This is a genomic window from Yunchengibacter salinarum, from assembly GCF_037658235.1.
Taxonomy (GTDB): domain Bacteria; phylum Pseudomonadota; class Alphaproteobacteria; order Sphingomonadales; family Kordiimonadaceae; genus Yunchengibacter; species Yunchengibacter salinarum.
The window spans coordinates 57,672-114,067 of record NZ_JBBJLN010000004.1 but is presented as its reverse complement, the minus strand read 5'-3'; the positions used below and the strand labels follow the sequence as shown (position 1 = coordinate 114,067).

Sequence of the window (56,396 nt, the reverse complement as noted above, 5' to 3'; positions counted from 1 at the left end):
GGATGCGCTGGTATTCAAATTGTCAGCAGCATCGATGATCGCCACCCGCCAGGCGCTTTCCGAACGGGTCTGCTGAAAAAAGCCGATCAGATCGCGTACCTGCTCCACCTTGATTTCACGGCTGAGCCGGTTGGCATTCGATTTCATGGGGGCCGGGCTCAGGGCGCGCACATCGCCGTGTGCCCCGTTCGCCACCCGGCGCACCCTGGGATCCTGGCTGTCAATGCTCAGGCGTTCGGGCGGGTTGGCGGGCAGATCGTCTCCGAACAGGCCCCCGTCGGCACTGTTTTCCGGCCCGTCAAGGCTGTGCAGATATTTGGCCACCCGCCACGCAAAGGTGGCCTTGCCGATGCCGCCGGGGCCCTGAATCAGCCAGGCATGATGCATCTGACCGCGAAAAACAGCCTCGGCAATGGCGGCTTCGGCTGTCTCGTGCCCGGCCAGATGATCATTCTCTCTGGGTGGGGGCGGGGTGGTGTCGCCCTGCCCGGTTTCGCGGCTTGCGGGATCAGCCATTGCCATGCTCCCGCCCGGCGGCCAGTGCCTCGGCGCGGGCTTCGGGCAACAGATCCCTCACCGGCAGGCGATCGGCGACGGCATCCCAAAGCCGGTCGAACACTTCCTGCGGTGTGCCATCGGCGGAAATCACGGCACAGCGATCGGGCTCAAGGTCGGCAATTTCCAGAAAGGCGGCGCGCAGCCGTTCATGAAAGGCCACATCCATGTTTTCAAACCTGTCTTCCGCGTCCGACCGGGCCGTTTCCCGGCTGCGCGCGCGGGTGAGGCCGGTTTTTACAGGCAGGTCGAGGATCAGGGTCAGGTCCGGGCGAAAACGACCGAACGCGGTTTCCTGCAAGGAGCGCATGGCCCCCATGCCAAGCCCGTGCCCCGCGCCCTGATAGGCGATGGTGGAATCGGAAAACCGGTCGCACAACACACAGCGCCCCGCCTGAAGCGCGGGCTTGATCGTGCGCACCACATGCTCGGTTCGGGCGGCGGTCATCAACAGAGCCTCGGTCATGGGCGTCCAGCGGTCCACGTCCCCGGTGAGGAGCATGGCGCGCAGCGCTTCAGCCTGGGGGTTGCCGCCCGGCTCACGGGTGACCAGCGTGTCCAGCCCCACCGCCTTCAGCGCGGCGCCGAGAAAGTGACGCTGGGTGGTCTTGCCCGCCCCTTCCCCGCCTTCCAGCGTGATGAACAGGCCCGTGCCGGGAACGCCGTCCGTCTGTCGCATCAAGGCGTTCCTTCGCCGGGTGCCTGACCGGCCGACCCGAAAAGATAATATTCGATCGCCGCGCCGATCCGCGCGAAGCCGCTGATCTCTTCAATGCTTTCCCCGGCCAGCAAGGGGCGCTCGATGGGGTCTCGCCCCGGCATGGTAACGGTCAGTGTGCCGACCCGGTCCCCCTGCCGCACTGGCGCTGGCAGCGGATTGTCATAGGCCACGGAAACTTCCATCTGGGCGCGCTGGGCGTGAGACATTGTCAGGGCCAGGTCCTCTTCCAGCATCAGCGGCACGGTGGGATTGTCACCCAGCCAGACTTCCGCATAGTCCACGGTTTCCCCGCCGCGCAACAGGGGATAATGCTTGAAATTGCGGAAGCCATATTGCAGCAGGCGGCGGCTTTCGCGCATCCGCGCGGCTGTGCTGTCCAGCCCGCTGACGACCAGAATGAGACGCCGCCCATCCCGCTGGGCCGAACCGGCAAGGCCATAGCCGGAGGCTTCCGTGTGGCCCGTTTTCAAGCCATCGGCGCCTGCCAGGTTGCCCAGCAGCGGATTGCGGTTGTAGCGGTTGGAGGTGAAGTTTTTATAGACATATTCCCGCTGGGCGAACATGGGATACAGGTCCGGGAAATCATTGATCAGCCGCAGGGACAGGGTGGCCAGATCCCGCGCCGTCATCACATGGCCCTCGGCCGGCCAGCCATTGGCGTTCTCGAAATGGCTGTCATCCATGGCTAACTGGTCGGCCTTGGCATTCATCCATTCCACAAAAGCACTGTGCGACCCGGCCAGATATTCCGCCAGCACCACGCAGGCATCATTGCCCGAAAGCACGATAATGCCTTTCAGCAGGTCTTCCACCGTGACCGTATCCCCTGCCCGCAGAAACATGGTGGAACCGCGATTGTTCCAGTTGCGCCAGGCTTCATCGGATACGGTGACCTGATCCTGCAGGGAGATCACGCCATCCTTCACCGCCTCGAATGCCAGATAGGTGGTCATCAGCTTGGTCATGGAAGCGGGTTGGAGTGTCTCCCCCGCCGCTTTTTCAAACAGAACGGCGCCCGTATCCGCTTCGATCATGATGGCGTGTTCGGCTGGTGTGCGCAGCACTTGCGCGGCCGCAGGGCGGATATCGGCGAAAAATACCAGCGCCAGGGCGCCGAGCAGCGCGGCGATGCGTGAAAACCGGGACAAAAAGGCCGAAATGCGCGAATAAAGCATTGTGCGATCCTGAAAAAGCTGATCATCCCGATGTGTGGGATGACGTGGGGAAAAGGCCCTCCTCATCGGGAGGCCTCCGTGAAAATGCGGGCCTCATAAAAACCACCGTTCATGACCCGGTCAAGCATGTCTTCGGCCTGATTGCGGCGTGCAAACGGGCCAAGGCGAACCCGGTAGAACAGGCCACGCGCGGTCTTCGCCCGCTGAACACTGGCCTTGATGCCCTGTCTGGCCAGCGCCTGCACACGGGCGCGGGCATTGGCCTGATCGGCGAATGCCCCAACCTGCACGAAGGTCGCCTCCGCCGTGTCCACGGCACGTGGCTCCACCTGTTGGCGGGCAATGCGGGGCTTGTTGCGGATGCCGCCGTCGGGGTCCGCGATCTGCACGCGCACTTTGGTCACACCCTGTTTCTCAAACCCCAGAAGCTGCGCCCCCCGGCGCGAAATGTCGATAATCCGATCGCCAACGAAAGGCCCGCGATCATTGACGCGCAAGATCAGGGAGCGCCCGTTTTCAAGGTTGGTCACCTTGACAAAGCTGGGCAGCGGCAATGTCTTGTGGGCTGCCGTGAGCTGATTCATGTCGTAGATTTCGCCATTGGCGGTGCGCTTGCCGTGGAATTTCCGCCCATACCAACTGGCATAGCCCACGCGGTCATAGCCGGGGTCTTCCTTTGGTGTGTACCAGCGACCGGCTACCTTGTAAGGCTTGCCGATCTTGCGTTCCCCGCCATTCTCCCCGCGGGGCAGAACCCCGCCACCATGAACCGTTTCCACCCGGTCATTGCCGCCGCCGAATGGCAGGCTGCATGCGCCAAGGGCAAGCGCCAGAACCATCAGAAGCGTTGTTTTCATCCCACCAAGCCTCCAAGCCTGTTTTCTATCCGTCCTGGCCTGCGATTGCGTCGGAAAGAAGACCGACCGCCAACGCATATTTGAAGGATGGATTATAGCGCAGCAATGAACAGAAGTTGCGATAGACAATATAGCCTTTTCCGTCGCCCCGGTCGCCCATGATCAGCGCCGCGGGCAGGGAGCGGGCGGGCAGGTCATCCCCATTGGCCCGGCGGACCCCCAGTTCCTGCCATTTCTGAAGGTTCCGCCAGGCGCCAATGCTTTTAAAAGGCTTGCAGACCCGATCCGGCTCGATCCCGTCGGACTGGGGGGCGTCCAGCCGCGTTTCGCCGCCTTCAGGCAGTGTGACCACCCGGCCCCATGTCTGATCGTCGCGCCAGCCCCAGCTTTTGAGATAGTTGGCGATGGAGGCGAATACATCCGCCCGCGTGTGCCAGATGTCGCGCACGCCGTCTTCGTTCTGATCCACCGCGAGGCGCAGATAATTCTGCGGCATGAACTGCGGTTGACCCATGGCGCCGGCCCAACTGCTGCGCATCAGATCGCGCGGGGCAAGATCGCGGTCGAGAATTTCAAGCGCGGCGAAAAGCTCCTTCCTGAAGCGCTTCGCGCGGCGGCGATCAAAGGCCAGCGTGGTGACCGCGTCGAACACGTCGATGCTGAGATCCACGGTGCCATAATTGGTTTCGATCCCCCAGATGGCCGAAATAAACCGGGGCTGGACCCCGAAACGGGCACCAGCCTGTTTCAGCGTCTCCGCCTCCTCGGCCATCATTTCCCGGCCCTTGGTCTTTCGCCAGTCCGACACCCGAAGGCTCAGATAGCGGGCATAGGTCTGCTTCACTTCCGGCTGATTGCGGTCCCGCGAAATGACCCGCCGCAGCAGGGTGACATTTTCAAAGGCGCTGTTCAGGGTTTCCGGCTTGATTCCGCGGTCCTCGGCCTCCCGCCGGACATCCGCCACGAAAGACTGGAATCGCGCGTCTTCCCCGGCATCGGCATTTTCGTCAGCCGTTGTCTTGTCGGCCCACGCAACTTGTGCGAAAAAAACCGCTATACCAGACATATAAACCGCATTTTTGATGAATCGGATCACCGAAGACTCCCTTGTCAGTGCGCACCTGAACCCCTGTTTTGGCACCCGCCGCAGGCAAACGCAAGCCGCCGCCTTACGCGTTTTTCCGCTTTCGGTCCAGGCGGCGACGGCGAATGGTGTTCAAGGCCTCCACGAAGGCGGAAAAGGCAATGGCGGCATAGATATAACCCTTGGGAATGTGGGCGCCGAACCCTTCCGCCAGCAGGGTCATGCCGATCACCAGCAGAAAGCCCAGCGCCAGCATGATCACGGTGGGATTCTGTGTTACGAAATCACCCAGGGGCCGGGCCGCCAGCAGCATAACTACAAGACTGACAAAGATCGCCAGCACCATGATGGGCAGATGCAGCGTCATGCCGATCGCGGTGAGGATGCTGTCGATGGAAAATACCAGATCGAGCACGACCACCTGCGCCACCACCATACCAAAGGCCGCCGTGGCGCCCCCGGTGCCGGGCTTCTCGCCCAGCGGGTCGAGATGTTCGTGCATTTCGCTGGTGGCCTTCCAGATCAGGAACAGGCCGCCCCCCAGCATGATCAGATTGCGCCAGGAAAAGGGTTGGCCGAATACCGTGATGACCGGCTCGGTCAGGCCGATCAAAAAGGCCAGACTGAACAACAGAAGGATGCGAAAGACAAAGGCCAAGCCGACACCCAGTAGCCGCGCCTTTTGTTGCTGGTGCTCTGGCAGGCGTGCGGCCAGAATGCTGACGAACATCAGATTGTCGATGCCCAGAACCACTTCCATCACGATAAGGCTCGCCAAAGCGGCCAGATTTTCCGGTTGCAGGAACAGTGCGGCCAAATCCATGATTTCTCCCCCCTTTGTCGCGCAGGTGCGCCACCATTGACCATTAGCAAGCGCTGCGTTGTCCGTCACCCGTCATGTTGTGATTTGTCCCGTTTGCAGTCATGATCGGGAACAGGGATGCGGAACAGATGAGGGGGGACATCATGGATCGCTTCAAGAAATCGGTTATTCTGGTGGTGGAAGACGATCCCACGACCCAGAAGGTGATCAGTCAGCAGTTGTCAAAGCTGAATGTGGGGCGCATCGATGTGGCAGGCGACGGCTCCGAAGCCCTGCGCTGTCTGGATCAGCGCCCCTATGATCTGATCCTGTGCGACATACGGATGCAACCCATGGGCGGCTTCGATTTCTGCACCAGCCTGCGCCGGGCGGTTGGGCGACGTTTCGAGCCAAGACGCGCCAACACCCCGATCATTTTCATGACCAGCAGCGCCGATCAGCACAATGTCCTGAAAGCCAAACAAGCGGGCGCACAAGGGTATCTGGTCAAACCCGTGGATGACGACGTACTGGAAAAACGCCTGAACCGCGCCCTACCCGCTTGAGGGTCAGAGCCGTTCCGGGTGCGCTCTCATTCACGCCGCCGATATTCAGATCCGCAGCGCCCCCGATCTCTCCTGCTTCTGTATTGCTTCCGTGCATACAAAAAGGGCTTAGCCTGAAATGGCTAAGCCCTTGATGTGATTGGTGAGCCCGACAGGGTTCGAACCTGTGACCTACTGATTAAAAGTCAGTTGCTCTACCAGCTGAGCTACGGGCCCGTCCTTGGCGACGCGGCGGAACATAGAAACATCGCCCCCTGTGGTCAAGCCCGTAATATCCCCTTTTTTCAGGTTTTTTATCCCGCCGCCGAATGGGCAACCCGGCGGGGCGGGAAACGGGGTCAGCCGGGGGAGTCCTGAAAGGTGGGGCGGGCGTCGATATCGCCGAGGGCATAGGTGGCGCGCCAGTCTTCGGCAAAGCGTGTCAGGCGGCTATCAGCAATGGCGGCGCGCAGGTCCGCCATCAGGTCCTGATAGAAGCGCAGATTGTGCCAGGTGAGCAGGATGGCCCCCAGCATTTCGCCGCTGCGGATCAGATGGTGCACATAGGCCCGGCCATAATCGCTGCACGCCGGGCAGGAGCAGGCGGCATCGATGGGGCGGTCATCATCCTTGTGCCGGGCGTTTTTCATATTGATCGGGCCGTGGCGCGTGAACGCCTGCCCGGTTCGCCCGGATCGGGTGGGCATGACACAATCGAACATATCGATTCCACGCTCCACGGCACCGATAATGTCGGGCGGCTTGCCAACCCCCATCAGATAGCGGGGGCTGCTGGCCGGCATACGGGGCATGGTGAAGTCCAGCACGCGGAACATCTCGTCCTGCCCCTCCCCCACGGCCAGACCGCCCACGGCCAGGCCGTCAAAGCCGATATCGGTGAGCGCATCGATGGACCGGGCGCGCAGATCCTCATACACGCTGCCCTGCACAATGCCGAACAGCGCCGAGCGGGCGGTGTGCTCATCCCCCGCGTCAAAGCCCGCGCGGGAGCGGGCCGCCCAGCGCATGGACAGCTCCATGGACTGCCGGGCGGTGTCCTCGCTCGCCGGATATGGGGTGCATTCGTCGAAAGCCATGACGATATCGCTGCCAAGCTTGCGCTGTATCGCCATGGAGCTTTCCGGCGTCATCAGAATCCGGCGCCCGTCCACATGGGATTTGAAGGTAACGCCCTCCTCCGTCATCTTGCGCAGCTCTGACAGCGACATCACCTGAAACCCCCCGGAATCCGTCAGGATTGGCCGGGGCCAGTTCATGAAACGGTGCAGGCCGCCGAGCCGTTCCACGCGATCCGCGCCGGGGCGCAGCATCAGGTGATAAGTGTTGCCCAACAGGATATCCGCGCCGGTTTCCCGCACATTTTCCGGCAACATTCCCTTGACCGTGCCTGCCGTGCCCACGGGCATGAAGGCCGGTGTCTCTATGGTGCCGCGCGCCATGGTGATCCGGCCACGCCGGGCGGCGCCGTCGGTCTCATGAATATCGAAGCGGAAACGGGCGGACGGTGATGTCATGTGGCGCCTTCCTGTGGAAACAGCAGGCAGGCATCGCCGTAACTGTAGAACCGGTACCCCATGGCCACCGCATGATCATAGGCCGCACGCATCCGATCCAGCCCGGAAAAGGCGCTCACCAGCATGAACAGAGTGGATTTGGGCAGGTGAAAATTGGTCATCAGCGCGTCAATGCCGCGGAAACGATAACCCGGCGTGATGAAGATATCCGTATCCCCCTTGAAGGGATGGATGGTGCCCGCCGCGTCCGCCGCCGTTTCCAGCAGGCGCAGGGATGTGGTGCCCACGGCGACGATCCGCCCGCCCCGCGCCCGCACCGCATTCAGATGCGCGGCGGTTTCGGGGGTAACCTCCCCCCATTCCGCGTGCATATGATGATCTTGTGTATCCGACGCCTTGACCGGCAAAAAGGTGCCAGCGCCCACATGCAGGGTCAACCGGGCCACATCCAGCCCGCGCGCGGCGATCCGATCCATCAGCCGGGGCGTGAAGTGCAGGCCCGCGGTGGGGGCGGCAACGGCGCCGTCGCGGGCGGCGAACAGGGTCTGATAGTCTTCCCGGTCCTGAGCGTCTTCGGGCCGCTGGGCCGCGATATAGGGGGGTAGCGGCATGGCACCGAACTGTTCCAGTGCCCGGCCCATGTCCGCCTCGTCCACCAGAAAGCGGATCAGCCGTTCTCCGGCCTCGCCCGCTTCCAGAACTTCCGCCGACAGACCATCGAAATCGAGCCGGTCACCGGGCCGCGCCTTTTTTGCCGGGCGGGCAAAAACCCGCCACCGGGTGGGGCTTTCCCGTTTGTGCAGCGTGATTTCCATGCGTGCCGCGCCGCGCCTGCCCTTCAGGCGGCCCGGTATGACGCGGGTGTCGTTGAAGACAAGGCAATCGCCCGCTTGCAATTGGTTCGGCAGGTCCAGCACGCCCGCATCCAGCAGGCCGCCATCGCCCAGGGGCTCCCGCGGGCGCACGATCAGCATGGCTGCGCTGTCCCGCGGGCGGGCGGGGCGCAGAGCGATGCGGTCTTCCGGCAGGTCGAAATTGAAAAGGTCAACATCCATGGATCGGGCATTTAGCCCATCGCCGGGTTGCAGACAAGAAAAAGGCGCCGCCCGGAAGCGACGCCCGATATTCTTCGAGGAACCGGCAGAAAGGGGAAGCGCTCAGGAGCCGCCTTCTTCCGGGGAGCCCCGCTGTGTGGTGGCCGCGTCCGCCGCGCCGTCGTCCACATCCGCGGCAATCTCGATCCCCATGATTTTAGAGGGGTTTTGCGGCGGCTCGCCGCGCTTGATCTGATCCACATGCTCCATGCCCGCGATCACACGGCCAAAGGCGGTATAGTCCCCGTCCAGATGCGGCAGCCGGTTGAAGGCGATGAACCACTGGCTATCGGCGGAGTTCGGGTCTTCCGCCCGCGCCATGGAAACGGTTCCGCGCATATGGGGAAGATCGTTGAATTCCGCTTCCAGATTCTTGCCGGACCCGCCGCGCCCGGTGCCGGTGGGGTCGCCCGTCTGGGCCATGAAGCCTTCGATCACGCGGTGAAAGATTTGCCCGTCATAGAAATCGTCCCGGATCAGTTGCTTGAACCGGGCCACGGTTTTCGGCGCCTTGTCCGGGCGCAGCGCGATGGTCACGCGGCCTGTTTCCAACTCAAGATATACCAGATTTTCCGCAGCCGGGCCCGCGGCGGGCCCGTCGTCCGCGTCTGCTTCGGGGGGAAGTTGCTGCATCATCAAGCCCAACATGGTTGCCAGTCCCACAATCAAGTGTTTCATCATCTTCCCTTTCCGGGAAAAGGCGGGGCCACCGCCTTGTTTCCCATTTTTGCAAGGGGCACGCCAAATTGATCTGGGGACATGGATTTTCTCAAACACGCCGGGAAACACGGGCTTCCACCCGCCTTTCAACTTCCGGCGCCACGAAATAGGAAATGTCACCCCCATAGCGGGCCACTTCTTTCACCAGCTTGGATGCTATGGTCTGATAGCGCGGGTCGGCCATCAGGAAAACCGTCTCTATGTTCGGGTTGAGCTGGTAGTTCATGCCTGTCATCTGGAATTCATATTCAAAATCGGATACCGCCCTGAGGCCGCGAATGATCACCTGCGCGCCCACCCGCTCGGCGAAATGCATCAACAGTTCGTCAAAGGGCACCACTTCCAGAATCACGCCTTCACTGTCGGCGAGCGGCTGGCACTGAGTGGTAACCATGTCCACCCGTTCTTCCAGATCGAACAACGGATTCTTGCTGGGATTGGTGGCAACGCCGATAACCAGCCGGTCCACCAGGCGGAGCGCCCGCTTGATGATGTCCAGATGACCATTGGTGATCGGGTCGAATGTGCCCGGATAGACACCCGTATGTCGATAGGTCACGCCTGTACTCCCCATTCTCGCGGTGGGCGCGCTAGCCACTCACCGGTCAGCTTTCCCCTGAATCCGATGCATTGGCGTCGCCCTCATCCGGGGTTTCGCCATCGACCGGTTCTTCTGCATCCGCATCCGTTTCCCCGCCCGTATCCTTCAGTGCGGCCACCGAGACGATATGCTCATCCGACGAGACCCGGAACAGGCGCACGCCCTTGGTGTTGCGCGCGGCGATACGCACATCGTCCACCGGGGTGCGGATCAGCTTGCCCTGATCGGTCACCATCATCACCTGCTCATCCGGTGCGATCGGGAAAGCGGCCACCACGGGCCCCAGTTCCGCGCGCAGCGCCGGGTCCGACGGAGTGTTCCAGATCCCCTGCCCGCCCCGGTTGGTGCGGCGATATTCAAATGCGCTGGTGCGTTTGCCGAAGCCATTGGCGGTCACGGTCAGAATGAACTGCTCCACCTCCGCCATGTCGGCCATCTGGTCTTCCGGCAGGGTCGCGGGCGCCGGATCGGCCTTCCACTGAGCGGCCTTGAGATAAGCCTCTCGCGCCTCCCGGTCCCAGTGGTGCCGGTTGACGATGTGCATGGACACCACCCGGTCGTCCCCTTCCAGGCGCATACCGCGCACGCCCGTGGATGTGCGGCCCGCGAAGCGGCGCACTGCATCCACATTAAAGCGAATCGCCCGGCCACCGCTTGCGGCCAGCAGCACGTCGTCTTCCTCCCGGCACATTTCGACGCCCACGAGGCTGTCACCCTCTTCGGCGAAACGAATGGCGATCTTGCCGTTGGATTTCACATTGGAGAAATCGGAAAGCGCATTGCGCCTTACATTGCCGTGCGACGTGGCGAACATCACGTCAAAGTCGGCCCATGTGTCTTCGTCTTCGGGCAGCGGCAGAATGGTCTGAACCGTTTCGCCCTTTTCAAGCGGCAGCAGATTGATCACGGCCTTGCCGCGAGACTGCGGCGTGCCAAGGGGCAGACGCCAGACCTTCAGCTTGTACACCTGCCCCAGATTGGTGAAGAACAGGACCGGCGCATGGGTGCCCGCCACGAAAACGGTGGACAGGAAGTCCTCGTCCTTCGTCTGCATCCCGGAGCGGCCCTTTCCACCCCGGCGCTGGGCGCGATAGGTATCCAGCGGCACGCGCTTGATATAGCCGGAATGGGTGACGGTCACCACCATGTCTTCCGGCGCGATCAGGTCTTCCTCGTTGAAATCACCAGCGGCTGCCGGATCGATCCGGGTGCGGCGATCATTGGCGAACTCGTCCCGCACGGCCACCAGTTCTTCCCGCAGAACCTCGAACAGCCGGGTGCGGCTTTGCAGAATGGCCAGATAGTCCCGAATTTTTTCCGCCAGCTCTTCCAGTTCGCCGCCGATCTCGTCCCGGCCCAGCGCAGTCAGGCGGTGCAGGCGCAGGTCCAGAATGGCCTTCACCTGCCGCTCCGACAGGCGGTAGGTGCCATCGGTGGCGGCACTCTGCGCTTCATTGATCAGTTCCAGATAGGGCAGGATTTCCGCCGCATCCCATGCGCGCGCGGTCAATTCTTCCCGCGCTTCCGCTGGCGACCCGGCACCGCGGATGATGGCCACCACCTCGTCGATATTGGCTACGGCGGTCACCAGCCCCACCATCAGGTGCGCCCGGTCCCGCGCTTTTTTCAGCTCGTACTTGGTGCGCCGGGTGATCACTTCCTCGCGGAAGTCGATGAAGCTCTCCAGAACCTCCCTAAGGGACATCTGCTCCGGCTTGCCGCCGATCAGCGCCAGCATGTTGATGCCGAAGCTGGTCTGCACCTGAGTGTAGCGGTAAAGCTGATTGAGAACCACGTCCGCCATGGCGTCGCGCTTGATCTCGATAACGACGCGGACACCCTCCCGGTCGGACTCGTCACGGATGTCCGAAATGCCCTCGATCCGCTTGGACTGAACACATTCGGCGATCTTCTCGATCATCGCCGCCTTGTTCACCTGATAGGGAACTTCGGTAATAATGATGGCCTCACGGTCCTTGCGCACCTCTTCCACATGGCTTTTGGACCGAATGGTGATGGAGCCGCGCCCTGTCTCATAGGCATCGCGGATACCCTTCAGGCCCAGAATGGTGCCGCCGGTGGGAAAGTCCGGCCCCGGCAGGTGTTCCATCAGGCCCGCATTGTCCAGCTTCGGATCGTCGATCAGGGCCAGCGTGGCATCGATCACTTCGCCCAGATTGTGGGGCGGAATATTGGTGGCCATGCCCACGGCGATGCCGCTGGCGCCATTGACCAGAAGATTGGGAAAGCGCGCGGGCAGAACCTTGGGCTCATGCTCGCTTTCATCATAGTTGGGCTGGAAATCGACCGTTTCCTTGTCGATGTCCGCCAAGATCATGCCGGAAATCTTGGCCATGCGGGCTTCGGTGTAGCGCATGGCCGCCGCCCCGTCCCCGTCCATGGAGCCGAAATTGCCCTGCCCGTCCACCAGCGGCGCGCGCATGGAGAAATTCTGCGCCATGCGCACCAGCGCGTCATAAATCGCCGAATCCCCGTGCGGGTGATATTTACCCATCACGTCCCCGACGATGCGGGCGGACTTCTTGTACGGCTTGTTCCATTCATAGCCGTTTTCCTGCATGGCATACAGAATACGGCGATGGACCGGCTTCAGGCCGTCGCGCGCATCGGGCAGCGCGCGGGAGACGATCACGCTCATCGCGTAATCCAGATAGGAGGTTTTCATTTCCTCCTCGATGGTGATCGGCTGAACGTCCCGCTCTTCCGGCGGTATGGGGGTATTGTCGCTCACGCGGTTCGATCCTTCCTGATTGTCTCCAAGGGTGGCCCCGGCCAGGCGGGACAAACTGTCTAGCAGCCAACTTCCCGCCCTGCAAGCGAGACCACCCCGCCAGCCCTTCTGGGGGCTGGACAGCGCCGGGCCGCTGCGCTAGAGCCTGTGTCGCGCGCCCCGCCGGATCGACCTGGCAACCGGGGCGCAACCCCGAATGCGTTTGGGGGGAGGTGGCAGAGTGGTCGATTGCACCGGTCTTGAAAACCGGCGAAGGTGCGAGCCTTCCGTGGGTTCGAATCCCACCCTCCCCGCCATTCCCCGCCCGAAGGCCCCTCGGGCGCTCCCCACATCTTTTCATGACCGCTTTTTCGTCGGCGCCTTTTGTGGGACCGCCTGATTCATGGCGAACAATTCAGCCGCGCCCCCGGTGTTCGGCCATCCATCGGTCATGGCCAGCCGTGGCCGGTCAAGACCCGCCAGATTGCCCGCGATTTGCTGCCTGTTTTTTAGGCAATGCTTAGCGATAGGGCACGATGACCGGATGGCAATGAGCGAAAATCGCCCGAAAAGCCCGCTTTATTGCAGCGCATTACAGTTGGCACGGCTCATGCTGATGGATGGCCATTGACTCGGCGGGGTGCTGCCGTGTCCAGCAAGATAAAACAAGGAGTAAACGCATGAAATGGGGACCTGTTCGCATGTGCGCGGTGACCGCCGCGGCCCTGGGCGGCACGGTAGGGCTTTCGAGCCCGGCCCTGGCCGCCCCGGACGCCGAGACCGCTTATATTCTCAACACGCTGCTTTTCCTGATCGGGGGCTTCCTGGTGATGTGGATGGCCGCCGGTTTCGCCATGCTGGAAGCGGGCCTGGTGCGCGGCAAGAATGTGGCCGACATCTGCGTTAAGAATATCGTCCTCTATGCCATTGCGGGTATCATGTATCTGCTGGTGGGCTACAATCTGATGTATGCCGATGTGGGAAGCTATATCGGCAATCCCGCGCTATGGTTCGCCAATGATGCGGCGGCCCTTGAGGGTGGCGATATGGGCGGCGGCAGCGGATATGCTGCTGGCTCCGACTTTTTCTTCCAGATGGTGTTCGTGGCCACCACGGCCTCGATCGTGTCCGGCACAGTGGCGGAGCGTATCCGCCTTTTCCCCTTCTTTATCTTCACGGCCCTTCTGGCCGCGGTGATCTATCCCGTACAGGGCGCCTGGACCTGGGGCGGCGGCTGGCTGAGCGAAATGGGCTTTGCCGACTTTGCCGGCTCCACCATCGTGCATTCCGCCGGTGGCTGGGCCGCGCTGGTAGGTGCGCTGGTTCTGGGGCCGCGACTGGGCCGCTATGACAAGCAGGGCCGCGTGCGCCCCATGCCGGGCTCCAATCTGCCGCTGGCAACCCTTGGCACCTTCATTCTGTGGGTGGGCTGGTTCGGCTTCAACGGTGCATCCCAACTGGCGCTGGGCTCGGCGGCGGACGCGGTGGCCGTTTCCAATATCTTTGTCAACACCAATATGGCCGCCGCCGGTGGTGTGGTCGCGGCCATGGCCACCACCAAGCTGATCTACAAGAAGGTGGACCTGTCCATGGTGCTGAACGGCGCGCTGGCGGGCCTTGTGTCCATCACGGCGGGGCCTGATACGCCCACGCCCATCGCCGCCGTCTTTATCGGCGCTGTGGGGGGTGTGCTGGTGGTTCTGGCCGTGCCCGTGCTGGACCGGCTGAAGATCGACGACGTGGTGGGTGCCATTTCGGTTCACCTGATCTGCGGCATCTGGGGCACGCTGGTGGTGCCGCTGACCAATGCGGACGCCAGCTTTGTAACGCAGTTGATCGGCATTCTGGCCGTGGGTGCCTTTGTCAGCCTGCTGAGCGCGGTGACCTGGTTCGCCCTGAAGCTGACCGTGGGCATCCGCCTGAGCGATGCGGAAGAGGAAGTGGGCTCCGACGTTTCCGAACTGGGGCTGGAAGCCTATCCCGAATTCGGGCGCGGTTCCCAGAAACTCAACATCTGACGGTGATCGCCTGATCTCCCCCGGTGCGCCTTTGGGCGCACCCGGCCCGCCCCTTTGTCTCTCGCGGGTCGCAACACGCCCTGGCAGGAACTCCCTCCCCCTCCTGCGGGCAAGACGGACGGCCCATCCTCCATTCGGGGATGGGCCGTTTATCATTTCGTGGGTTCAGGGCGCGTGGCACGCCATCAACCGGGATTGCTTGTGCCGCCTGCCGGGATTTAGTAGACTGCTGCGTCTAGGGAGCCGGTCTTGCCGATCGTTTCGGGCTACCATCCGTAGCGGCATTCTGGGGAGGGTGCCGGGCAGGACCATAAAGGGAGGAACCGACCGATGTCGCTTGATCCGCTCTATGCCCGCGCGCTGGAAGACAGCCAGTGGGATGTGCCGCAGGACTATGACACCCTTTTCAACTGGCATTACAGCGATGAGCGCAAGGATCTGCTCAACCTGTATGACAAGGGCAAGGCCATGCAGTGGGACGCCAAGGAGCGTATCGACTGGTCCCACGATATGGACCCCGACAATCCCATGGGCATACCGGACAGCTTCTTTCCGCTGGCGGGCGCTGATTTCTATGAAAAGCTGCCGGCTGAGGAAAAAGCCGTTGCCCGGCGCCACAACCAGGCATGGACCACGTCACAGTTTCTGCACGGGGAACAGGGCGCCCTGCTCTGCGCCGCCAAGATCGTGCAGAATGTCCCGGATACGGAGGCCAAGTTCTATGCCTCCACCCAGGTGATGGACGAGGCGCGCCATGTGGAAGCCTATAAGGCGCTGCTTGAAAAGATCAATGTGGCCTATCCCATTACCGGGCCGCTGAAGTCCCTGCTGGATCAGGTGCTGCGGGACAGCCGCTGGGACATGACCTATCTGGGGATGCAGGTGGTGATCGAAGGGCTGGCACTGGCCGCCTTTGCCAACATACGCGACCATGCGACGGACCCGCTGGCCCAGGCCGTGAATGCCTATGTGATGCAGGACGAGGCCCGCCATGTGGCGTTCGGGCGCCTGACCCTGAAGGAATTTTATCCCGAACTCACACAGCCGGAGCGGGATGAGCGGGAAGAATTTCTGGTGGAGGCCTGCTATTTGATGCGGGACCGTTTTCAGGCCACGGAAGTGTGGGAGACCCTTGGCTTTCCCACCAGGGAATGCCACGAATTCCTGGAGCAGAGTCAGGCCATGCAGATTTTCCGCACCAGCCTGTTCAGCCGCATCGTGCCCATCGTAAAGGATATCGGCCTGTGGGGGGATCGCATTCAGCGCGGTTACAGCCAGATGGGCATTCTGGGCTTCGCCAATCTGGATATCGACCAGATGCAGGAAAACGACATGAAGGTGGCCGCGGAGCACGATGCCCGCCGCGCCTATGTGGATGGTACCATCGCCAAGGGCACATCGGCGGCGGAATAGATGCCCTTTCATGCCTGAAGATCACCGGGCAGACCCCTGACAGGTCTGCCCTTTTTCGTGGGGCGAGCGGGATGCCGGGGCCTTGACATCCCCGTGCGGGGTGCCCCGCGCGCTTGGGGCTTGACCTTTTTCGCGCCATGGTCTTGCCTGAGCATATGAATGAAACGCTGCCCGATTATGATGATGTGGTTGCCTGGAAAGCCCGGCTGGAAGATCAGCGACGGGAACTTCTGGCGCTGGACCAAACCTCGGCTGAAGGCCGGGCCGCCGTGGACCTTGATCAGCAAAAGGTGGGGCGCCTGTCCCGCATGGATGCCTTGCAGGGTCAGGCCATGAATAATGCCATCAGCGCCCGGCGGCAGAATGCCCTGTCCCGCATCGATGCCGCCTTGAAACGGCTGGAAAGCGGGGAATTCGGCGCCTGCCTCAAATGCGGGGACGATATCCCGTTAAAGCGGCTGGCGCTGGACCCGTCCGCCACGGTATGCGCCGACTGCGCGGGCTAAATGTCGTTTCTGAGAGCGCCAGGGCTTTCGGCGACCGCTTCCAAGCTGAACAACACCGCCGTCGGACTCAGCGCTCCTGATCCTTGTGGTTCCGGTTGGCCCGATCCCAGACGCCATATTCGTGATTGATGCTCCACTCGATCAGGAAGCGGTAGATTTCATCCACATAATCGGCCAGCGCGGCAGGGTCTTCCGGGTGATTCAAGCGCTTGGCGGCGCTGGTGGCTTCGGCGCGCACTTTGGCCACCACATCTTCCACCCGCGCGGCGTCGCGCACGGTGTTCCGGTCCCGTTTGATCTCGCCCGCCTGGCGGATATAGTCCAGCCGCTCAAGCAAAAGGGGAACAATGGCCCGGTCCAACCGATCGATTTCGGTGCGCACCTCGTCCATGGAGTTACAGGGTCTCACGCGGGCTCACTCCTCATTTCAGGCTCTGATCTCGATGAAGGCCGATATTCCGGGCCGCCGGGACGGCCTTGATAGTGCGCCCGCCAGCCCCCTGCAAGTAGGGTGTGGCACCAGCCTTCATTCCTTGTCGGTACCATGCAGGCGGCGGGCGGCTTCGCGGGACAGGCGGTTGAACAGCACCAGCCCCGCCCTTTCCCGCGGATCAAGGCGCGGCAACAGACTCACCAGCCGTTTCACTTCCTGCGCGTCCTGTAATGTCAGCCCCTCGTTGGCCAGCTTGTTGGCCACCGCCGGCTGGTCGGAAAGGCCGTAAACAAGGGCCAGCGCCCGCAGCGCGCGTGTTTTCAGCCGGGCGGTGTTCAAAGGCGCCTGAAGGCTTCTGACCGCCACATCATAATGCCCGTCCAGCGCTTCTATCAGAGCCATGGTAAGAGCTGCGGCATTGTCTTTTGTCCCGTCAGCTTGCCGCAGCCGCGCTCTTGCCGCATCAAGGTCGCCCGCCGCCGCCGTCAAGCGGGCCTGCTGGCTCGCGGACAGGGACAGGCCCACGGTATTCGCGGCCTTCATGGCGTCAAAGGCGGCATCGAATCGCCCCAGCATTACGAGCGCATCAATCAGGTCGCACCACACGCTGGTGTCGCCGCTTTCGCGTGCCAACTCTCGCAGGCGCGCCAGTCCCTCATTCGCGTTCCCGCTCAATATGGTCAGTCGGGCCAGCCCGGCACGGGCCGCAACAAGGCCCGGCGCAGCGGCCAGGGCCTGCTGATACAGCGCGTGGGCATTTTTCAGGTCCCCTGCCCGCTCGAAGCCGCGCGCCACACGCGCCAGCGCCGCCGGGTCTTCGGATGCAAGCCGGTTCCGGGCCTTGGCGCTTACCGGCCCGGCATCGGTATTGACGCGCCGTTCCGGCCCCGTGGCGCAGCCCGCAAGGGCGACGAGGGCGAGGCTGGCGGCGATGAGACGGCACATGACCATGGGCGAAAAGCTCGAAGCTGGGGCAAAAAGATCAAATTGGCGGTTTCCCTAGTCAAGCGGCCCGGTTTGCGCTATATTGTCAAGTGCTGAGTGAGCGTGAGTCTCACGCTAAAGGAGGTGAAAGAGATGGATATTCAAGGCGCATCCCAGGCTGCCCAGCAGCCCGTGTTGAGCAGCGGCCAGAGCGGTAGCAACGAATCCGCCGCCACAGAGCGCAATGAGCGCGTGGAAGCGCGGGATTCCGGCTCCGAACGGCTGGAGGTTGAGCGCTCTTCCACCGGGCCGGACGTGGGCAACCGGGTAGACATCTCCGCCTGACGCCTGACTTTTCGGCGCACCGGAGTGAAGATTTTTACCGCCGTGCCATTTTTGGTGCGGTGGTTTCGGCTGTCTCCGTCGCGGCCTTTATAGCCGAATCAAAACCTGTCCTGGTTGGCGATACACCGGCGCATCCCGTCAATACCGGCCAAGCAGGCTGCGTCCCATCAAGGTTAGCATCTTGGAAAAGCGGCTGGGTTTATCCAGCGGCAGCTCGAAAGCGCGCCCCTGCCGCGATTCGATGATCGCCAGATATTGATCCACCAGTGCCAGTTCCAGCATGGGTGCGCGCATTTTTGAAGGTATCCGCCGACGCATGGAACGGGCGCGCTTGGCCTCGCTTCTGGCAAACGCCACCATGCGCATGAAAATCGGGCGCAGGGCTTCCTGCGCTTCTTTCTGCCGGGCGGCTTCCGGCGCCAGCCCGGCGCGGGTCACGTCTTCCTGCGGCAAGCGGCTGGTGCCCAGCGCGCTGTGATAGGCGGTAGCGCGAATCAGCCCGGTCATGCCAAATGCGGCGCCGGCCGCACGGCCAGCCACCAGATGATCGTCCTGCGCCCCCAGAACCCACATGGCCGCCACGGTGACACCCCCCGCCGCGCGGCGGGTATAATCGGCAAGCGCATCAAAATCATCGGGGCCAGTATCGAACAGGTCCTGTTCCCGCGCATCGATCATATCGATCAGAATCGGATACAGGCCATCGAACCCTTCTATCCGGGCCAGCGCTTCCACCACGGGATGCCGCCGGGGTGTGCCCGCCTCTATGGCTTCAAGCGATTCCCGCCACCATTGAAGCCGAATCTGGCCCAGCGTGGGGTCACTCACGCTCTCCCGCGTTTTGCCGATTTCCTGATTGAAGGCATGAATGGCCCACAGTGCGGCCTGGCTTTCCGCCGGGCAGAACAGCGATACCAGATAACGGTCTGGATCATCCTGCCGCACGCTGCCACGGCAGTACTCCACGGGGTCCAGTGGGGGATCGCCGGGATCGGAGGCGCCCGCGCCGGGCTGATGCGACTGGGAATTGGTCATCGGCGAAATCCAGAAAGGCATGATCCGAACAGCGGGCCACGATCCCGACCGATCAAACGGCACAGATGTGCGGGGCGAGCGGCAAACCAGCCCCCGCCCCACAAGATATCAGGATGCCTTGGCCAGATTTTCGGCCACGAAATCCCAGTTCACCAGATTGCCCAGGAAAGCGCCCATATAATCCGGGCGGCGGTTCTGGTAATCCAGATAATAGGCGTGTTCCCACACATCCATGGTCAGCAGCGGGGTCTTGCCCTCGGTCATGGGGTTGCCGGCATTCAGTGTTTTGGTGACTTCCAGCTTACCATTGTTCAGTACCAGCCAGGCCCAACCGGAGCCGAACTGGGTGGCGCCCGCCGTCTTGAACTGGTCCGCGAACTCATCGAAGGAGCCGAAGTCCGCATCGATTTTCGCGGCCAGATCCCCGCTGGGCTTACCGCCACCACCGGGCTTCATGCTGTGCCAGTAGAAGGTATGGTTCCATACCTGCGCGGCCTGATTGAAAAGCTTTTGCTTTCCGGCGTCTTTCGCGCTGATCAGCATGATGTCTTCCAGGGATTTGCTTTCCAGCTCGGTTCCCTCGATCAGGCCATTGAGCGTAGTGACATAGGTGTTGTGGTGTTTGCCGTGGTGGAAACTCAGCGTTTCCTTCGAAATATGCGGTTCCAGGGCGTCTTGTGCATAGGGAAGGTCCGGCAGTTCAAAGCTCATAGCTCACCTCGTCTTGATCCAGAGTGGATGGAACCCGCTGAATGCGGATGGACAGGGTGAAACCGTCCGCCCCTCGACGAAAGGCGCCCCCTTGCCCGATACGCTTGTTTATGTGGGGTTCGTACCTGTTTTGACAAGACCTTTCAGGGATTAAAGTCCGACAGATACGGCGGTTTCCGCCTTATGGGTATGGATGTATCGCCTGCTCCCCGCGGGCATCGAGCCTGTGTTGTTCGGCCAATAGGCGATAATGTTCCGGCATACGCATATTGGCGGCGATTTCCGCATCGCTCAGCGTGCGCATGAGGCTGGCCGGGCTGCCTGCCCACAATTCGCCGCGTCGGATCACCTTGCCGGGGGTGAGCATCCCACCCGCCGCCAGCATTCCGCCGCCCTCCACGACCGCCCGGTCCATCACGATGGCGCCCATGCCCACAAAAGCGCCGTCTTCAAGGGTGCAGCCGTGCAGCATGGCCTTGTGCGCCACCAGAACGTCATCCCCGATCAGGGTGGGATTCTTGTGCGTGGTTACATGGACCACCGTGCCATCCTGCACATTGCTGCGCGCGCCGATGCGCACATGATGCACGTCTCCCCGCACCACGGTGTTATGCCATATGCTGCTGCCGGGGCCGATCACCACGTCGCCCACCACCTGCGCGCCGTGCAGGATGAAGGCGCTGTCATCCACCTTGGGCCATATGCCCTTGAACGGAGTCAGCCGACCGCCGAGATCGGTCTCGCGGTAAAGCGGTGCCATTGCTGGTCTCCCATGCCTCAGGGGAAGAGCGCCACCTGTTCAAGGCCGCACTTTTCCTCATATCCCAGCATCAGATTCATTGCCTGAATGGCCTGACCGCTGGAGCCCTTGACCAGATTGTCGATGGCGGACACCACGATGGCCCGGCCCTGTATGCGATCCGCAAATACATTGATATGGCACATGTTGGACCCCTTGACGCCGCTTGTGTTCGGCACCTGCCCTTCCCGCAGCACATGGACAAAGGGCTCATCGGAAAAGCGGTCGATCAGATATGCGCGCAGATCGTCCACGCTGCGATCTTCCGCCAGCGTCACATAGATTGTTTCCAACTGGCCGCGATTCATGGGCACCAGATGGGGGGTGAAGCTGATGGTCACGTCGCCGCCCGCGGCGCGGGACAGTTCCTGTTCAATCTCCGGCATATGGCGGTGGTGCCCAACGCCATAAGGCTTGAAGCCTTCATTTAGTTCCGCGAACAGCAGGTGATCCTTCAGCCCGCGCCCTGCCCCGCTGGCGCCTGACTTGGCATCGATGGTGATGCCGTCCGGCGTGATCAGGCCCGCTTCCAGCAGCGGCGCCAGGCCAATCAGCGCGGCGGTGGGGTAGCACCCCGGACACGCCACCAGGTGCGAACTGCGAATCTGGTCCCGGTACAGTTCCGGCAGACCATAAACGGCTTTCTTCTGAAGGTCCGCGGCCTGATGGTCCCGGCCATACCAGCGGGCATAGGTGGCCACATCACGAAGCCGGAAATCGGCGGACAGGTCGATGATGCGCGCCTGGCCCGTGAAGCTGTCCGCCAGGTCATCAGGGCCTTCCGCGACGAATTCTTCCAGAAGCGTGTGTCCGGTGTCGTGCATCAGCCCCCGGATCACCGCCTGGCTTGTGGCGTGTGGCAGGGCGCAGAAAACCGCGTCCAGCTCCACGGCGGGCCATTCCACCTCGTCCAGCGCGATCATGTCCGGCAGGCCCAGCCCGGAAAGATGGGGAAACACGTCGCCGATCGGCTGGCCGGCGCGGCGCTCCGCAGTAAGCAAAACGATTTCCACATGCGGATGGCGCGCCAGAAGACGCACCAGGTCGCCCCCGGTATATCCACTGGCGCCCAGAATGCCGACGCGCGCGGGCTGTGTCATGGTTTCCCCCATAGGACTGTTGTTTGAAAGGGTACCGCCCTGCTGATCAGACATCCGTGGGCAGTTCGGCGATGGCCTCTTCCATTTCCTCAAAGCCGGGCATGTGCTCCGAAGGCACATTGCGCCGCCCCAGTTCCACGGAAATCTGCGGGGCGTTGCCTTGCAGGTGTGAAACAATGATGATCTTGATGACTTCCAGGAACTGGTGTTCCTCGGTCAAGACCTGATTGAGCCGGTTGGCGATGGGTTTGAAAACCAGATAAGACAGGAAAATACCGAGAAAGGTGCCCACCAGTGCGCTGCCGATCATGGCGCCCAGCACTTCCACCGGCTCATTGATCGAGCCCATGGTCTTCACAATCCCCAGCACCGCCGCCACGATGCCGACGGCGGGCAGGCCCTCCGCCATTTCGTGAATGGAATGCTGCGGGTCGTGCTCTTCCGCATGGATCTTCTCCAGATCCGCATTCATGGCGTCTTCCATCTGGTTTGGATCTTCGAAATTCATCGTCATCATGCGGATGTAATCGGCGATGAATTCCACCACATGATGGTCGGCCGTGATCTTGGGGAACTGCTGGAATATCTTCGATTCTTCCGGGTTTTCGATATGGCCCTCGATCGCCACCACGCCCTTGGCGCGCATGGTCTTGACCAGCATGAACATCAGCGACAGCAGGTCCTTCCAGTCATCGCTGGACCATTTGGACCCCTTCATCACCTTGCTGATGCCGGATATGCCCCCCTTGAGAACCTTGGGGGAATTGCCACTGATGAAGGCCCCGATCGCCCCGCCGAAAATGATCATCAGCTCGAACGGCAGGGCCTTGATGATGATGCCGAACTTGCCGCCCGCCAGGGAAAAGCCGCCAAACACCATGACGAGCACGACAATCAGGCCGATGATAAAAAACATGCACGGTTCCGCTGCTGGTGGGGCCGATCGTTCACCGGCCCCTAACGCCTTCTGTTCCGGGGATTTTACACGTCATACCCGGCTTATCAAGGGCGCAGGCGGCTTATGCGGTCACAGCGCCTGATCGACCGGCTGTCAGTATTTCACCGAGCAGCCATAGGGGCGTGTGGCCCTGGGGCTGATTTCCTCGCCGTTTTGCAGGGCGGACCAGGCGGCGGTCACATAATTGGTGGCCCCTTCCAGGCTGTCCTGGCTGGGCGAGGAGCGATCATCAATGGCGCCCTTATATTTAAGCGTGCCATCCGCATCGATCAGAAACATGTGCGGTGTGGTGCGCGCGCCGTAAAGGCGGCCCACATCGCCTTTGGGGTCAAGAAGCACATGGGTGGGATAGGCGCCCCGGCTCTCGGTCAAATGAACGGCCTTTTCCGCTTCCACATGGCCCTGTTTGCCGGGGGCGGACGAAATGATCGACAGCCAGACGGCGCCGTCATCGGTCAGCTTCTTCTGGATGCGCTGCATATTGCCGCTGCCATAGTGTTTTCCCACATAGGGGCATTGGTGATTGGTCCATTCCAGGATCACCGGTTTGCCGGCATATTGTTCCAGCGAGATTTCGCCCCCGGAAGCGCTCTTCAGGGTGAAATCCGGCGCCGGTTCGCCCACTACGGGGCTGGCCGTGGCTGTGTGGGCGCCCAGCAGCAGGGCCGCCAGGCTCAGCAGGATATGTTTCACGGGTGTCATGGCTTTGCTCCCTTTCATGATTGAGCAGCGTCGCCCGCCTGCGCCTTTTTGATGGCGCCAAGCAGGCTGTCCACGGTGAGAACCTGCGGCAGGATAACGGCATCGCCACCATCCGCCGGGAAGAACAGATAGAGCGGCACACCGGCCCGGCCATATTCCGCAAGCACGCGGCCAATGGCGTCATTTCGGTTCGTCCAGTCCCCTTTGAGGACGGCAATATCGTTTTCCCGGAAGTAGGTTTCCGTGGGCGTGCGATACAGTGCCACGCGCTCGTTCACCTTGCAGGTGATGCACCAGTCGGCGGTGAAATACACGAAAACCGGTTCGCCGTCCGCCCGAAGGCTGTCGAGCCGTTCAGCGCTCCAGGCGGCGCCGTCCATCACGCTGTCGCCGCTTTGGGCACTGCGGTCCTCCCCGCCATGGGTGGGAATGAACCAGATCGCCACCAGCGCGGCCAGGCCGAAAATCAACGCCGCGCCTTTCAGTACACGGCCCGCCGCGCGGCCCCACAGCCAGATGGCGAACACCAGGCCAAGCAGCAGAAGCAGCAGAATGAAAAGTGCCGCCGAGCCCGCCTGCACGGTGAACAGATAAACCAGCCAGATCGCCGTGGCATACATGGGGAAGGCCAGCGCCTGACGCAGCGTTTCCATCCACGGGCCGGGTCTGGGCAGAAGTTTCGCGGCGCGCGGGCTGTGGGACAGGATCAGGAAAGGCAGGGCCAGTCCGAATCCAAGTGACAGGAACACCAGCAACACCACCGGAATGGGCTGTGTCAGCGCATAGCCGATGGCCGGCGCCATGAGCGGCGCGGTGCAGGGCGTGGCCACAAGCGTGGCCAGAACGCCGGTGAAGAAAGAGCCAGTGGTGCCGTTTTTCCCGGCCAGCCCCTGACCTGCCCCTTCAAAGCCGGTGCGCAGTTCGAAAAAGCCGGAAAGCGACAGCCCCACCAGCACCATGATCACGGTCATGGCCGCGATAAAGATGGGGTTCTGCATCTGGAAGCCCCAGCCCACGGCGGCGCCCCCTGCCCGCAAGGCCAGCAGCGCGCCCACCACCACCAGAAAGCTTGCCAGAATGCCGGCGGTGTAGGCCCAGCCCTCAAGCCGCCGGGCCGCAGGCTGCTCGCCACCGCTTTTAAGGAAGGCAAATGCTTTCAGCGACAGAACCGGGAACACGCAGGGCATCAGGTTAAGCACCATGCCGCCAAGCAGCGCGAACAGCACCGCCTGCCAAAGCGGCAGGGCAGCGCTGGCGCCCGTGGGCAACACCGCCCCCTTGGCCGCTTTCCCGTCTCCCGCGGGGGTGGCGCCGTCCGCCCCCTGTGTTGCCGGGCCATCGGCCTGAATCAGGTCCGGCGCCAGACGCATGGCCTGCCGCGTGCCGTCCTTGAAATCGAGCACTAGGACCCCCGCCGCCGTATCCGGCTCCAGGGCCCCGCGATCGCGCGGCAGGGTCAGTTCCAGCCCCTGTTCGGTGCGCGCCATCGTTTGCTCGGCGGCATAGGTGGTCACGCCCTCCCCCGCCGGGAAGAAGGTGGCCTTTTCCACACGGGCCGCTTCCGCCGCGCCGGTCAGCACGGTCAACCGGCTGGATTCGTCGCCGACCCGCAGCCCGGCTTCATACCAGGACGGGTCGGGCAAACGCTCCCGCGCGGTGGAGAACAGATCCCCATTGGATTCGGCGCGCGCGCCAGCCTCCCCGCGCGGCAGGGACAGCGCCAGTTCGGCGCTTTGCGGAATGCAGCTTTCCTCACAGGACAACCATTCCGCCGACAGGCCGATGCGGGCCGTTTCCGGCACCGTCTTGCCGGGTGTCACCTTCACAAGCAGCGTATTGGGCGCGTCATAGCCATAATTCATCAGCGGGCCGACCGGCAGGCGCTCCGGCACCGGATAAAGCGGGTCCGCCGCCTGCCAGCCATCGGGCAGATCAAAGGACAGAATGGGCGTCATGCCGCTGTCGCCGGGGTTCTTCCAATAGGTGTGCCAGTGTTCCCTGGGCGTGAAGCGCACAGCCAGCCAGAACGGCTCGCCAACGGCCACGGCCCGCACCTCCGAGGCCAGAAGGATGGTGCTGTGGCTCTCCGTCACCTGGGTGCGCAGGGTGGTTTCGGCCTGCGCGGGCAGCCATGCCAGGATAAGGGCGGTAATGAAGACGAGCGGGCGGACGATCCGGCTTGCGGTCATGAGTGGTCCTTTGTCCCATTGAACAGCGCTGCGGCGGGGAGCGGTCCCCCGCCGGGGAGCGGTCCCCCGCCACAGCAGATAGGTGCTGAAAGCGTCCCTGTCAGTTCACAATACGGTTAGCGGGTTTGTGAAGGTCATTCCCCGCCCGTACCGGGGGCCGGTTCGAATGCCCCCATGGGGCCGGGAAACACCACCGGCGTTTCCAGCCCGTCATTGGCCACGGCGGTTACACCAAAGAAGTAATTGTCGATCACCACATTTTCCAGCGTGTGTTCCCGCTTGTCCTTGCCCACGAAATGGCTCCAGCGCCAGTTGGCATCCGTGGTCTTGCGCCAATAGATGCGGAAGCCCCTGAGATTGGCCATCTGGCGTGTCTGCCACGGCATGGACCATTTCACCGTAGTGTCCGGGCTGACCGCCCCTTCGATGGTCACATCCACCGGGAAAGGCGGGCTTCCCGCCAGTTGCGCCAGGGTCGCCACATTCAGTGAGGTCAGCTTGGCGGCATAGTCAAAATCAACATAATCGACGGTGTCGCCGAAATGGCGCCCATTCTCGGTGCGGATGTTCTGATGCTGACGGTCATAATGCTCGTTGGTTTCCATGATGCGCACGCCCGGATAGCCCGCCTCGTTGAACGGGCGATGGTGGCCGCCGCGACGGAAACGATCCAGCCGGTAGATCATCATCACGTCCAGATTGCGGATATAGCGATCCGCCAATGTGTCGATCAGGCGCGCCAGATTGCGGCTGGGGCTGTCCACCTCGCCGCCCCAGAAGCGGCGCTGGCGGGCCTCTTCCTCGGTTTCCACCACGCGGGTGCCCTCGGAAAAGACACGAGCGATGGTATTGTCGGTAATGCCGTTGATGCCGCTGATATTGCCGATCATGTCATTATTGAGCACCCCCATGATCCGCCAGCCGTTCTTTTTGGCATAATCCGCCAGAATGCGGCCACCATAGAGCCCCTGCTCTTCCCCTGACAGGCCCGCATAGACGATGGAACCGGGGAATTTGGTCTGGCACAGCACGCGAAGCGCTTCCATGACACCGGCCATGCCGCTGGCATTGTCATTGGCGCCCGGCGCGTCGGATGTGCCGTCCAGCGGGTCACTGGCCCGGCTGTCAATGTCGCCGGACATCATCACCACCCGGTTCGGGTCCAGAATACCCTTTTGCAGCGCGACCACATTCACCACTTCGGTGGGGTCTGGAATACGGCCCCCCTCCACCGTTTCCGAAACGGTAAAGACCTCCACATCCGCTTTGCAGGTTTCGGCAATGGCTTCCATTTCCCCCTGAATGAAGCGCCGGGCCGCGCCGATACCACGCTCGTCACTGTCCGTCTGCGACAGGGTGTGCCGCGTGCCGAACCCGGCCAGGGTACGAATATCCGCCTCGATCCTGTCCGCATCCACAGTGTTGACGAAACCATGAATGCGGCGCACTTCCTTTGCCGGGTTTTCGTGCAGCGCCTGCGCCGAGGCGGGCAGTGTTGTTGCCGCCAGAAGCCCCAGCCCACCCATGGCGGCGGCGAGACACAGTGATAATGTCCGGTGCATGATACTCTCCCCCTTTGGATATTTTTACTGTTTCTTTTCAGCCTGTTGCAGCTTTTTCTTCACAGCCCGTGACAAGCCGGAAAGACCCGCTTTCCGGCCCAGATCATAGGCGGCGTCCACGCTCATATCCTGAAAATGGAACTGGCGCAGGGCCAGCAGCCCGCCCGCGCGATTGCCGGCCGCACAGTGCAGCAGCACCTGCCCATGCGCTTCCACTTCGGTGAGCGCGGCGTGCAACTGCCTTGCGGTTTCCGGTGTCAGGTCTTCCGCGCCGCTGACGGGAATGCGGATCAGCCTTAGGCCGAGCGCGCTGGTCTCGGCATCTTCGTCCATGCCGGTCCATTCATTTTCGGTGCGCAGGGTGATGACGGTTTTCACCCCGCTGTCCGCCAGCGCCTTCAGGTCGTCCCGGCTGGGTTGGCCGCCAGTGATGATGCCCGGTAGGGGCATGGCGGCATTGGACATGTCCAGGTCCATATCCGGCGCCTGCGCGAGCGCGCCCCGCCCCCCGATCAGCAAACCGCCCAGCAGGAGCAGTCTGGATAACAAGCGGGTCATGGCAATCTCCCTTGCGCGATGGATGGTGTACCTGGCGCCCGCCAGATGCGTGCCCCGACCATAAACCGGTCGCGCCCATAAAAAAAGGCCGCCCCCGAAGGAGCGGCCCGAATTCTGTTCGGCATGGCGGGCGTTGCCCGCTCGCGGCCTTAACGCTTGGAGAACTGGAAGCTGCGACGGGCCTTTTTGCGGCCATACTTCTTCCGTTCCACCGTCCGGCTGTCCCGCGTCAGGAAGCCCGCGGACTTCAACGACGCGCGCAGTTCCGGCTCCGCCAGTTGCAGGGCGCGGGAAATGCCATGCTTGACGGCACCGGCCTGACCACTGAGGCCGCCGCCCTTTACGGTGGCGACCACATCATACTGGTCCACCCGATCAGCAACCTGGAACGGCTGGTTCACGATCAGCCGCAGCGTCGGGCGAGCGAAATAGACTTCCTGCTCCCGCCCGTTCACCGTGATGCGACCGCTGCCCGGCTTGACCCAGACACGGGCCACGGCATCCTTCCGGCGACCAGTGGCATAGGTGCGGCCCAGCGAGTCCTTGACGGGCTTGCGCTCTTCCTGGGTGGCCTCAACCGGCGTGTCGCCGGCGGCGGGCTCGCCCGTGATTTCCTTCAGATCCTGAAGCGTGGCTTTATCTTCTGCCATGACGCTTACCTCTTGTTCTTGGGGTTCATGGCCGCAACGTCCAGAACTTCAGGGTTCTGAGCGGCGTGCGGATGATCGCTGCCCGCAAAGACGCGCAGATTGCGCAATTGCTGGCGGCCCAGCGGGCCGGAGGGGATCATGCGCTGAATGGCTTTTTCCACGACGCGCTCCGGGAAGCGACCTTCGAGGATTTCTTCCGCCGTCTGGGATTTGATGCCCCCGGGATAGCCGGTGTGGCGGTAATAGATCTTGTCCGACCGTTTCTTGCCGGTGAGCTTCACCTTGTCGGCGTTGATCACGATCACATTGTCGCCGCAGTCCATATGGGGCGTGAAGGTGGGCTTGTGCTTGCCCCGGAGAACGGAAGCGACGGCCTGGGCAAGACGGCCCAGGACCACACCGTCTGCATCGACGATGAGCCACTTCTTTTCGATCTCCGACGGTTTGGCGGAGTAGGTTTTCATAATTGTCCTCTTGTCCGGTTTTCTGGTCCGGTTCTTTTGTGCCGCGAGGCCCCCGCCATACTGTATCCCGTGTGCTTGGGGCTCTGCGGCGGCTCCTTTGGCCGCTCGGGCGACGGGACCGTGATACGACCCGCCGGTGCGTGGCGTGCACTATAGTGATGGCGCGGCCTGCGTCAAGCCTTTTAAGTGGCTATATTTTTGTAAAAGTTATTCAAAAACAATGAGATAAAAATGAGGTAAAATAATACCACATAAAAAAGAAGCCTTCGCCCCCCTTGCCGCGCCCGCGCTCGCCACCTAATCTTCTGTACCCAATCGAACATTGTCCAAAAGGGGGAGGACACCCAGATGACCGCAATCCGCCAGATCCTGTTGAACAGCCGGCCCGAAGGCTGGGTCACCAATGACAATTTCAAGCAGGCGGAAGCCGAGCTTGGCGACCCGGCCAGTGGCGAGGTGCAGATCAAGCCCGTTTATTTCTCCGTGGACCCTTATATGCGGGGCCGGATGAACGACATGAAGTCCTACATTCCGCCTTTCCAGATCGGCGAACCGATCGAAGCCGGGCTCGTGGGCAAGGTGGTGGCCTCCAACGGGGGGCGGTTCAAGGAAGGGGCCTATGTGGTCGGCATGGGGCCGATGGCCGATGCCTTCAATCATCAGGCAAGCGACTTCTACGAGGTAGACCCGTCCCTGGCGCCGCTGTCCTATCATCTCGGTATTCTCGGTATGCCGGGGATGACGGCCTATGTTGGCCTGAAGGGCGTGGCGGAGCTGAAAGACGGCGAAAATGTCTTCGTTTCCGCCGCATCGGGCGCCGTGGGCCAGGTAGTGGGCCAGATCGCCAAAAATCTGGGCTGTCATGTGGCGGGCAGCGCCGGGGACGATGACAAGGTTGCCTATCTCAGGGAATTGGGGTTCGACGATGCCTTCAATTACAAGACGGAAGGCAATCTGGTCAAAGCGGTGCGCAAGGCCAATCCCGATGGCATCGATGTCTATTTCGAAAATGTGGGCGGCCCGATCATGGAAGCGGCCATCAACAATCTCAATTTCAACGCCCGGATCGCGCTTTGCGGCATGATCGCCAGCTATAATGCCACGCTGGATGATCTGCCGCCGGGGCCGCGCAATCTGATGGTGCTGATCCAGCGCAGCGTGAAGATGCAGGGCTTCATCGTCTTCAATTACCCGGAACTGACCCGCGAATGGGTCAAGCTGGGCGCGGGCTGGCTGAAAGAAGGCAAGCTGAAATATCGGGAAACCGTGGCCGAGGGCCTGGAGAACGCCCCCCAAGCCTTTATCGACATGCTCAAGGGCCGCAATTTCGGCAAGCAGGTGGTGAAAGTGGCGGACGACTGAGCCGCCGCCCCGCCCCTCCTGGCGCATGGCTTGAAACCATGAAGCGCGCCCCGATCATCGGGGCGCGTTTTTCGTGCCCGGAAAAGCCGATCAGCCGATGGTGCGGGCCAGCCTGGCATTATAGCGCTGCGTAAGCCCCGGAATCAGCAGGGCATCCACGAGCCACCACAAGCCGATGAAAAGCATCCCCAGATGACCGATCAGAATGATCATGGTCAGGAAGGACACCCCGGCCACCGCCAGCATGACGAAGCCGGAAAAAGTGGCCCCCAGATAAAAGCGGTGAACCCCGAAACCGCCCAGAAAGAACCACAGAAGATACGCCACCAGCACGGACTTGCGGCGGCTTTCAAATTCCATCATGGCGCGGGCATCATCTGAAACGCGGCTTTGTCTGTTCATCGGTTCCCCTTCCCCGTTACTGATCCGAAGCATCAAACCTAGCCGCCCGTTTGCACCATGCCTAGTTTGAAACGCGCTTCTGTGGATCGACGGTTTCGCGCACCCAGCCCAGATAGTCGCCCTCGCCCCCTTCAATGGGCCAGATCGTGATGCACGGAACGTCGTAATTGTGCAGTTCCTTGATGCGCGCGATGGCTTTGGCGCTCATGGATCGGGTGGTCTTGGCGATCATCACCACCTCATTGTCGATCTGCACCATGCCGTCCCACTTATAAACGGAGCGCACGCCGTCAAACACATTGACGCAGGCGACCAGATCCTCCTTGACCAGTTCGCTGGCCATGTGGACGGCGACATTCTCGCTCTCCACGGTCACATACAGGCTGACGCAACCGCTGTCTGCGCGCGTTTCGGGTGTTTCGATCCGGTCATTCACCGCAGCCCCCTTTGTTCGGCGGGGAAGCCTTGCCTCAGGCGACCCGCCCCTTGTGCAAATGAAGGAAATACAGCACCGCCGCCAGCAGCAGCACGGCCACACCCTGATGCGCCGTTCCCCAGACCACCGGCACTGCCTTTACCAGAGTGACAATGCCGAGCGCGGCTTGCAACAGCAACAGCACGCTCATGCCCACCGCCGCCACCCGCACCGGGCCGCCCAGTCGCCAGCCTCGCCAGCCGAGCCAGAGCCCCAGGGCCATGAGCACATAGGCACCAATGCGATGATCGAATTGCACCGTGACCGCATTTTCCAGAAAATTGAGCCACCAGGGCGCCATATGCAGCAGGCCGGGGGGCACCAGCCCCTCCCCCATCAGCGGCCATTGGTTATAGATCATGCCCGCCTTCAGCCCGGCCACCAGCGCGCCCAGAACGATCTGAAGCGCCAACACGCCAAGCATGATCCGGCCAAGGCGGCGGGTAAAGTCCCGGCCCATGGCCGGGGCCGGCATCAGCAGGCCGAGTGCGGTTCGGAACAGGGCCGCGAAAATCACCAGCGCCAGTCCCAGATGCGCCGCCAGCCGGTAATGGCTGACCGCGGGTTCATCCACCAGCCCCGATTTCACCATGAACCAGCCCAGCAGACCTTGCGCCCCGCCCAGAAAGAACAGGGCCAGCAGGCGGGTGCCATAGCCAGGTGGGATGCGGCCCTTCAGCCAGAAGAAAAGCAGCGGCAGGGCAAAGGCAAGCCCGATGAGTCGCCCCAGCAGCCTATGACCCCATTCCCAGTAAAATATGGTCTTGAATTCATCCAGCGACATGCCCGCATTTTTCAGGCGATATTCGGGGCTGGTCCGGTATTTGGCGAATTCCGCCGCCCAGGCATCGTCACTGAGCGGGGGCAGGATGCCGGTGACGGGGCGCCAGTCCACCATGGACAGGCCGGATTCGGTCAGGCGTGTGGCGCCGCCCACCACCACCATCAGGAACACCAGCCCGCACATGGCAAGCAGCCAGCCCCCCACGGCGCGGCGATCCCGGTCCCGTGTCAGGGCAGGCATCATGGCGTGGGGGGAAGGTGCGTTTTCAGGCTGGCTGGTCATGACTTTTCAGGCATTCATGCTGTTGGCGGTACCATCCACAGAATAGGCCGTGAAACGCGCCCGTGTAGCGGTGGGATGTCGCAGCACGGGCAGCGTTCAGCCTTTTCTGCGCCGCCGGCTGGCATAGGGGTTTTCGCCCTTGCGCAGCATCAGGCGAATGGGCGTGCCCGGCAGGTCAAAGTCGCGGCGCAGCTCGTTTTCCAGATAGCGTTTGTAACTGCCCGGCAGGTCTTCCGGCATATTGCAGAAAAGCGCGAAGGTGGGTGGCCGGGTTTTCACCTGTGCGCCATAGCGAATCTTGATCCGACGCCCGGAAACCATGGGCGGGGGGTGCTGATCCGTGGTGGCGGCCAGCCAGCGGTTGAAAGCCCCGGTGGGGACGCGGGCGTTCCACACCTCCACGGCTTTTTCCACGGCGGGCATCATCTTCTGCACGCCCTTGCCGGTCAGGGCGGAGAAATTGATCACTTCCACACCGCGCAACTGCGGCAGGCTACGGGTCAACGCATCCTTCACCGACCGGTTCAGCGCCAATCGATCCGTTACCAGATCCCATTTGTTCACGGCGATGATCACGGCGCGGCCTTCATCAATGATGCGCTCGGCGATCTTCAGGTCCTGTTTTTCCACACCGCGTTCGGCATCGATCAACAGCACCACGATCTCGGCGAACTGTATGGCGCGCAACGTGTCGTTGACCGAAAGCTTTTCCAGCTTTTCCATCACGCGGGCACGCCGCCGCAGCCCGGCGGTATCGAACAGGCGCACCGGCAGGCCGTTCCATTCCCATTCGATGGCGATGGAATCGCGGGTCAGGCCCGCTTCCGGCCCGGTAACAAGGCGTTCCTCCCCCACCAGGTGATTGATCAGGGTGGACTTGCCCGCATTGGGCCGCCCCACCACGGCCAGCCTGAGGGGGGCTTCCGCCTCCGCCTGCTCTTCGGGGTCGTCGAATTCGAAATCCAGATCCCCCACATCGGGCAGATCCAGTCCGTCCGTGGGGCCGTCGGCGCTTTTCCCGTCTTCGTCGTCCGACTCGTCCGCATAGGGATCGCCGCCCCCTTCGCGCACCGCATCCACAATGGCCTGGTACAGTTCGGCCATGCCTTCATCATGCTCGGCGGAAATGGCGATCGGCTCCCCCAGCCCCAGGCTGTAGGCTTCATAGAGGCCGGATATCACGGCCCGGCCCTCGCACTTGTTGGCCACCAGAATCACCGGCGCCTTCAAGCGACGCAGCTCGGCGGCGAAATGACTGTCCAGCGGGGTCACGCCGGCGCGGGCATCATACAACATCAGCACCACGTCCGCGTCCTGCATGGCCTTTTCGGTCTGCATCCGCATACGGTGGGACAGGCTGCCCTGATCGCCGTCTTCCAGCCCCGCCGTATCGATCAGGTTGAAGCTGAGATCGGCCAGGCTGCCCTGCCCTTCCCGCCGGTCACGGGTCACGCCGGGGGTGTCGTCCACCAGTGCAAGCCGCTTGCCGACGAGCCGGTTGAACAGGGTGGACTTGCCCACATTGGGCCGCCCGACGATGGCGAGGGTGAAAGCCATGATTTTTTCCGTTTTGCGCTAAATAACTTAGCGATATGCGATCAGTTCGCCATCATTTGTCTGAACAAGGAAGGTGCCATCCACCACGATGGGCGGAGTCGTGGTGCCGCCGGGAAGTTCGATGCCGCTCAAAACCTCACCGGTATAAGGCGACAGTGACAGGGCATAACCATGACTGCTGGTCACCAGAAGGCGGTCCCCGGCAAGGATGGGGCCATTCCAGCTTATCAGGCCGCGCCGGTCTTCCTGATCGCGGAAACGCTGCAACTGGGTGATCCAGCGCAGACGGCCATCCGCCAGAGAAACCGCGGCCACTTGCGCGTCAATGGTGGTGACGAAAGCGAAATTGCCCGAAACCCAGGGCGTGTTCAGCCCGGCAATGTCCGCCTCCCATGCGCGTTCGCCGGAGCGCATGTCGATGCTGACCATGCGCCCGGAATGGGAAACGGCATAGACACGCCCCCTGTCCATCACCGGCAGCGCATCTACATCGGACAGGGAGGACAGGGGCGTCAGCCGCCGGGCGGAGGAAAGCGCATCCTGCCACAAGACCCGGCCATTATTGCTGAGCATGGCGATCAGTTCGCCGGACGACAGCGCGGTCACGACCGTATCGTCATTGAAGGCCGGGCTGGCGGCACCCAACATGCCCGCAGTCTCCACAATGCCCACCTGATCCCAGGCAAGGCTGCCGTCTTCCTGATTGAAGACCAGAAGCTGGTTATCCTGCGTCAGCGCAAAAACACGCCCGTCGCCCACCGTGGGGGCACCCCGGAACGGCACGAAACGCTCACTGCTCCAGATCACGGAGCCGTCTTCGCCATCCAGAGCGTGCACATACCCATAGCCGGTGGTGGCGTAAATCCGCCCTTTATGGAAGGCCACGCCGCCGCCAAAACCCACATCGGAACGCTCGTTCTCGTCTTCCAGCGAACGGGTCCATTTCACATTGCCCGTATTCAGATCAATGGCGGAAACCAGCGCCTGGGAATCCATGGTATAGACGGTGCCATTGGCGGCAACAGGCCCCGCCGTCATGCGCTCATAGTCCTTGTTGCCCTTTCCGAAATCCGCGCGCCAGGCAATATCCAGCGTTTCATCCAGGGCCAGATGATAAGGGGTATGGCTGGCATTGCCACCGGCCTGCGCCCAGCTCTTGTTGCGATAGGGGCGGGAAATCGTGACCGGCAGGTCCTGAATGCCCGGATCGGCTTCAAGAAGCTGGGTTGAGGTCAAGATGGAAATGCGCTCCTTGCCGCCGTCATCATATTTCTGCCGTGGCCCACTTCCGCCGCAGGCGGCCAGGGACAGGGCCAGGGCGGCTGCCAGAGCGGTGCGGGCCGCGTGACCGGTGGCGGTTTGGATTGTCATCACAACCTTCCTTGTTTGCCTTGTTATCGGGGCGTGTCGGCGCTGGCATCCGCGCCGTCAGCATCGCCCGGCGACTCCGCCGACGCCTCGGAATCGATGCTCTGTTGGTCCAGTTCGCGACCGATCAGCTTTTCCATATCCTCAGCCCGCTGGCGGATGCTGGCCGGGGTTTCATCATCCGCCACCAGGCTTTCCAGCCGCTGGCGGGCGCTGGCCATGTCCGCTTGCTGAAGGTCCAGCAGCGCCAGTTGCTCAAGGCCGCTATGGTGCCAGGGGCGCCCGCCCTGTGCCACGGTGGAGAAACGTTTGCGCGCCGCATCAAGGTCGCGGCCTTCCTGCACCATCACCATACCGGACAGAAGCCGCGCCAGATCATCGATGATGCGATCCGGGCCGCCTTCACGGATCAGAAGATCATAAGCCGACAGCGCCGAATCCACATCGCCCGCATCCAGTGCGGCGGCGGCCATGCGCAGGCGGGCAAGCGCGCCATAGGTGGCGCCAAGCTCCCCTTCCGCGCCCGCCAGCGCGTCCCGCCAAACGGCGACCGGGTCCGCGCCGTCCTCGCGTGCACGCTCCAGTGCGGCGGCGAAAGCACCGGAATGTGCCTCTGCCTGGCTTTGCTCATAGGCCTGCCAGCCCTCGCGGCCCGCCACCAGCAGAACCACGCCGATGGCCAGGGCGATGATATATTTACCAAACCGCTGCCACAGCGATTTCATGCGCTCGCGACGCAGGGCCTCATCGACTTCCTGAAACGCCAGTTCGGATTGATCGTCCGACACGCCAGTCTCCTTAAATGGTCACCGGGCTGACCGGTGCGTTCAGCGCAGCCGCAAGACCGCGCCGCCGAATGCGGCGCGTACCATAGTCAAACCGGTGCGGCATGGCAATCAATGGCTTGCGCGCCATGCTCACCCGGATGACTTCATGGGGTAGGTATGCTCCACCGCCGGGAAGCGCCGTGCGCGCACATCGCCCGCGTAATCTTCAACCGCTTTGCGAATATCGTCGCCTATCTCCGCATAACGCTTAACGAATTTCGGATTTATGGCGAACAGGCCAAGCATGTCTTCCGTAACCAATATCTGTCCGTCGCACATATTGGAAGCGCCAATGCCGATCACCGGCACACTCAGTTCTTCCGTAACCTTGCGGGCCAGCGGTTCTGCCACGCCTTCCAGCACGACGGCAAAGGCGCCCGCCTCGGCCACCGCTCTGGCATCGCGGATGATCGGGTCCCATTCTTCCGCCCGGCGGCCACGGGCCGCATAGCCGCCAGCGGTATGCACACTTTGCGGCATCAGGCCCACATGGGCGAGGACCGGAATGCCGCGCGCCACCAGGAAGGACACTGTATCGGTCATTTCCACGCCGCCTTCCAGCTTGACAGCCCCGGCCCCGGTCTCGCTGAGGGCCCGCGCGGCGTTGCGAAAGGCCTGCTCCTTCGATTCCTCATAGGTGCCGAAGGGCATGTCGATCACCACTAGGGCCCGCTTTGCGCCGCGGGTTACGGCCCGTCCATGGGCGATCATCATGTCCAGTGATACGCCAAGGGTGCTGTCCATCCCATACAGCACCATGCCCACGCTGTCCCCCACCAGGATCAGGTCGCAGTGCTCATCCAGCCGCGCCGCCATGGGGGCGATATAGGCGGTCAGGCAGACGATGGGGTCGCCGCCCTTGGCGCGGGCAATGGCGCGCGCCGTCACCTTGCGTCGCGGGCGTGCATCGACGGCGGTTTCCTTGTTGGTGGTGGACATGTCTCTCCCCCTTCATGCGGACAGAACGTGATGCGCCGAAGCGCTATTCCCATTCGATGGTGCCGGGTGGCTTGGAAGTGACATCATAGACCACGCGGTTGATGCCGCGCACCTCATTGATGATGCGGGTGGAGACCCGCCCCAGAAATGTGTGTGAAAAAGGATAGCTTTCCGCCGTCATGCCGTCCGTGCTGGTCACGGCCCTGAGGGCGCATACCCAGTCATAGGTACGGCTGTCCCCCATCACGCCCACGGTCTGCACGGGCAGCAGCACGGCGAAGGCTTGCCAGATACTGTCATACAGGCCCGCATTGCGGATTTCCTCAAGATAGATGGCATCCGCCTTGCGCAATATATCGCATTTCTCGGCGGATACCTCGCCCGGAATGCGAATGGCGAGCCCCGGCCCCGGAAAGGGGTGACGGGCAATGAAGGGCTCCGGCAGGCCCAGTTCCCGGCCAAGGATGCGCACTTCATCCTTGAAAAGCTCACGCAGCGGTTCCACCAGCGCCATGTTCATGCGCTCCGGCAGGCCACCCACATTATGGTGGCTTTTGATGGTGACGCTGGGGCCACCCGTAAAGCTGACGGATTCGATCACATCGGGATAGAGCGTACCCTGGGCCAGAAAGTCCGCGCCGCCCACGGCTTTCGCTTCCTGCTCGAACACGTCGATGAACAGGCCGCCGATGATCTTGCGCTTCTGTTCCGGGTCCTGCACGCCGCTCAGGCGGTCCATGAACAGGTCGCGCGCGTCCCGGTGCACCAGATTGATCTGATAGTGTTCCCGGAACAGGGATACCACCTGATCCGCTTCCCCCTGCCGGAGCAGGCCGTGATCCACGAAAACACAGGTAAGCTGATCGCCAATGGCCTCGTGCAGCAGGACAGCCACAACGGAACTGTCCACCCCGCCGGACAAGCCGCAAATCACCCGCCCGTCACCCACCTGATCCCGGATCGCCCTGATCTGGCTATCCCGGAAACCGGCCATGCTCCAGGTGCCCGTGCAGCCGCATACGCCGCGCACGAAGCGTTCCAGAAGGGCCGCGCCATGGGGCGTGTGCATGACTTCCGGGTGAAACTGCACGCCGTAAAAACCGCGCGCATCATCGGCGATGGCCGCCATGGGGGCGCCGTCCGAAACACCGACCACCCGAAAGCCATCGGGCAGTGCCTCAACCCGATCACCGTGACTCATCCAGACCTGTTCACGGTCCCCCGCCTTCCAGACACCTTCAAAGAGGGCGCAATCGTCCGTCACATCCAGAAAGGCACGGCCAAATTCGTGGTGGTCGGATGTGCTGACCCGGCCACCGAGCTGATCCACCATGGTCTGCTGACCATAGCAGATGCCAAGCACCGGGAGCCCGGCATCGAACACCGCCCGCGGCGCACGCGGCGTATCCGCCGCCGTTACGCTGGCAGGCCCGCCGGACAGGATAATGCCCTGCGGCGCCATGCGCGAAAGGGCATCCTCCGCCCGATTGAATGGCACGATTTCGCAGTAAACACCCGCTTCCCGCACGCGGCGAGCGATAAGCTGCGTGACCTGGCTGCCGAAATCGAGGATCAGAATTTGCTCTTGCATGGGGCTGCCCCTTGTGCCGATCGCCGGTTCAGGCGCCGCTTTCCTTCTTGGGTGGCTCCACCACGCGGATGTGCAGTTCCCGGAGCTGTTTGGCGTCCACTTTCGACGGGGCGCCCATCATCAGGTCTTCCGCCTTCTGGTTCATGGGGAACAGGATCACCTCCCGCAGGTTTTCCTCCTCGCAGAGCAGCATGACGATCCGGTCAACACCCGGCGCGATCCCGGCGTGCGGTGGCGCGCCATTCTTGAACGCCCCCAACATGCCGCCGAACTCGGCTTCCACCACGTCCTTGCTGTACCCGGCGATCTCGAATGCCTTGTACATGACTTCGGGCCGGTGGTTCCGCACGGCGCCGGACGACAACTCCACCCCGTTGCAGACGATGTCATACTGATAGGCCAGGATGTCCAGCGGGTCCATCGTCTCAAGCGCTTCCATGCCGCCCTGGGGCATGGAGAAGGGGTTGTGGGAAAACTCCACTTTCTTGTTGTCCTCGTCCCACTCGAACATGGGGAAATCCACGATCCAGCAGAACTTGAACTCGTCCGTCCTGACCAGGTCCAGATCATTCCCCACTTTCGTGCGGGCGGCGCCTGCCAGTCTGGCCGCGCCGGCTTCCTTGTCGCAGGCAAAGAATACGCCGTCATTGGGGGCAAGGCCCAACTGGTCCACAAGCGCCTGGGTGCGCTCTTCGCCGATATTCTTGGCGATCGGCCCGCCCGGTTTGCCATCCTTGAAATTGATATATCCCAGCCCGGCGAACCCGGCCTGTTTGGCCCAGTCATTGGTCTTGTCGAAAAAGCTGCGGGCCAGCGCGCCGGCACCGGGGGCCGGAATGGCGCGCACCACGGCGCCGCCCTCGACCATCTTGGCAAAAATGCCAAAGCCGGAGCCCCGGAAAATCTCCGTCACGTCCTGAATTTCAATGGGGTTGCGCAGGTCCGGCTTGTCGCTGCCATATTTCAGCATGGCTTCCCGATACGGAATGCGCGGGAACGGCGCGGGCGTAACCTTCTTTTCGGAAAATTCGCTGAATACGCCTTCCATGACCGGTTCGATCACGCGGAACACGTCTTCCTGGGTGGCGAAGCTCATTTCCATATCGAGCTGATAGAACTCGCCGGGGCTGCGGTCGGCGCGCGCGTCTTCATCCCGGAAGCAGGGCGCGATCTGGAAATATTTGTCGAAGCCCGACATCATGATGAGCTGCTTGAACTGCTGCGGCGCCTGCGGCAGGGCATAAAACTCACCGGGATGCAGGCGGGACGGCACCAGAAAGTCCCGCGCGCCTTCGGGGCTGGACGCGGTCAGAATCGGGGTCTGAAACTCGCGGAAGCCCTGATCCGTCATGCGACGGCGCAGGGAGGAAATGATATCAGACCGCTTCAGGATATTGTTGTGCAGCCGTTCGCGGCGCAGGTCCAGATAGCGGTATTTCAGGCGGATATCTTCGGGATATTCGGCCTCGCCAAAGACCGGCATGGGCAGATCGCCCGCCGCGGAGAGCACCTCCATCTCGTCCACATACAGCTCTACGCTGCCGGTGGGCAGGTCGGGATTCACGGTGTCCTCGCTGCGGGCCTTGACCCGGCCATCCACGCGGATCACGCTTTCCGCCCGCACCGCATCGGCCTCATCGAAGCAGGCGCTGTCCACGTCGAACACGCACTGGGTGATGCCGTAATTGTCCCGAAGGTCGATGAACAGAAGACCGCCATGGTCCCGTTTGCGGTGAACCCAGCCCGAAAGACGGACGGATGCGCCCACATCGGCCTGCCTCAGATCATTACAGCTATGGGTGCGATAGGCATGCATATTGGTTTCAAAGCCCCTGTAAAATGATGGTCGTCATGGCGGGGGCGCCCCCGATTTTCGCTGCGGGAAAAGCGCATGATTGGCCCATAATGTCAAGACCACCCCGCGCGGCCAAGCCATGTTGAAGCGGCCCATGTGTCGCCAAAGGGGTGACGCGGCGCCTCGCCCCATGTATGGATGAAGGGTCGGTGCCGTTAGGCCCGAATGGTTAACAGGATTGCTTCAGCCGGAACACATATGCACGCCATTACCGATACCCAGGAACTGGAAGACCTCTGCAAGCGCCTCGCAAAGGCGGATTTTGTCACCGTGGACACGGAGTTCATGCGCGAACGCACTTATTATGCGCAGCTCTGCCTGATCCAGCTTGCCGACGAAGATGGCGCATTTGCGGTGGATACCCTGGCGGAGGGGCTGGATCTTGCCCCCTTCTGGCACCTGATGAATGAAGAGCCGGTGCTGAAGGTGCTTCATGCCAGCCGCCAGGATCTGGAAATCTTCTATCAGATGTCGGGCCGCCTGCCCCATCCGGTGTTCGATACCCAGGTGGCGGCCATGGTGTGCGGATTTGGCGACTCAGCGGGCTATGAAATGCTGGTCAAGCAGATCACCGGCCATGCGCTGGACAAATCCGCCCGTTTTACGGACTGGTCCCGCCGTCCCCTGAGCGACAAGCAACTCACCTATGCATTGGGGGACGTGACCTATCTGCGAGAAATATACCGCCATCTGGCCGAGCGGCTGGATCGGCGCAACCGCACGCACTGGGTAAAGGAGGAAATGCAGATCCTGCTGGACCCGGAAACCTATCGCATGGCGCCGGAAGATGCCTGGAAACGGATCAAGGTACGCCCCGGAAAGCCGCGTTTCATGGCCCTTGTTCACGCCCTCGCCGCCTGGCGGGAGCGGGAGGCCCAACGCCGCGACATGCCCCGCAACCGCATCGCCCGTGACGACACCCTTCTTGAGATGGCCGCCAATCCGCCAAAAAATGCGGAGGCGCTGGACCATGTGCGCGGCCTGCCCAAGGGCTTTGCCAAGTCCCAGTCGGGAAAGGCATTGCTGGAGGCCATCGAACAGACCATGGCCCTGCCGGAAAGCGACCTGCCCCCGGCGGAACCCCGCAAACCCCGGCTGCACGTGCCGCCAATGGCGGATTTGCTGAAGGTGCTGCTGAAAGAAAAATGCAAGCAGGCGGAAGTGGCGCCAAAGCTGGTCGCCAGCGCCCGTGAAGTGGAGGAATGGGCCGCTCAGCCGGAGCGGGCGGACCTGAAAGCGCTGCATGGCTGGCGGCGGGAGATTTTCGGCGAAGACGCCCTGAGGCTCATATCCGGCGATGTGGCGCTCAAGGTGGACGGCGCCAAGATTCGCGTTGTCTCCCCCGGCGACCCGGTGGACTGATACCGGCGGGGATGCGCTCAATCCTGCCGGGCGATGGCGAATCCCTTTTCATGGGGCACGATGGTCCAGCCCGGCTTCAGGCTAAGCGTCCACTGATCATTGTTCAGCACCAGCGCACCGGATTCATCCGTCACGGCCTCGGCATAGACATAGGGCGGGCGCGGCCCCATCAGGGCGCCGTTTTCGGTCTCGAACCGGCCCCAGTCATTGCTGATGGACAGCACTTCATACACCCGGCCATGCTGACCCAGGGATGTGACCGTGCGCGGGTCCATGGAAAAGCCATTGGCTTCCATCACCAGAACCGGCCCGTCCACGAAGCGGTCCCGATAGCGTTGCTGCCGAGCCTGAATACGGCTGGCCCGCTGCCGTTCCTCGGCCTTGACGGTCGCCCCGTCCAGCGCGGCCAATCCCTGCTGGCGCGCCGCGTCATCGGCAAACGGGGCCTGTGCGCCAATGCGGCGGGCATAATGATCCGCCAACCCGTCTTCCCCGGTCAGACTCCGGCGCCAGTCCGGCCCGGTCTGGTCCAGAAGCCAGCCCCAGGCAGGCGCGGTGAAATAGGCGAAATTGCGGGTGAAACTGCTATGGCCCTCAATCCCCGTGGGGCGGTGCGCGGCATATTCCCGAAATGCGGACGGGCTCCGCGCCAATCGGTTGCCGCTATATTCGGCCAACCCTTCGAACAGGGTCAGATACCGCTCCGACTGGCGGGCCACCGGGCGCCCGCCCAAGCGGTCATGGCGGAAGGCCAGCGCCAGTCGGGCGAAGTGGCGGCGGGTTTCCAGGTCTTCCGCCGACACGGCCTTTTCCAGCGCACGCGCTTCCAGCCGCAGGGAAACCCGGCCTGATTCACTGTCCAGATGTTCGCTGCGCACATCTTCCCCCACCCGGAAATGCATCACGCCCTGGGTGCGGTGGTAGTTCTCATGCAGCACAAGGGCCACCCTGCCCGGTTCGCTGCGGGCCTGCACCGGCCATGTCAGCGTGGCATACTGCACGCCGTTCCAATAGCGGGTGCTGTTGGACAGGCGCATGTTATCCGGCCATTGCACATCTTCCAGGCCATCTTCGGTGATCGGCTGGATGGCGGTGAGGTCCGCCTTCAAGGCGCGCCGGGTTTCCGGGTCGATCAGCAAGGTGGGGCCGCAGAACTGCAACCCCCACAGGGCGCCATCATCCGCAAGGCAGGTCTGTCGGGCCTGTTCCAGCAGGCGGGCGGCTTTTGCCCGGTCCACCGGGTGGGGCGTTTCGGCCAGAAGGGGCGGGGAGAAAAAAACGGCGATCAGCGACAGGCTGGCGAAGGCGGCGCGGAACAGGCGCGCGTGCATGGCGGGTATCCCTTCTTGCTTGGCGTGACCGGGCGATAGCCGGATCAGGACGGGTCGAACAGCCGCACCAAGCGTTCCACGGCGGCCGATGCGGTGATGGAACCGTCCAGCACGGCGGCCTCGGTGTCAACGCGCGCGGCCTTCACATCCGGGTGATCGTTGAACAGCGCCATCACCCGATCGCTCAAAAGGGCGCGCATCCAGTCCAGCCGCTGCTTTCGGCGCCGGGCTTCTCGCTCGCCGCTGTCGGTCATGATCTTCCGGTGCTCCGCCACCTTTTGCCAGAGGCTGTCCAGCCCCTCCCCCGTCAGGGCGGAAACGGGCACCACCGGCGGATGCCAGTTGGGGCTGTCGTCACTCAATATATGAAGCGCCGCCTTGTATTCCCTGAGCGCGTCCCTCAACTTGTCGGGAAACAGGTCGGCCTTGTTGACGGCGATCATGTCGGCCAGTTCCAGAACGCCTTTCTTGATGCCCTGAAGCTCATCCCCGGCCCCCGGCAGCATCAGCACCAGGAAAAAATCCACCATGTCCGCCACCATGGTCTCGCTCTGACCCGTGCCCACCGTCTCCACGAATACCGTATCGAATCCCGCGGCTTCCACGATCACCATGGCTTCCCGCGTGGCGCGGGCCACGCCGCCCAGCACCCCGGCACTGGGGCTGGGGCGGATGAATGCATCGTCATGGGCGGCGAGCCGTTCCATGCGGGTCTTGTCGCCAAGGATGGAGCCGCCCGTGCGGCCACTGGACGGGTCCACCGCCAGCACGGCCAGCCGGTGGCCCTGCTCCACCAGCATCATGCCCAGATTATCGATGAAGGTGGACTTGCCCACCCCCGGCACGCCGGTAATGCCCACCCGCTGGGCCTCGCCCGCATGGGGCAGCAGTTTTTCCAGCAGAGCCTGTGCGGCCTCCCGGTGGCGGGGGCTGGTGCTTTCCACCAGTGTCATGGCGCGGCCAATGGCGGCACGGTGCCCGGCCAGCACCCCGTCCGCCAGTTTTTCCGGGGTCACATCCGGGCTCATGCCACGTCGCTATAGCCAAGGGCGGTGTTGAGTCGGGCGATCAGCCGCACCGCCGCGTCGGGAATCACCGTGCCGGGCGGAAAGATTTCGGCGGCTCCCGCCTGCTTGAGCGCCTCGAAATCCTGCGGCGGAATCACGCCACCTGCGGCGATCAGAATGTCGTCCCGGCCAAGTTCCTTCAAAGCATCGCGCAGGGCGGGCACAAGGGTCAGGTGCCCGGCGGCGAGCGAACTGGCGCCGATTACATGCACATCATTTTCAACCGCCTGGCGCGCGGCTTCCTCCGGGGTCTGGAACAGGGGGCCGATGTCCACATCGAACCCCAGATCGGCAAAAGCTGAGGCGATCACCTTCTGGCCCCGGTCATGGCCATCCTGCCCCATCTTGGCGATCAGGATGCGGGGGCGGCGGCCATCCTGCCGGGCAAAAGCATCCACCGCCTTGCGCGCCCGTTCGATCGCGGCGCTATCGCTGCCGGCTTCCTGCCTGTAAACCCCTGTCACGGCTTTTACCTCCGCCTTGTGGCGCCCGAACACCTTTTCCAGCGCGGCGGAGATTTCCCCCACGGTTGCCTTGGCCCGCGCGGCCTCCACACTCAGCGCCAGAAGATTACCCTCGCCCCGATCCGCGGCCTCGGTCAAGGCATCCAGCGCGCGGGTCACGGCCTGCCCGTCCCGCTGTGCGCGCAAGCGCTCCAGCTTTTCCAGTTGGGCGGATCGCACGCGGCTGTTGTCCACCCTGAGCACATCCACCGAGTCGGTCTCGTCCGGCCTGAACAGGTTCACGCCGACCACGCTCTGACGGCCACTGTCGATCCGCGCCTGGGTGCGGGCGGCGGCTTCCTCGATGCGCAGCTTGGGAATGCCCGCCTCGATGGCGCGGGTCATGCCGCCCTCGGCCTCCACCTCGTCGATATGGGCCATGGCGCGGGCCGCCAGATCGGCGGTGAGGCGCTCCACATAATAGCTGCCCGCAAAGGGATCGATCAGGCGGGTGTTACCGCTTTCGGACTGGATCACCAATTGGGTGTTCCGGGCGATGCGGGCGGAAAAATCCGTCGGCAGGGCCAGCGCTTCGTCAAAAGCGTTGGTGTGCAGGCTCTGCGTGTGGCCGAAGGTGGCGGCCAGCGCTTCGATCGTCGTGCGGGTCACATTATTGTAAACATCCGTGGCGGTCAGCGACCAGCCGGATGTCTGGCTGTGCGTGCGCAGGGACAGGGATTTTTCGTTTGATGGGTTGAAACGCCGCACCAACCTGGCCCAGAGCGCGCGGGCCGCCCGCATCTTGGCGATTTCCATGGTCATGTTCATGCCGATGGCCCAGAAAAAGCTGAGCCGGGGAGCGAACCGGTCCACATCCAGCCCGGCATCCAGCCCGGCGCGGATATAGTCCACCCCGTCCGCCAGTGTATAGGCCAGTTCCAGGTCCGCCGTGGCGCCTGCTTCCTGCATGTGATAGCCGGAAATGGAGATGCTGTTGAATTTCGGCATGTTTTCAGACGTATAGGCGAAAATGTCCGAAATGATCCGCATACTCGGCTTGGGCGGATAGATATAGGTGTTGCGGACCATGAACTCCTTCAGAATGTCGTTCTGAATGGTGCCGCTCAATTTTTCGGGCGAGACCCCCTGCTCTTCCGCCGCCACGATATAAAGCGCCATGATCGGCAGAACGGCGCCGTTCATGGTCATGGATACGCTCATCCGGTCCAGCGGAATGCCGTCAAACAGGGTGCGCATGTCCAGAATGCTGTCGATCGCCACACCCGCCATGCCCACATCGCCGGTCACGCGGGGATGATCGCTGTCATAGCCCCGGTGTGTGGCCAGATCGAAAGCGATGGACAGGCCCTTCTGCCCCGCCGCCAGATTGCGACGGTAAAAGGCATTGCTTTCCTCGGCGGTGGAAAAGCCGGCATATTGGCGCACGGTCCACGGGCGCCGGGTGTACATGGTGCTGTAGGGCCCGCGCAGGAAAGGCGCCTTGCCCGGAATGGTGGCCAGATGGTCCAGCCCGTCCAGATCCTGCGGGCCATAGGCCGCCTTGATGGTCACGCCCTCCGGCGTTTCCATGCCCGCGCCGTCATCAGGGTGCTTTTCCCCGGCTGCGGCCTGAAAGGGCACGGTGGTAAAGTCCGGTATCCGGCTCATGTCTCGCTCTCCCCGTCCCGGATGGTCTTACCCCCGTTTCGCCCGGCCTCAAGGCTTGAAAGCAGGGCATCCAGCACTGTGACCAGATCACAGCCCGCATGGATGAAATCGGTCGCGCCTGCATCCCTGATGGCGGTAATCTCCGGCCCGGCCAGAACCACCCTGCGCGCGCCCGCCTGCTTCAGCGCAGCGGCCATATTGGCACCCGATTTCTCATATTGGGCATCGTCACCGGCAATTACGGCCAGGTCCGCCCCGCTTTCGCCAAAGGCTTTTGCCGCCTCCGACGGGGTGTCGAATCCATCCGTATCCAGAACACGAAATCCGCCAGCGGCCAACGCATTGCGGGCAAATCCGGCCCGTGCCGTGTGGCGCTTCAGCGGCCCCATGGCGGCGAGAAAGACGTGTGGCGGCGTTTCCATGCCATCGGCCCGATCCCGCAGGGCCTCGAATACGGCACTGTCCCGGCGTGACACCAGCCGAGGAACGGAAACGGTCAGGTTCGGGGGGGCAGCCACCGGCGCCAGCGGGGCGCCCGTACCTTCGGGCAGTGTTTCTTCCACCAGGGGATAATCCGATACGCCGATGATCGCCGTGCGGCGATGGCGAATATCCGAGTCCCGCTCGGCGCGATCCTCAGCCGTGGCGGCGTTCAGCCCCCCATCCATGATCCAGGCGGCCAGACCGCCCGCACTTTCAATGGCCTGAAACCGTTGCCAGGCCGCCTCCGCCAAGTCCGTCGTAAGTGTTTCAAAGGCATAGGCGCCGGCCACCGGGTCCGACACCGCATTCAGGTGCGATTCTTCCTGCGCGATCACCTGAACATTGCGCGATATCCGCCGTGCAAGCGGGCCCGGCGCGCCCAGCGGACTGTCAAAGGGCGGGATCATCATGTGGCGCGCGCCCCCAAGCGCCCCGGCCACGCCCGAAAGGGTCTGCCGCACGATGTTCACCCAGGGGTCCCGGCTTGTGAGCATGGCCATGCTTGCCACCGCGCCGACCGGGGCCGGGCCATCCAGCGGAGCGCCCGACGCCGCCGCCACATGGTGCCAGAGCCGATGTGCCGCCCTGAGCTTTGCGATACCGGTGGCCATGTCCGTATCCAGCGCCAGGCTGAAGGCGATGGCCCCGACGGCCTGTTTCAGCGGCACACCCGCGGCTTCCAGCCCGCGCAGATAGGCCACGCCCGCACCCAGCATCACGGCCAGTTCCAGAACCGGGCCGCCACCTGCCAGCCGCACCGGGTCCAGCATCACATGAAAAGGCCGCAGGTGCGGGAAACGACTCAGCCCGTCCGCGCCGAGATAGGCATGGTCCGCAACCATGCTGTTCAAATCGGTGGGTGCGCCGCCCATGCGGGCCGCGATCAGAAGGGGGTCCAGCCCCAGCGAGCCGGTTACGGCATCGCCGTCCAGACCGCGGGATTCCATCCAGGCCAGCGCGTCTTCCGCCGCCCTGTCCCCGGCTACCCCGGCATCAAGCCAAAGCGCCGCCATATCCAGATGCACGCCCTTGAGCGCCCGGCTCATCCCGTTCAGCGGCACGCCACCCTGAACGCCGTCATCCAGCCGCAGCACGAGCCCGGTGGCGCCCCGTTCCAGCCCATCAAGCGCCATTTCATTGGCCGTGGCGCCATCAGCCGCCGAGACCGGTTCAAGAATATGCCACCCGTGCGGCATGGCGGGCTGCGGCTCGATACGGGCGTTTTCCGCCATATAAAGCGGCTGAACCGGTATGCCGCCCACCAGCCGGGTGACAAGGGTGTCGTCCACGCCGCGTCCATTGAGGGTGGATTCCGCCAGCGCCCGCCAGTCCGCCAGGTTGGCCGCGTCAAACCCCTCGGCCAGACTTTCCGCCGATCGGGTATGTCGGGATGTCTTGGTCGCCTCTGCCATGGTTCCCCCTCAATGGCGGCGGTGCCGCCCCCGCGCAATCAGTGCACGGCCACTAAAAGCCGCACGGTGGCGGCGATCAGAAACAGTCCGAAAACAACACTCAGAACAGCACGCGGCAGGGCATGGGCGGCGCGCGCCCCGATGGGCGCCATCAATGCCGCCGCCGCCGCCACAACCAGCGCCGCCGGCCAGTTGACGAAACCGATCTGGCCATCGGGAAGCCCGGCCACATCCAGACCGCCCAGCAGATAGCCCCCGCCCCCGGCAACACTGATCACCAGGCCAAGCAGAGACGCGGTGCCCACGGCGCGATGAATGGGCACATCATAAAGGGTCATATAGGGTACGGACAAGCTGCCGCCACCAATACCCATGACACTTGAGAAGAATCCGATAACCCACGGGGCCGCATATCCTTTGGCACCTTTTGGCAGCCCGGTTCCCAGGCGCCAGTGCTGAATTGGCAGCACCATTTTCAGGGCCAGAAGGCCGGAAAGGGTCGCAAAGACATAAACCAGTTCCGCCGTCTTGAGATGCTTGGCCGCGACCGACCCCAGGATCGCGCCGATCGCCACCAGCCACCACCAGCGGCGGACAATGCCCCAATCCACCCCCTGTCGGCTGTGATGGGCGCGCACGCTGGACAGATTGGTGGCAATGATGATGGCAAGGGACGTGGCGATGGCCACATGCATCCGCCATTCAAGGGGCACACCCAGGGGGTCCAGCGCCAGAAACAGGGCCGGAATGGTCACCACACCCCCGCCAATGCCAAGCAATCCCGCCAGAAATCCGGCCAGAACCCCCGCGCCCAGAAGGGCGGCCACAACGGGCCATAGCTCGCTTCCCAGGTCCATGCACCCCCCTTGCCGGTGTTATGGGCCGGTTCGATCCGGCGGATCGTCGGCTCCTGCGTGGTTCCGTGTCTAGCCGCCCCTGATCAAGGGCGCAAGGATCGCACCGTCCCAAAGGCCGTCATGCTTACCGGGACGATGAGAAATCAGGGCCGAAAGGCGCGCAAACCGCGCTTCCGGCAAGGGCGCAACATGAAAAAACCGCCGGTGGCCATCAGGCACACCGGCGGTTTCCCTTTGGTCGGGGAGACAGGATTCGAACCTGCGACCCCTAAGCCCCCAGCTTAGTGCTCTACCAGGCTGAGCTACCCCCCGATCATCAAGGTGGGCGGACTATATCGCCGGGTTTTCCAGTGTGCAACGGCCTTTTTGGCGAAATTTTCACAGCCCCGGAAAAGGCAAAAAAGCGGGCCTGCGCCCCCCCTAATCCAGCCTTGCCCGCAGCTTTTTCAGTTGATCGAGCACGCCGCGCAGCTCGCTTTCCGCCTTGTTCGGCAGGCTTGTCGGCGCCGGGGAAGGCCGCGCGGTCGATGCCACGGACGTGTGGGGAGTGGTTGCGGACTCAAGCGGCGGCGCGGGCTTTTCCCCTTCCGGCGCCGGGTCCTGCGCCTTTTGAAGCGGCGTTTGGCCGCTCAGCGCCTGTTCCACCGTCACACGGCTGCCCTGCTCCTTGAACAGTTTCTGCACACCGCGAATGGTATAGCCTTCTGTATGAAGAAGAAGCTTGATGGCTTTCAGCAGCTCGATGTCCGACGGTCGATAATAGCGCCGGTTGCCGCCGCGCTTCAAAGGCTTGAGTTGTGTGAACTTGGTTTCCCAGAAGCGCAACACATGCTGCGGCAGGTCCAGATCTTCCGCCACTTCCGAAATGGTGCGATAGGCGTCCTGCGCCTTGCCGCGGCGCCGGGCCTCGGCCTGCTGGTCTGCTTGCTGGTCGTCGTGTTCCGGCGTCTGATCCGTCATGAGCCTGATCCCGCACCTGTCCCCATAGGGGGCATTTAGTCAGCTTTTGGCAGGATTGGCAAGAAATCAGTTGCTTACCGCACTTTGTTGATGCGGTCTTTCATCACCTGACTGGGCCGGAAAACCAGCACGCGCCGGGGGTTGATGGGTACTTCTTCCCCGGTTTTGGGGTTGCGCCCCATGCGGCCATTCTTCTGGCGCACCAGAAAACTGCCAAAGGAGGAAATCTTCACATTCTCCCCACCCACAAGTGTGGAGGAAAGCTCTTCCAACACCGCTTCCACCAGATCAGCGGATTCATTGCGCGACAGCCCCACGGTTTCATAGACCGATTCCGTCAGGTCGGCGCGCGTCAAGGTCTTGTCGCTCATGTCCCGTTCCCCTCTTGTGCCGACGGTTTCGCATCATCTATCGTGATCAGCGATGTCCCCGCCGGGCACGCCACAACCAACACCATGAAAACGCTAGCGAAAGCGCGCGCTCAAGTCAATTCACTTGGCAGAATTTCCCAAGCTTCCAGAGGCACTTAACAGACAACAAATAAAACGACTTCAAAAAACCGGCTCAAGCCCCGCCGTTTTCATCGTTTTCCGGCGCATCTTCCACAATGGCGGTCAACTCGTCCCCCACCAGAGAAATAAGATTATTGCGCGCCATTTCGCGTGCCGTGGATACGGCGGAAGCAATCCCATGCACATTTGCGCCGCCATGGCTTTTCACCACAAGGCCGTTGAGTCCCATAAAGACGCCGCCATTATGGTTGTTGGGGTCCAGATGATCCCGCAGCGATTGAAGCCCCGGACGGGCCAGCGCATAGCCCAGCTTCGTCATAAGGGAAGACCGGAACGCTTGCTCCAGCAGAGTGCCGATGAAACGGGCCGTGCCTTCGGTGGTCTTCAGGGCCACATTGCCGGTAAAGCCGTCCGTAACGATCACGTCCACCCGACCGGAGGAAATGTCCGTTCCCTCCACAAAACCCTGGAAATTGATGTTCAGGTGGTTTGAATGGCGCAGAATCTGTCCGGCTTCCCGGATGGCTTCCTTGCCCTTTAGCTCTTCCACGCCCACATTCAGCAGCCCGACGCTGGGCGTGCTGAGCCCCAGCACGGTGCGCACATAGGCGGCCCCCATTACAGCGAACTGGGCCAGATTATGGGCGTCGCACTCCAGATTGGCGCCTAGGTCCAGCATCACGCTTTCCCCCCGCAATGTGGGGATGGGAGAGATCAGGGCGGGCCGATCAATGCCCTGCTGGGTGCGCAGGATGAACTTGGCCAGTGCCATCAGCGCACCGGTATTCCCGGCGGACACCGCAACGTCGGCCTCCCCCGACTTGACCGCCTGAATGGCGCGCCCCATGGACGAATCCCGCCCTCGGCGCAACGCCTGAGACGGTTTGTCGTCCGCGCTGATCTGTGTTTCGGTTACATGGACCGTGCTGCATCCCTCAAGCGCGGGGTGGTCGGCCAGCGCTGTATTCACGCTGTCGTCCCCGTAGATCAGGAAGGTGATGTCGGGATACAGGGATCTGGCTTGCGCCAACCCGGCCAACACGGTATCCGGCCCGTGATCGCCTCCCATGGCGTCCACGGCAATCGTGATGCTCTTGCCCACAGGCATACCCAATTATTTTGTTCTCAAACAGGCAATCACCACCCTTACGGACGATGACGCCACTGCCCCTACTCTGAGCGACCATAACGCATTCCCGAGCCACTTCAAGCGTCAGCCGCCCTTACCCCGGTTCATTTGCCGTCGTCATTGCCTGTAAGGCCAAGGCCCGACAGCGCTTCAAAGGGATTTTTGCGCGCCGGGGTTTCCTCCGCAACAGGAGCGTCGAATGTCACCTTTTTCGGCGGATTGGCCACCGCCAGTTGGCTCAATGGCGCGTCGGATTTGCGGGGAAACGGGTCCATCACGAGGGCGAGGGTCTGGGCGACAACCTCCCCCACGGGCAGAACATCCCCTTCCAGGGCTTCATATTCCGGGGCGTCAGGATCCATCAGCATGTCTTCCTCGTCCATCCGGGCGGCTTCCTTTGGCGTGACAAGCCAAAGCTGGAACGGACTGTCGATGGACTCCGGCACCGGCTCAAGGCTGACACCGCAGCGCTGCGTGATGGTGGCCCGCACCTGCCCCCGGATTTCCACCCCGTCGGCGATGGACGGGGCCAGCCGCATGACCGAAACATCCGCCGAAAGGGCCGCCACATCGATCAGCGACAGGCGCTCGGCCAGATTCAGGCGTTCCGCCTCCCGGGCCTCCAGATGATAGGTGCGCGCCTCCCGCTCCGCCGCCTGTAACGGTAGGGTGAAGGAGAGCGAATATACGCGATCGTCGCCTTTTCGTGTCATTGGGAAGGGTCTCCGCTACCGGTGTCAGGAAAGGAATCGGCGGGCGGAAAAGCGGCCTGAAGCGCCCCTGGCCGGGCGGTCAGGTCCGCCAGCGGCATCTGATCCAGGGCAGTCGCGGCCATCGCCATATAATGGGCGATCGGCTCCGCGCCGGGGGCGTTATCGCCACGATACAGGTTCCGCTCCAGCGCCGCCGCAAGTGGCCCGGTTCCCGCGTCAAGCGCTTCGGAATATGCCTGAAGGCGGCCGAACCAGGCCTCCCCCATCGCCTGAACCTGCTTGCCGATGCTCATGTCGCCAACACCCATTTCGCGCAAGCTGCGGTCCATGTCCGTGACGAAAGCCTCCTGCACGTGGCGCGTGAGCCGCTGCGCGTGTCGCCCGGCGCGCCGCTGATCCCCTGACGCACCGCCTTCCCGCCCAAGACGGCGCACCATCAGCGCCAGATGTATCAGGATCATGTCGAATCGGCCATCCAGTGTATCGGGAACCTGAAAGCGGTCATGGAATACCGGTTGTCGCGCGGCGGACACCAGTTCCGTATAAAGCCCGAATGCCTGGCGCCTTGCCAGAAAACGGTTCCTGATCGCCTTGATGGGGGGCATTGTCCTGCCTGTCTTGTGATATGGTGCCTGATCATCGCCCGCTCATGAGACGATATCGAGGGCGATATTGGGCGGCATGTAGCACGCCCCCTTGCGCAGGACAACGGGTCCGGGTTATGTAATCGGGTGATTTTGCGCTTGAGCGCGACCCTTATGCCAGAAACGGGACAGCCACCAATGACCACCACACCCCATTTTGCCGCCGCCATGAAACCGCTGTTGCTTGCGGGCTGCGCGGCGCTCGTGCTTGGCGCCTGTTCCGATCGGCGCATGAGCCGCGGCTACATCTTCGACGAGGAACTGGCCGGCGCTATTCAGCCGGGCGTGGATAATGAGCGTTCGGTTCAGTCCACGCTGGGCACCCCCACCCTGAAAAGCGCCTATCGGGAGGGCGTGTGGTATTATGTCTCCACCAAGGTGCGGACCCGGCCCGTCTTCTTCCCCGATGCCAAGGAACACCGGGTCATGGCCGTTCGGTTCGCCGATAATGGCACCGTGGCCAATGTGAACAATTACGATCTGGCGGATATGAAGCATGTGGAGCCGGTGGGCGGCAAAACCCCCACACGGGGCCGCGAAATGGGCTTCTTCCAGCAGATTTTCATGAATTTCGGGCGTTTCTCCGGTCAGGCGCCGGTTGGCTCCGCCGGGGGTGGCCCCAATGGCAGCCGCCTGCCCGGCCCGAACGGCAGTTAAACCACGCCTGGGGTGCAGCCCTCTCAAGGCGCCCTTTTATGGATGACACAAAAAGACCCCGGCGCCAGCGCGGCGCCGGGGTTTTCGTTTATTCGCCCGGTTGGCGGGCTTAGTGGGCCAGGATGGCCAGCAGCAGCAGGGCCACGATATTGGTGATCTTGATCATGGGGTTCACCGCAGGCCCCGCGGTGTCTTTATAGGGGTCGCCTACCGTATCACCGGTAATGGCCGCCTTGTGCGCGTCCGACCCCTTGCCGCCATGGTGGCCGTCTTCGATATATTTCTTGGCATTATCCCAGGCGCCACCACCGGCAGTCATGGACAGGGCCACGAACAGCCCGCTTACAATGACACCCAGCAACAGGGCGCCCAGCGCGGCAAAAGCGGCCCCATCACCGCCCACCAGCCGGACGAGGAAGAACACCGCCACCGGCGCCACCACGGGCAACAGGCTGGGCACCACCATTTCACGGATTGCCGTTTTGGTCAGCAGGTCCACGCTGCGGGCGTAATCGGGCCGCTCGCTGCCATCCATGATGCCGGGTTTGTCACGGAACTGGTTGCGCACTTCCTGAACCACTTCCGCCCCGGCCCGGCCAACAGCGGTCAGGCCCAGGGCACCGAACAGGTATGGCAGCAGCGCGCCCAGCAGAAGGCCGACGACCACATAGGGATTGGCAAGCGAGAAATCCACAACCACATCGGAGAAGTATGTCGCCAGATCAGCGGTATAGGCGCTGAACAGCACCAGCGCCGCCAGCCCGGCGGACCCGATGGCATAGCCTTTGGTAATGGCCTTTGTGGTGTTGCCCACGGCATCCAGTGCGTCTGTCTTTTCCCGCACATCCGCGTCCAGCCCTGCCATCTCGGCAATGCCGCCCGCATTATCGGTAACAGGGCCGAAGGCATCTAGCGCCACCACCATGCCCGCCAGCGCCAGCATGGCCGTGGCGGCAAAGCCCAGGCCAATCACACCCGCCAGATTATAGGCGCCGATAATGCCCACACAGATGACAATGGCGGGCAGCGCGGTGGATTCCAGCGATATGGCCAGCCCCTGAATCACATTGGTGGCGTGGCCGGTTTCGGATGCCTTGGCGATGGACCGCACCGGGCGGAATTCCGTACTGGTGTAATATTCCGTGATCCAGATAATGAAGCCCGTCACCAGAAGGCCGATAACGCCGGAAAAATACAGGTCATAGCCAGTGAACCGCATGTCCCTGGAGATGAACTGGCCGGCGAGATCCCCGCCGAGCGCCCAGTGCAACGCGCCATAGATAAAGACGAGCGATAGCAGCGCCGTGACCAGAAAGCCCTTGTACAGCGCCCCCATGATGGATTGCTTGCGCCCCAGCCGCACAAAGAAGGTGCCGATGATGGATGCAATGATGCAGACCCCGCCGATCAACAGCGGCAAGGCCATGATGGTCACGGCCCCCGCATCGATGAACAGGGCGGCCAGCACCATGGTGGCGCCCACCGTGACCACATAGGTCTCGAACAGGTCGGCGGCCATGCCGGCACAGTCGCCCACATTGTCGCCCACATTGTCGGCGATCACGGCGGGGTTGCGGGGGTCATCCTCCGGGATGCCCGCTTCGATCTTGCCCACAAGGTCGGCGCCCACATCCGCCCCCTTCGTGAAGATGCCGCCGCCCAAACGGGCAAAGATGGAAATGAGCGAGGCCCCGAAGCCAAGCGCCACCAGTGAGTCGATCACGGTGCGGCCCGTGGGGTCATATCCCAGGCTGAAAGTCAGCACCGTATAGTATCCCGCCACCGCCAGCAGGGCGAGGCCCGCCACCAGAAGCCCGGTCACCGCCCCGCTCTGGAACGCGATGGTCAGGCCCTTTTGCAGGCTGGTGCGGGCGGCCTCGGCGGTGCGCACATTGGCTTTTACCGAAATCAACATGCCGATATAGCCCGCCGCGCCGGACAGCACCGCCCCGATCACGAAACCGACCGCGGCAAACACGTTCAGCACGAGCACCAGCAGGATGGTGACCACCACGCCCACCAGCGCGATGGTCTTGTATTGCCGGTTCAGATAGGCACGCGCGCCTTCCTGAATGGCACCGGCAATTTCCTGCATACGCTCGGAACCAGCGCTGTTGGCCAGCACGCGCGCCCGCGTGACAAGGCCATAAAGTACAGCCAGCAGGCCGCACCCGATGACGACTGCGAGTATGGTCATGGAACCTCCCCCATTTCCCCAACTTGAAAAAGAGCCAGGTGCCCGGCCACGGGCCGGAACACCGGGGAAGGCGCCCCCTCTCCCAAGGCCCCTTTCCCCGAAAAAAGCCTACGGAGTGTGGCAATTGGACGCAAGGCAGGAAATGACGGCGGGCGCTGAGGATGTGCCCGATGCGTTTCGGGCAAGGGGGTATGCTGGATTGTCAGCCGGGCATCCGAACGGCGTTGATCACCTCAACGGAATGAATCAGTTTCTCCGAAAGAAGTGCATTCACTTCTGCCTTGAGAAGGTCGGCCACCTTATTGGTGTCCAACTCCACCTGGGAACCGTCCTTCATCACGTCATGATTGGTCAGAACCGTGATCATGCGATGCTGGATGCGGGCGGTACGCGCTTCCACCCGTGCTTTGTGGCCTTCCCCGTCCACGATCATGTCAACATCGATGAAATAATTACCGGCGAACCGGCTGTTGCCATTGCGGCGGGTATAGACAGGCACACTGATCCGCCGGAACTGCACGGCCACGGGATTGTCCGGCCCTTCCGGTTCCGCCGGTTTTGCCGTTTCCTCGCTGGTGCTTTTGTCGGGAGTCTTGCCACCCCCCGCCAGCCCAAGCTGGGCAAAGGCGATATAGCCGCCCCCAATACCAATGGCGAGGCCCACCAAAATACCCAGAATAATCAGCATCTTGGTATTCGGGCCGCTGTGCAGCTCCTGTTCGGACATGGGGC

General features: G+C 62.6%; 53 protein-coding genes and 3 tRNA genes (1 of these 56 only partly in view). 9 read left to right on the top strand and 47 right to left on the bottom strand.

The window, feature by feature from the left end:
- The 6 genes from WGH93_RS05530 to WGH93_RS05505 form a co-directional block, all read right to left on the bottom strand.
- Positions 1 to 516 carry the start of a DNA polymerase III subunit delta' gene (locus WGH93_RS05530; RefSeq protein WP_374763869.1) on the bottom strand. The gene continues 624 nt to the left of window position 1, outside the view, so the window shows 516 of its 1,140 coding nt (coding positions 1-516); the start codon lies at positions 514 to 516; its stop codon lies off the left edge, out of view.
- Complete coding sequence (gene tmk / locus WGH93_RS05525; protein ID WP_374763868.1) at positions 509 to 1,234, bottom strand: dTMP kinase; 726 nt, start codon at positions 1,232 to 1,234, stop codon at positions 509 to 511. Before tmk ends, WGH93_RS05530 begins: the two co-directional genes overlap by 8 nt.
- Positions 1,234 to 2,451: a D-alanyl-D-alanine carboxypeptidase family protein gene (locus WGH93_RS05520; protein WP_374763867.1), complete on the bottom strand. Its 1,218-nt coding sequence runs from the start codon at positions 2,449 to 2,451 to the stop codon at positions 1,234 to 1,236. Before WGH93_RS05520 ends, tmk begins: the two co-directional genes overlap by 1 nt.
- A gap of 62 nt (positions 2,452 to 2,513) precedes the next feature.
- Entirely contained in the window at positions 2,514 to 3,308 is a 795-nt protein-coding gene (locus WGH93_RS05515; RefSeq protein WP_374763866.1) for a septal ring lytic transglycosylase RlpA family protein, read from the bottom strand.
- Positions 3,309 to 3,333: 25 nt separating this feature from the next.
- The gene (locus WGH93_RS05510; protein WP_374763865.1) at positions 3,334 to 4,374 is read right to left on the bottom strand and encodes a lytic murein transglycosylase; all 1,041 of its coding nucleotides are present in this window, start codon (positions 4,372 to 4,374) and stop codon (positions 3,334 to 3,336) included.
- A gap of 103 nt (positions 4,375 to 4,477) precedes the next feature.
- Positions 4,478 to 5,215, bottom strand: coding sequence for a TerC family protein (locus WGH93_RS05505; RefSeq protein ID WP_374763864.1), 738 nt, complete (start codon positions 5,213 to 5,215; stop codon positions 4,478 to 4,480).
- Positions 5,216 to 5,358: 143 nt separating this feature from the next.
- On the opposite strand from WGH93_RS05505, the gene WGH93_RS05500 reads away from it, so the two are divergent.
- Complete coding sequence (locus tag WGH93_RS05500; RefSeq protein WP_374763863.1) at positions 5,359 to 5,760, top strand: response regulator; 402 nt, start codon at positions 5,359 to 5,361, stop codon at positions 5,758 to 5,760.
- A 140-nt stretch (positions 5,761 to 5,900) separates the two neighbouring features.
- On the opposite strand, the gene WGH93_RS05495 is transcribed toward WGH93_RS05500, so the two are convergent.
- From WGH93_RS05495 to gyrA, 6 genes are all read right to left on the bottom strand, one after another.
- Positions 5,901 to 5,976 (bottom strand) — tRNA-Lys (locus WGH93_RS05495).
- A 122-nt stretch (positions 5,977 to 6,098) separates the two neighbouring features.
- On the bottom strand, positions 6,099 to 7,274 hold the full coding sequence (tgt, locus tag WGH93_RS05490) for a tRNA guanosine(34) transglycosylase Tgt (RefSeq protein ID WP_374763862.1): 1,176 nt from the start codon (positions 7,272 to 7,274) through the stop codon (positions 6,099 to 6,101).
- A complete protein-coding gene (gene queA, locus WGH93_RS05485; protein ID WP_374763861.1) occupies positions 7,271 to 8,329 on the bottom strand; it encodes a tRNA preQ1(34) S-adenosylmethionine ribosyltransferase-isomerase QueA in 1,059 nt (352 codons plus the stop codon). The genes tgt and queA overlap by 4 nt, the downstream gene beginning before the upstream one ends.
- 102 nt (positions 8,330 to 8,431) lie before the next feature.
- A complete protein-coding gene (locus WGH93_RS05480; RefSeq protein ID WP_374763860.1) occupies positions 8,432 to 9,049 on the bottom strand; it encodes a peptidylprolyl isomerase in 618 nt (205 codons plus the stop codon).
- Between the two features lie 88 nt (positions 9,050 to 9,137).
- Positions 9,138 to 9,647 (bottom strand): pantetheine-phosphate adenylyltransferase, encoded by a 510-nt coding sequence (coaD, locus tag WGH93_RS05475; RefSeq protein WP_374763859.1) that lies wholly within the window; start codon positions 9,645 to 9,647, stop codon positions 9,138 to 9,140.
- Between the two features lie 46 nt (positions 9,648 to 9,693).
- A complete protein-coding gene (gyrA, locus tag WGH93_RS05470) occupies positions 9,694 to 12,441 on the bottom strand; it encodes a DNA gyrase subunit A (RefSeq protein WP_374763858.1) in 2,748 nt (915 codons plus the stop codon).
- Positions 12,442 to 12,647: 206 nt separating this feature from the next.
- On the opposite strand from gyrA, the gene WGH93_RS05465 reads away from it, so the two are divergent.
- From WGH93_RS05465 to WGH93_RS05450, 4 genes are all read left to right on the top strand, one after another.
- Positions 12,648 to 12,737, top strand: a tRNA-Ser gene (locus WGH93_RS05465).
- A 363-nt stretch (positions 12,738 to 13,100) separates the two neighbouring features.
- Positions 13,101 to 14,438, top strand: a complete 1,338-nt coding sequence (amtB, locus tag WGH93_RS05460) for an ammonium transporter AmtB (RefSeq protein ID WP_374763857.1) — start codon at positions 13,101 to 13,103, stop codon at positions 14,436 to 14,438.
- 330 nt (positions 14,439 to 14,768) lie between these two features.
- Positions 14,769 to 15,851: a ferritin-like domain-containing protein gene (locus tag WGH93_RS05455; protein ID WP_374763856.1), complete on the top strand. Its 1,083-nt coding sequence runs from the start codon at positions 14,769 to 14,771 to the stop codon at positions 15,849 to 15,851.
- Between the two features lie 155 nt (positions 15,852 to 16,006).
- Complete coding sequence (locus tag WGH93_RS05450) at positions 16,007 to 16,357, top strand: TraR/DksA family transcriptional regulator (protein WP_374763855.1); 351 nt, start codon at positions 16,007 to 16,009, stop codon at positions 16,355 to 16,357.
- 67 nt (positions 16,358 to 16,424) lie between these two features.
- On the opposite strand, the gene WGH93_RS05445 is transcribed toward WGH93_RS05450, so the two are convergent.
- Positions 16,425 to 16,766 carry a chorismate mutase gene (locus WGH93_RS05445; protein ID WP_374763854.1) on the bottom strand — a complete coding sequence of 114 codons (342 nt, stop codon included), beginning with the start codon at positions 16,764 to 16,766 and terminating at the stop codon, positions 16,425 to 16,427.
- A gap of 117 nt (positions 16,767 to 16,883) precedes the next feature.
- Positions 16,884 to 17,741, bottom strand: coding sequence for a tetratricopeptide repeat protein (locus WGH93_RS05440; RefSeq protein ID WP_374763853.1), 858 nt, complete (start codon positions 17,739 to 17,741; stop codon positions 16,884 to 16,886).
- 126 nt (positions 17,742 to 17,867) lie between these two features.
- On the opposite strand from WGH93_RS05440, the gene WGH93_RS05435 reads away from it, so the two are divergent.
- Positions 17,868 to 18,059 (top strand): hypothetical protein, encoded by a 192-nt coding sequence (locus WGH93_RS05435; RefSeq protein ID WP_374763852.1) that lies wholly within the window; start codon positions 17,868 to 17,870, stop codon positions 18,057 to 18,059.
- A gap of 138 nt (positions 18,060 to 18,197) precedes the next feature.
- Here the strand turns inward: WGH93_RS05435 and WGH93_RS05430 are convergent, their stop codons facing one another.
- From WGH93_RS05430 to rplM, 11 genes are all read right to left on the bottom strand, one after another.
- Complete coding sequence (locus tag WGH93_RS05430) at positions 18,198 to 19,094, bottom strand: phytoene/squalene synthase family protein (protein ID WP_374763851.1); 897 nt, start codon at positions 19,092 to 19,094, stop codon at positions 18,198 to 18,200.
- 108 nt (positions 19,095 to 19,202) lie between these two features.
- The gene (locus WGH93_RS05425; protein ID WP_374763850.1) at positions 19,203 to 19,805 is read right to left on the bottom strand and encodes a superoxide dismutase; all 603 of its coding nucleotides are present in this window, start codon (positions 19,803 to 19,805) and stop codon (positions 19,203 to 19,205) included.
- Between the two features lie 181 nt (positions 19,806 to 19,986).
- The gene (locus WGH93_RS05420) at positions 19,987 to 20,565 is read right to left on the bottom strand and encodes a gamma carbonic anhydrase family protein (protein WP_374763849.1); all 579 of its coding nucleotides are present in this window, start codon (positions 20,563 to 20,565) and stop codon (positions 19,987 to 19,989) included.
- A gap of 17 nt (positions 20,566 to 20,582) precedes the next feature.
- Positions 20,583 to 21,704: an N-acetyl-gamma-glutamyl-phosphate reductase gene (gene argC, locus WGH93_RS05415; RefSeq protein ID WP_374763848.1), complete on the bottom strand. Its 1,122-nt coding sequence runs from the start codon at positions 21,702 to 21,704 to the stop codon at positions 20,583 to 20,585.
- Between the two features lie 46 nt (positions 21,705 to 21,750).
- Positions 21,751 to 22,620, bottom strand: coding sequence for a flagellar motor stator protein MotA (motA, locus tag WGH93_RS05410; protein ID WP_374763847.1), 870 nt, complete (start codon positions 22,618 to 22,620; stop codon positions 21,751 to 21,753).
- A 135-nt stretch (positions 22,621 to 22,755) separates the two neighbouring features.
- Positions 22,756 to 23,364 carry a redoxin domain-containing protein gene (locus WGH93_RS05405; RefSeq protein ID WP_374763846.1) on the bottom strand — a complete coding sequence of 203 codons (609 nt, stop codon included), beginning with the start codon at positions 23,362 to 23,364 and terminating at the stop codon, positions 22,756 to 22,758.
- Positions 23,365 to 23,378: 14 nt separating this feature from the next.
- Entirely contained in the window at positions 23,379 to 25,553 is a 2,175-nt protein-coding gene (locus tag WGH93_RS05400) for a protein-disulfide reductase DsbD family protein (protein ID WP_374763845.1), read from the bottom strand.
- A 134-nt stretch (positions 25,554 to 25,687) separates the two neighbouring features.
- A complete protein-coding gene (locus WGH93_RS05395; protein WP_374763844.1) occupies positions 25,688 to 27,115 on the bottom strand; it encodes a M28 family metallopeptidase in 1,428 nt (475 codons plus the stop codon).
- 24 nt (positions 27,116 to 27,139) lie between these two features.
- Positions 27,140 to 27,673, bottom strand: a complete 534-nt coding sequence (locus tag WGH93_RS05390) for a protein tyrosine phosphatase family protein (RefSeq protein WP_374763843.1) — start codon at positions 27,671 to 27,673, stop codon at positions 27,140 to 27,142.
- 149 nt (positions 27,674 to 27,822) lie between these two features.
- The gene (gene rpsI / locus WGH93_RS05385; protein ID WP_374763842.1) at positions 27,823 to 28,323 is read right to left on the bottom strand and encodes a 30S ribosomal protein S9; all 501 of its coding nucleotides are present in this window, start codon (positions 28,321 to 28,323) and stop codon (positions 27,823 to 27,825) included.
- Between the two features lie 5 nt (positions 28,324 to 28,328).
- On the bottom strand, positions 28,329 to 28,787 hold the full coding sequence (rplM, locus tag WGH93_RS05380; RefSeq protein WP_374763841.1) for a 50S ribosomal protein L13: 459 nt from the start codon (positions 28,785 to 28,787) through the stop codon (positions 28,329 to 28,331).
- A gap of 348 nt (positions 28,788 to 29,135) precedes the next feature.
- Here rplM and WGH93_RS05375 point away from each other — a divergent pair, with 348 nt between their 5' ends.
- Positions 29,136 to 30,149: an NADP-dependent oxidoreductase gene (locus WGH93_RS05375; protein ID WP_374763840.1), complete on the top strand. Its 1,014-nt coding sequence runs from the start codon at positions 29,136 to 29,138 to the stop codon at positions 30,147 to 30,149.
- A gap of 90 nt (positions 30,150 to 30,239) precedes the next feature.
- On the opposite strand, the gene WGH93_RS05370 is transcribed toward WGH93_RS05375, so the two are convergent.
- The 9 genes from WGH93_RS05370 to aspS all read right to left on the bottom strand — a co-directional run bounded on the left by WGH93_RS05370 (position 30,240) and on the right by aspS (position 40,190).
- Positions 30,240 to 30,551: a TM2 domain-containing protein gene (locus WGH93_RS05370; RefSeq protein ID WP_374763839.1), complete on the bottom strand. Its 312-nt coding sequence runs from the start codon at positions 30,549 to 30,551 to the stop codon at positions 30,240 to 30,242.
- A gap of 61 nt (positions 30,552 to 30,612) precedes the next feature.
- On the bottom strand, positions 30,613 to 30,987 hold the full coding sequence (cutA, locus tag WGH93_RS05365; RefSeq protein WP_374763838.1) for a divalent-cation tolerance protein CutA: 375 nt from the start codon (positions 30,985 to 30,987) through the stop codon (positions 30,613 to 30,615).
- A gap of 34 nt (positions 30,988 to 31,021) precedes the next feature.
- Positions 31,022 to 32,092: a COX15/CtaA family protein gene (locus WGH93_RS05360; protein WP_374763837.1), complete on the bottom strand. Its 1,071-nt coding sequence runs from the start codon at positions 32,090 to 32,092 to the stop codon at positions 31,022 to 31,024.
- A 96-nt stretch (positions 32,093 to 32,188) separates the two neighbouring features.
- Positions 32,189 to 33,649, bottom strand: a complete 1,461-nt coding sequence (gene der / locus WGH93_RS05355; RefSeq protein ID WP_374763836.1) for a ribosome biogenesis GTPase Der — start codon at positions 33,647 to 33,649, stop codon at positions 32,189 to 32,191.
- Between the two features lie 27 nt (positions 33,650 to 33,676).
- Positions 33,677 to 35,020, bottom strand: a complete 1,344-nt coding sequence (locus tag WGH93_RS05350; protein ID WP_374763835.1) for an outer membrane protein assembly factor BamB family protein — start codon at positions 35,018 to 35,020, stop codon at positions 33,677 to 33,679.
- A 23-nt stretch (positions 35,021 to 35,043) separates the two neighbouring features.
- On the bottom strand, positions 35,044 to 35,805 hold the full coding sequence (locus WGH93_RS05345; protein WP_374763834.1) for a tetratricopeptide repeat protein: 762 nt from the start codon (positions 35,803 to 35,805) through the stop codon (positions 35,044 to 35,046).
- Positions 35,806 to 35,934: 129 nt separating this feature from the next.
- Complete coding sequence (panB, locus tag WGH93_RS05340) at positions 35,935 to 36,783, bottom strand: 3-methyl-2-oxobutanoate hydroxymethyltransferase (protein ID WP_374763833.1); 849 nt, start codon at positions 36,781 to 36,783, stop codon at positions 35,935 to 35,937.
- Positions 36,784 to 36,826: 43 nt separating this feature from the next.
- Complete coding sequence (gene guaA, locus WGH93_RS05335) at positions 36,827 to 38,374, bottom strand: glutamine-hydrolyzing GMP synthase (RefSeq protein ID WP_374763832.1); 1,548 nt, start codon at positions 38,372 to 38,374, stop codon at positions 36,827 to 36,829.
- Between the two features lie 28 nt (positions 38,375 to 38,402).
- The gene (gene aspS, locus WGH93_RS05330; RefSeq protein WP_374763831.1) at positions 38,403 to 40,190 is read right to left on the bottom strand and encodes an aspartate--tRNA ligase; all 1,788 of its coding nucleotides are present in this window, start codon (positions 40,188 to 40,190) and stop codon (positions 38,403 to 38,405) included.
- Between the two features lie 237 nt (positions 40,191 to 40,427).
- Here aspS and rnd point away from each other — a divergent pair, with 237 nt between their 5' ends.
- Positions 40,428 to 41,591 (top strand): ribonuclease D, encoded by a 1,164-nt coding sequence (gene rnd, locus WGH93_RS05325; protein ID WP_374763830.1) that lies wholly within the window; start codon positions 40,428 to 40,430, stop codon positions 41,589 to 41,591.
- Between the two features lie 17 nt (positions 41,592 to 41,608).
- Here rnd and WGH93_RS05320 read toward each other — a convergent pair whose 3' ends face one another.
- The 11 genes from WGH93_RS05320 to WGH93_RS05270 all read right to left on the bottom strand — a co-directional run bounded on the left by WGH93_RS05320 (position 41,609) and on the right by WGH93_RS05270 (position 52,771).
- Positions 41,609 to 42,922, bottom strand: coding sequence for a hypothetical protein (locus WGH93_RS05320; RefSeq protein ID WP_374763829.1), 1,314 nt, complete (start codon positions 42,920 to 42,922; stop codon positions 41,609 to 41,611).
- A gap of 44 nt (positions 42,923 to 42,966) precedes the next feature.
- Complete coding sequence (gene meaB, locus WGH93_RS05315; protein WP_374763828.1) at positions 42,967 to 43,950, bottom strand: methylmalonyl Co-A mutase-associated GTPase MeaB; 984 nt, start codon at positions 43,948 to 43,950, stop codon at positions 42,967 to 42,969.
- Positions 43,947 to 46,100 carry a methylmalonyl-CoA mutase gene (gene scpA, locus WGH93_RS05310; protein ID WP_374763827.1) on the bottom strand — a complete coding sequence of 718 codons (2,154 nt, stop codon included), beginning with the start codon at positions 46,098 to 46,100 and terminating at the stop codon, positions 43,947 to 43,949. Before scpA ends, meaB begins: the two co-directional genes overlap by 4 nt.
- Entirely contained in the window at positions 46,097 to 47,995 is a 1,899-nt protein-coding gene (locus tag WGH93_RS05305) for a methylmalonyl-CoA mutase family protein (RefSeq protein WP_374763826.1), read from the bottom strand. Before WGH93_RS05305 ends, scpA begins: the two co-directional genes overlap by 4 nt.
- 38 nt (positions 47,996 to 48,033) lie before the next feature.
- On the bottom strand, positions 48,034 to 48,852 hold the full coding sequence (locus tag WGH93_RS05300; RefSeq protein WP_374763825.1) for a sulfite exporter TauE/SafE family protein: 819 nt from the start codon (positions 48,850 to 48,852) through the stop codon (positions 48,034 to 48,036).
- Positions 48,853 to 49,087: 235 nt separating this feature from the next.
- Positions 49,088 to 49,164, bottom strand: a tRNA-Pro gene (locus WGH93_RS05295).
- Positions 49,165 to 49,272: 108 nt separating this feature from the next.
- Complete coding sequence (locus WGH93_RS05290; RefSeq protein ID WP_374763824.1) at positions 49,273 to 49,812, bottom strand: MerR family transcriptional regulator; 540 nt, start codon at positions 49,810 to 49,812, stop codon at positions 49,273 to 49,275.
- A 74-nt stretch (positions 49,813 to 49,886) separates the two neighbouring features.
- Positions 49,887 to 50,183: an integration host factor subunit alpha gene (locus WGH93_RS05285; protein ID WP_374763823.1), complete on the bottom strand. Its 297-nt coding sequence runs from the start codon at positions 50,181 to 50,183 to the stop codon at positions 49,887 to 49,889.
- Between the two features lie 193 nt (positions 50,184 to 50,376).
- Positions 50,377 to 51,432 (bottom strand): phosphate acyltransferase PlsX, encoded by a 1,056-nt coding sequence (gene plsX, locus WGH93_RS05280; protein ID WP_374763822.1) that lies wholly within the window; start codon positions 51,430 to 51,432, stop codon positions 50,377 to 50,379.
- A 125-nt stretch (positions 51,433 to 51,557) separates the two neighbouring features.
- Complete coding sequence (locus tag WGH93_RS05275) at positions 51,558 to 52,166, bottom strand: YceD family protein (RefSeq protein WP_374763821.1); 609 nt, start codon at positions 52,164 to 52,166, stop codon at positions 51,558 to 51,560.
- Positions 52,163 to 52,771 (bottom strand): ubiquinol-cytochrome C chaperone family protein, encoded by a 609-nt coding sequence (locus WGH93_RS05270; RefSeq protein ID WP_374763820.1) that lies wholly within the window; start codon positions 52,769 to 52,771, stop codon positions 52,163 to 52,165. The genes WGH93_RS05275 and WGH93_RS05270 overlap by 4 nt, the downstream gene beginning before the upstream one ends.
- Before the next feature lie 177 nt (positions 52,772 to 52,948).
- On the opposite strand from WGH93_RS05270, the gene WGH93_RS05265 reads away from it, so the two are divergent.
- Positions 52,949 to 53,467: an outer membrane protein assembly factor BamE gene (locus tag WGH93_RS05265; protein WP_374763819.1), complete on the top strand. Its 519-nt coding sequence runs from the start codon at positions 52,949 to 52,951 to the stop codon at positions 53,465 to 53,467.
- A gap of 109 nt (positions 53,468 to 53,576) precedes the next feature.
- Here WGH93_RS05265 and WGH93_RS05260 read toward each other — a convergent pair whose 3' ends face one another.
- Together WGH93_RS05260 and WGH93_RS05255 are read right to left on the bottom strand one after the other, a co-directional pair.
- Complete coding sequence (locus tag WGH93_RS05260) at positions 53,577 to 55,664, bottom strand: sodium-translocating pyrophosphatase (RefSeq protein ID WP_374763818.1); 2,088 nt, start codon at positions 55,662 to 55,664, stop codon at positions 53,577 to 53,579.
- A gap of 202 nt (positions 55,665 to 55,866) precedes the next feature.
- On the bottom strand, positions 55,867 to 56,391 hold the full coding sequence (locus tag WGH93_RS05255) for a hypothetical protein (RefSeq protein WP_374763817.1): 525 nt from the start codon (positions 56,389 to 56,391) through the stop codon (positions 55,867 to 55,869).
- Positions 56,392 to 56,396 lie beyond the last annotated feature (5 nt).

Bases quoted from the DNA above. Each gene is read 5' to 3' on its own strand.
- WGH93_RS05260 (WP_374763818.1), bottom strand. From the start codon at position 55,664: ATGACCATACTCGCAGTCGTCATCGGGTGCGGCCTGCTGGCTGTACTT.
- WGH93_RS05455 (WP_374763856.1), top strand. From the start codon at position 14,769: ATGTCGCTTGATCCGCTCTATGCCCGCGCGCTGGAAGACAGCCAGTGG.
- argC (WP_374763848.1), bottom strand. From the start codon at position 21,704: ATGACACAGCCCGCGCGCGTCGGCATTCTGGGCGCCAGTGGATATACC.
- meaB (WP_374763828.1), bottom strand. From the start codon at position 43,950: ATGAGCCCGGATGTGACCCCGGAAAAACTGGCGGACGGGGTGCTGGCC.
- guaA (WP_374763832.1), bottom strand. From the start codon at position 38,374: ATGCAAGAGCAAATTCTGATCCTCGATTTCGGCAGCCAGGTCACGCAG.
- WGH93_RS05285 (WP_374763823.1), bottom strand. From the start codon at position 50,183: ATGAGCGACAAGACCTTGACGCGCGCCGACCTGACGGAATCGGTCTAT.
- tgt (WP_374763862.1), bottom strand. From the start codon at position 7,274: ATGACATCACCGTCCGCCCGTTTCCGCTTCGATATTCATGAGACCGAC.
- amtB (WP_374763857.1), top strand. From the start codon at position 13,101: ATGAAATGGGGACCTGTTCGCATGTGCGCGGTGACCGCCGCGGCCCTG.
- WGH93_RS05350 (WP_374763835.1), bottom strand. From the start codon at position 35,020: ATGACAATCCAAACCGCCACCGGTCACGCGGCCCGCACCGCTCTGGCA.
- WGH93_RS05275 (WP_374763821.1), bottom strand. From the start codon at position 52,166: ATGACACGAAAAGGCGACGATCGCGTATATTCGCTCTCCTTCACCCTA.
- WGH93_RS05305 (WP_374763826.1), bottom strand. From the start codon at position 47,995: ATGGCAGAGGCGACCAAGACATCCCGACATACCCGATCGGCGGAAAGT.
- plsX (WP_374763822.1), bottom strand. From the start codon at position 51,432: ATGCCTGTGGGCAAGAGCATCACGATTGCCGTGGACGCCATGGGAGGC.
- WGH93_RS05265 (WP_374763819.1), top strand. From the start codon at position 52,949: ATGACCACCACACCCCATTTTGCCGCCGCCATGAAACCGCTGTTGCTT.
- WGH93_RS05435 (WP_374763852.1), top strand. From the start codon at position 17,868: ATGGATATTCAAGGCGCATCCCAGGCTGCCCAGCAGCCCGTGTTGAGC.
- WGH93_RS05440 (WP_374763853.1), bottom strand. From the start codon at position 17,741: ATGGTCATGTGCCGTCTCATCGCCGCCAGCCTCGCCCTCGTCGCCCTT.
- WGH93_RS05390 (WP_374763843.1), bottom strand. From the start codon at position 27,673: ATGACCCGCTTGTTATCCAGACTGCTCCTGCTGGGCGGTTTGCTGATC.
- WGH93_RS05520 (WP_374763867.1), bottom strand. From the start codon at position 2,451: ATGCTTTATTCGCGCATTTCGGCCTTTTTGTCCCGGTTTTCACGCATC.
- WGH93_RS05450 (WP_374763855.1), top strand. From the start codon at position 16,007: ATGAATGAAACGCTGCCCGATTATGATGATGTGGTTGCCTGGAAAGCC.
- scpA (WP_374763827.1), bottom strand. From the start codon at position 46,100: ATGAGCCGGATACCGGACTTTACCACCGTGCCCTTTCAGGCCGCAGCC.
- rpsI (WP_374763842.1), bottom strand. From the start codon at position 28,323: ATGGCAGAAGATAAAGCCACGCTTCAGGATCTGAAGGAAATCACGGGC.
- WGH93_RS05370 (WP_374763839.1), bottom strand. From the start codon at position 30,551: ATGAACAGACAAAGCCGCGTTTCAGATGATGCCCGCGCCATGATGGAA.
- aspS (WP_374763831.1), bottom strand. From the start codon at position 40,190: ATGCATGCCTATCGCACCCATAGCTGTAATGATCTGAGGCAGGCCGAT.
- WGH93_RS05300 (WP_374763825.1), bottom strand. From the start codon at position 48,852: ATGGACCTGGGAAGCGAGCTATGGCCCGTTGTGGCCGCCCTTCTGGGC.
- WGH93_RS05430 (WP_374763851.1), bottom strand. From the start codon at position 19,094: ATGACCAATTCCCAGTCGCATCAGCCCGGCGCGGGCGCCTCCGATCCC.
- WGH93_RS05515 (WP_374763866.1), bottom strand. From the start codon at position 3,308: ATGAAAACAACGCTTCTGATGGTTCTGGCGCTTGCCCTTGGCGCATGC.
- rplM (WP_374763841.1), bottom strand. From the start codon at position 28,787: ATGAAAACCTACTCCGCCAAACCGTCGGAGATCGAAAAGAAGTGGCTC.
- WGH93_RS05510 (WP_374763865.1), bottom strand. From the start codon at position 4,374: ATGTCTGGTATAGCGGTTTTTTTCGCACAAGTTGCGTGGGCCGACAAG.
- WGH93_RS05420 (WP_374763849.1), bottom strand. From the start codon at position 20,565: ATGGCACCGCTTTACCGCGAGACCGATCTCGGCGGTCGGCTGACTCCG.
- WGH93_RS05320 (WP_374763829.1), bottom strand. From the start codon at position 42,922: ATGCACGCGCGCCTGTTCCGCGCCGCCTTCGCCAGCCTGTCGCTGATC.
- WGH93_RS05255 (WP_374763817.1), bottom strand. From the start codon at position 56,391: ATGTCCGAACAGGAGCTGCACAGCGGCCCGAATACCAAGATGCTGATT.
- WGH93_RS05270 (WP_374763820.1), bottom strand. From the start codon at position 52,771: ATGCCCCCCATCAAGGCGATCAGGAACCGTTTTCTGGCAAGGCGCCAG.
- WGH93_RS05395 (WP_374763844.1), bottom strand. From the start codon at position 27,115: ATGCACCGGACATTATCACTGTGTCTCGCCGCCGCCATGGGTGGGCTG.
- motA (WP_374763847.1), bottom strand. From the start codon at position 22,620: ATGTTTTTTATCATCGGCCTGATTGTCGTGCTCGTCATGGTGTTTGGC.
- WGH93_RS05375 (WP_374763840.1), top strand. From the start codon at position 29,136: ATGACCGCAATCCGCCAGATCCTGTTGAACAGCCGGCCCGAAGGCTGG.
- der (WP_374763836.1), bottom strand. From the start codon at position 33,649: ATGGCTTTCACCCTCGCCATCGTCGGGCGGCCCAATGTGGGCAAGTCC.
- WGH93_RS05405 (WP_374763846.1), bottom strand. From the start codon at position 23,364: ATGACACCCGTGAAACATATCCTGCTGAGCCTGGCGGCCCTGCTGCTG.
- WGH93_RS05290 (WP_374763824.1), bottom strand. From the start codon at position 49,812: ATGACGGATCAGACGCCGGAACACGACGACCAGCAAGCAGACCAGCAG.
- rnd (WP_374763830.1), top strand. From the start codon at position 40,428: ATGCACGCCATTACCGATACCCAGGAACTGGAAGACCTCTGCAAGCGC.
- WGH93_RS05360 (WP_374763837.1), bottom strand. From the start codon at position 32,092: ATGACCAGCCAGCCTGAAAACGCACCTTCCCCCCACGCCATGATGCCT.
- panB (WP_374763833.1), bottom strand. From the start codon at position 36,783: ATGTCCACCACCAACAAGGAAACCGCCGTCGATGCACGCCCGCGACGC.
- WGH93_RS05425 (WP_374763850.1), bottom strand. From the start codon at position 19,805: ATGAGCTTTGAACTGCCGGACCTTCCCTATGCACAAGACGCCCTGGAA.
- WGH93_RS05400 (WP_374763845.1), bottom strand. From the start codon at position 25,553: ATGACCGCAAGCCGGATCGTCCGCCCGCTCGTCTTCATTACCGCCCTT.
- WGH93_RS05500 (WP_374763863.1), top strand. From the start codon at position 5,359: ATGGATCGCTTCAAGAAATCGGTTATTCTGGTGGTGGAAGACGATCCC.
- queA (WP_374763861.1), bottom strand. From the start codon at position 8,329: ATGGATGTTGACCTTTTCAATTTCGACCTGCCGGAAGACCGCATCGCT.
- WGH93_RS05505 (WP_374763864.1), bottom strand. From the start codon at position 5,215: ATGGATTTGGCCGCACTGTTCCTGCAACCGGAAAATCTGGCCGCTTTG.
- tmk (WP_374763868.1), bottom strand. From the start codon at position 1,234: ATGCGACAGACGGACGGCGTTCCCGGCACGGGCCTGTTCATCACGCTG.
- WGH93_RS05480 (WP_374763860.1), bottom strand. From the start codon at position 9,049: ATGATGAAACACTTGATTGTGGGACTGGCAACCATGTTGGGCTTGATG.